The sequence below is a fragment of the Streptococcus sp. HMSC068F04 genome, assembly GCF_001837455.1.
GTDB lineage: Bacteria > Bacillota > Bacilli > Lactobacillales > Streptococcaceae > Streptococcus > Streptococcus salivarius_D.
Map to the genome: position 1 here is coordinate 35,011 of NZ_KV832533.1, position 47,245 is coordinate 82,255.

Below are 47,245 nucleotides of genomic sequence, written 5' to 3' on the forward strand. Positions count from 1 at the left end.
TCCAACCAGAGAAATACGTTGTTTCTAAAGAGAAATTCGATATCACTGGTATGAAACTTGTTGACGATGATGCTGAGTTGAAAGATAAAGTAGGCGATACTAACAAGGATCCTTACGCTGACAGCACAGCTAACAACGAAGCTGAAAATATCAATACTAAGACACTCAAGAAAGGTGATAAGTTTGTCTACCAAGTATGGCTTGACACAAACAACTTCACTGACGCTCACAATATCCAATCTGTTGGTGTTACAGATAAATATGACAGCGAAAACTTGAACATCAATGTTGCAGATATTAAAGCATACGACTCTGTAACAGGGGAAGATGTGACAGCTAAGTTTGATATCAAGGTTGAAAACGGTGTAATCACTGCAACGTCTAAGTCTGACCTTACTAAGTCACTTGGTGATGCAGAAAATACACAAGTGATTGATACTGCCAAATTGGCATTCGGACGCTACTACAAGTTCGATATTCCTGCAACTATCAAAGGCACTGCCAAAGATGGTGTAGATATCGAAAATACTGCGTCACAAATCGTTCACCAATACGACCCAACTAAGAAATCTGTTGAAAAACCAGAAAAACCAACAGAAAAACGTGTAGTCAATATCCCAACTAAGGTTGAGTTTGAATTCACTAAGAAACTTGAAGGTCGTCAACTTAAAGCTGGTGAGTTTAGCTTTGTACTTAAGGATAGCAAGGGTAATGTTATCGAAACTGTAAGCAACGATGCTAACGGTAAGATCAAGTTCTCTGCCCTTGAGTACAAACGTGGTGAAGAAGGTAATCACGTCTATACAGTAGAAGAAGTAAAAGGTAACGATGCAACTGTTACTTATGATAAGATGGTAGCCACAGTTGTTGTTTCTGTAACTAAAGATGGTAAAGTCTTGACAGCGATTTCTCAATTGCCAGAAGATACTGAGTTCAACAACACTGTTATCCCACCATATACACCACCAACAACTCCACCAAACACACCTCCTACTACACCACCAACTACGCCTCCAACACCACCGACTCCTCCAACTCCAGTGGTTCCACCAGTGACACCACCAACTACACCAGAAGCTCCTAAAGGACCAGCACTTCCTGAAACAGGTGATGATGCGTCTATGGCAGCTATGGCTCTTGGAGGAATCCTTGCGGCAGCTGGACTAGGTTTGGCAGGAAAACGCAAAAAAGAAGACTAAGATAGTTCATAGGTTAAATCCCTCAATATAGTTAGTTAGACTATTTCAGTTTTCGAAAAAGAGACTCATCCCGATAGGGGTGGGTCTCTTTTGTATCTATCTTAAAGATGATTTGGTGTTTTATTAAAATATTAGATATAAGGTTAAGTAATAGAGATTTTAGGATTTATTTTATGCAAAACAGATCAGTGGTTTAAATTTCAGGAAAAGATTATTATAAATATTGATATGTACTAAAATACTTATGTGAAAAGGTTTATTGGTTGTCATGAAGTCCTAGCTGCAAATCACAACTCGTTTTTTATATTGATTAAAAATTAGAGAAAATACTTGCTTAATGATTAAAAAAAAGATACGATAGACTTTGGAAGAAGGTTAATAAATGTATAGAGTGCGTATTTTTTCAATAATGTCTTTGTTTTTGACGCCCATTTGGGGTACAAGGATTAACTTATAGGAAGATTTTGAATGAAACAAGCAAATCATGTTTTTGAAAAAGTGACAAAATACGGCATTCGTAAGTTGTCGGTAGGTGTAGGATCAGTTGCTATCGGGACATTCTTGTTAGCAGGTGGTTTTTTCGTGTCTAAACCAGTCTCTGCAGATCAGGTTACTAAGGATGCAACGGTACACATGGCCTATGTCGCTGAAAATGAATTAACAGCTGAAGAGCAACAGCAAGTGGTCCATGCTATTCCTGAGGACTACCAGAATGAAGATACTTTTTATTTGGTCTACAAACGTAAGGGTGCTACGCAAACTAGTCTTCCTCAGACAGGAAGTTCTGACTGGGTAGCGTCAGGTTTAGGACTAGCAACGGCGACTATGGCTGTGTTGCTGTTTTCAAAAAAACATCGTAAAAAAATTATTGGTTTGGTCTTGATTGGGGCCGCTGGGCAAAGTCTCCTTGTGCCAATAGAGGTTCTTGCCTTGCAAAACAAGGAGTTGCAGGCCTATAATCAGACCCTTGCTGTTGCAGACGAGGCGGACCTAGCTAAAGGTGTTATTGCAATTGATGGTTATGAGTATGTCGGTTATCTGCGTTACTCAGCTAAGCCAGAGCTTGAACAACCTTTGGAGAATACTTTGCAGGAGCTTGAGTCTTCAATAAAAGAAGAGACTACAGTAAATCAGGGTACAGCTGATAAGGATAGTGAGGGAATCAGTTGGAAAAAGGGAACTCAGGAGTCAGGTCACGAAGGCGAAGCTGTGGTTCAACCTGCTAATCCAGAGTATACCGGACCAATTAGTGCCAATGGTACGCAAGAATCAGGTCACGAAGGTGAAGCTCTAGTTCAACCCGTAGCCCCAGAGTATACAGGACCAATCAGTGCCAATGGCACCCAGGAAGTTGGTCACGAGGGTGAAGCTGTAGTTCAGCCTGTCAATCCAGCGTACACCGGTTCAATCAATAGCGACACTACCAGTGCCAAAGGAACACAAGAATCAGGTCACGAAGGCGAAGCTCTTGTTCAACCTGTCGCCCCAGAATATACCGGCCCAATCAGTGCCAATGGAACGCAAGAGGTTGGTCACGAAGGCGAGGCTCTAGTTCAACCCGCCACTCCAGAGTACACCGGTTCAATCAGTAGCGATACTACAAGTACCAATGGTACGCAAGAAGTTGGTCACGAAGGTGAAGCTGTGGTTCAGCCTGTCAATCCAGCGTACACCGGTTCAATCAATAGCGACACTACCAGTGCCAAAGGAACACAAGAATCAGGCCACGAAGGTGAGGCCCTTGTTCAACCTGAGAATCCTGTTCATACCCCAGTTGTCGGCAGTATCACAGAGACTGAAACGCAAGCCATCGATTATCCTATCGAAGTGATTACGGATGATAACAAGTATGTGGATGAAGAAGTGGTCGAGCAAGAGGGTAAAAAAGGTAGCCAAGAAATCCAGAAAATTTACCAAACCATTGATGGTGTCAAGGTTGGTGAGCCGACTATTGTGTCAGGTAAGGTTATTGAGGTGCCACAACCTAGAAAAATCCGTCGTGGAAGCAAGCCTCTAGATGGCACAACGACCGAAGAATCTATTGTAGAGCTTCCATTTAAAGAAATTGTCCAAGAAGATGACACACTTGAGAAAGGCACTTTACAGGTTGTCCAAGAAGGTCAAAAAGGCCAAAATAAAATCACCAAGGTTTATAAGACCTATAAGGGAAACAAGACTGCTGAAGAACCAACTGTTACTGAAACAGTGCTAGTGCCTGTCCAAGATCGTATCGTTCGCAAAGGAACTAAGGTATCTGAAAAACCAGTGCTTACGCTGACACAGATTGACAAGGATGACTTGGGTCGAAGTGCCAAACTTAGCTACAACTTGACTAATCCAGGTTCAGCAACTATCACGACTATTAAAGCGGTCCTTAAGCAAGATGGACAGGTTGTTCAAACGCTTGATATTCCTAGCACGACCTTGACTGCTGACCTAACCAACTTAGACTATTACAAGCCTTATACTCTTACAACAACCATGACCTTTGATCGTGGCAATGGTGAGGAGAGTCAGGTTTTGGCAGACCAAACTCTCCAACTGGATCTCAAGAAGGTTGAGCTTAAAGATTTTGCACGTACAGATTTGATCAAGTATGACAATCAAACAGAAGTGGATGAGACTCGTCTGACAGCTGTGCCTCAAGATCTCACGAATTACTACTTGAAACTGACTTCTGCGGATCAAAAGACGACTTACTTGGCAGTGAAAGCCATCGAAGAAACAACAGTTGATGGCAAGGCGGTTTATAAGGTAACTGCAGAAGCGGACAATTTGGTACAACGTGATGCCCAAAACCATTTTGCACAAACCTATAGCTATTACATTGAGAAACCTAAGGCTAGCCAAGCCAATGTCTACTATGATTTTGCTGAGTTGGTCAATGCCATTCAAGCAAATCCATCAGGTGAATTTAGACTTGGTCAAAGCATGAGTGCTCGTCACGTCGTTCCAAACGGCAAATCATACATCACGACAGAATTTACTGGTAAGTTGCTCAGTGATGGTGACAAACGCTTTGCCATCTATGATTTAGAGCATCCATTGTTTAATGTTATCAATGGCGGAACTATCAAGAACATCAACTTTGAAAATGTAGACATCAATCGCCCTGATCAAAATCAAATCGCGACACTTGGATTTAACCTTAAAAACAAAGGTCTGATTGAAGATGTTAAGGTGACTGGTTCGGTTACTGGTAACAATGACGTGGCAGGTATTGTCAATAAGATTGATGAAGATGGCAAAATTGAGAATGTCGCCTTTGTCGGTAAGATTAACTCTGTCGGTAATAACTCGACAGTTGGTGGGATTGCTGGTTCAAACTACATGGGATTCGTCAACAGAGCCTATGTCGATGCGACTATTACAGCTCAAAATGCCAATGCAAGTATGCTGGTGCCATTTGTTACCTACATGCTCAACAGCTGGAAGTCAGGAACTAAGGCCAAGGTGACCAATTCAGTAGCCAAGGGTGTGCTTGATGTCAAAAACACACGAAATGTCGGTGGTATTGTCGCTAAGACTTGGCCATACGGTGCTGTTCAAGACAACGTGACCTACGCCAAGGTTATCAAGGGCCAAGAAATCTTTGCTTCGAATGATGTCAATGACGAAGATGGTGGACCACATATCAAAGACCTCTTTGGTGTAGTTGGTTACAGCTCCGCCGAAGATGGCACTGGTAAAGATACTAAGAGTCCTAAAAAACTCAAACATTTGACCAAGGAAGAAGCTGACAAGCGTGTTGAAGGTTACAAGATTACAGCTGATACATTTGTCAGCGAGCCATACGCGTTGAACACCCTTAACAACGTTTCTAGTCAAGCAGATTTTGCCAATATTCAAGACTATAATCCAGCATACAAACAGGCTTACAAGAATATTGAGAAATTCCAGCCATTCTATAATAAGGATTATATTGTCTACCAAGCCAACAAACTGGCTAAAGACCACAACTTGAATACCAAAGAGGTGCTCTCAGTAACTCCAATGAATGACAGTAATTTTGTTACAGACTTAAGCGATGCTAATAAGATTATTGTTCATTATGCTGATGGAAGCAAAGACTACTTCAAGCTTTCAGAGAGTTCAGAAGGGTTGAGCAATGTTAAGGAGTACACTGTCACTGATTTGGGTATCAAGTACACTCCAAATATCGTTCAGAAAGACCACTCAAGCCTTATCAATGGCATCGTTGATATCCTAAAACCGATTGAGTTGCAGTCTGATCCAATTTACCAAAAACTTGGTCGTACAGGTCCAAATAAGGTCAATGCTATCAAGAACCTCTTCTTGGAAGAAAGCTTTGAGGCTGTTAAGGCTAATTTGACGAACCTTGTGACTAAGCTGGTTCAAAATGAAGATCACCAGCTTAACCAATCACCAGCTGCTCAACAAATGATTCTTGACAAGGTTGAGAAGAATAAAGCAGCCCTCTTGCTAGGCTTGACCTACTTGAATCGTTATTACGGTGTGAAGTTTGATGATCTTAACATCAAAGAAATCATGCTCTTCAAACCAGATTTCTATGGTAAAAATGTGGATGTCCTTGACCGTTTGATTGAGATTGGCTCTAAGGAAAATAATATCAGTGGTTCAAGAACCTACGATGCTTTCGGTGAAGTTCTCGCTAAGAGTACCCTTTCTAGTGATCTTACCGACTTCCTCAACTACAACCGAAAACTCTTTACCACTATCGACAATATGAATGATTGGTTCATTGATGCCGCTAAGGATAAGGTCTACGTTGTAGAGAAAGCGTCTCAAAATGAAGGTGTTGGTGAGCACAAGTATCGTGTTTATGACAACCTCAGTCGTGGTCTCCACCGCAAGATGATTTTGCCATTGTTGAACCTTGATAAGACAGAAATGTTCCTGATTTCTACCTATGACACCATGTCTTATGGTACAGCTAACAAGTACAACACAACCCTAGAAAAGTTGAAACCTGAGATTGATCTAGCGGCTCAACGTCAAATCAACTACCTTGATTTCTGGCAAAGATTGGCCGCAGATAATGTCAAAAACAAATTGTTCAAAGACATTGTCAATCCAATCTGGGAAGGTTTCTATGTCTGGGGTCATGGTTGGCCAGGTTGGCCAGAGCGCTACGGCCAATTTAAGAACAGTACGGAAGTCTATGCGCCAATCCGTGAAATCTATGGACCAGTCGGTGAGTACTACGGTGATAACGGAGCTATGGCTGGTGCCTATGCTGCCATCTACGACAATCCATATGATAATCGTGCCAAGGTTACCTTCGTCATGTCTAACATGATTAGTGAGTACGGTGCATCAGCCTTCACTCATGAAACAACCCATATCAATGACCGTATTGCCTACTTTGGAGGTTTTGGTCGTCGTGAAGGAACAAATGTCGAAGCCTATGCACAAGGTATGCTACAGTCACCAGCTACTCAAGGTCACCAAGGTGAATACGGTGCCCTAGGCCTTAACATGACCTTTGAAAGAGCCAACGATGGTAACCAGTGGTACAACACCAATCCAAACAAGTTGAACTCTCGTGAGGCCATCGACCGTTACATGAAGGGCTACAACGATACCCTTATGCTTCTAGATTCACTTGAAGGAGAAGCAGTCCTTGGTCAAGGCAAGCAAGAGCTCAATAACGCATGGTTCAAGAAGGTAGATAAACAGCTACGAGGCAATAGTAAAAACCAATACGACAAGGTGCGTGCTCTAAGTGATAGCGAAAAGGCTATTAGTTTGACCACTATTGATGACCTTGTGGATAATAACCTCATGACCAATCGTGGACCTGGAAATGGTGTTTATAAACCGGAGGACTTTTCTTCTGCCTATGTCAATGTGCCTATGATGTCTGCTATTTATGGTGGTAATACCAGTGAGGGCTCTCCAGGTGCTATGTCCTTCAAGCACAATACCTTCAGACTCTGGGGATACTACGGCTATGAAAAAGGTTTCCTAGGTTATGCGACCAACAAGTATAAACAAGAAGCAAAAGCGGCTGGTAAGGATACCCTTGGAGACGACTTTATCATTAGCAAGATTTCTGATGGTCAGTTCAACTCCCTAGAAGACTTCAAGAAAGCTTACTTCAAAGAAGTCAAAGAAAAAGCGTCACATGGTTTGACGACAGTTACGATTGATGGCGCATCAGTAAGCTCTTACGATGATTTGTTAGCCTTGTTTAAAGCGGCAGTCGCCAAAGACGCTGCAAGTCTTAAAACAGATAATAATGGCAATAAATCTGTGTCAACAAGCCATACGACAAAACTCAAAGAAGCTGTCTATAAGAAACTCCTACAAGAGACAGATAGTTTCACAAGTTCTATTTTCAAGTAATAGATGAAAGAAACCCTTTTGGTAAATGCCAAAGGGGTTTTTGATACTGTCGGGAATGCGGGTGGTAGGAGCCTTTAGGTCAGTGTTGGCAAGGGATTGAGAAAGATGTGAGTTAAGCCATTAAAAAAATTCCTTTTGAAGGGAGAGAATTTTGAATTTTAATAAATATCACTATAACTAAAAAATAAGGTTAGAGTGACGAACGTTTTTAATAAAAGATGGTTTGATATAAAAGTATTTTGAAAATTATAGAACTGACAAAATAGGGGATTGTGCTAAACAAAAGTACGAACAATTTGATGTTTCAAAGGACTTAGATAAAAGTTTTAAATTAATGTTTTTTAATAAAAGTTAAACTTTTACACGATTATTAGTATATATTTGACAATTTAATAATTATAGTATAAAATGGAAATCGTATATAAAGTAATTTGGATATTGAGGAAATTTATTATTATGAGAGATATGTTTAATAAACGCCAACGTTTTTCATTAAGAAAATATAGCTTTGGTGTGGCCTCTGTCCTTTTGGGAGTTTCAATCTTCTCAAATGCACAGGGTGCCCAAGCTGACGAAACGGTAGCACCAACTACCGCAGGTATGGAAACAACTGCTGAGCCAGATGTCGTCGTGGAGCAATCAACACCAACAACAGCATCAGTAGCTCCAGCAACAACAGAAAATACACCAAGTTCAATCTCTACTGTGGCCTTGGCTAGTGAACAACCCCAATCAGTAGCTCAAAACAGCCAAGCAACTTCAACAACTAGTCAAACAGCAGCTAGTTCAGAAGTAGCTTCTCAGGCTGCATCGCAAGCGAGCTCTGAATCTGCAGCAGCGGCTGCTTCATCTGTAGTTACTAGTGCACAAGCTCTTAGCTCAGCAGCTGTAGCAGAAACTCCAGCTGCTGGTCAAGTATCAGCACAAACAAGTGTGGCTGCTTCAGTTGCGACTGTAGCAGAAACTGCCAGTGCAGAGTCTACGACTAACGCTGTAAATAGCGTCCTTAAAGTAGCGACTAGCGAGTTGGCTGTGACAAGCAGTGAATTGAATGCTGCTGAAGCAAGCCTTAACTCTGAAAATCTCATCAACGCTATGGGTCTTGCAGTATCAAACCGTAGCCTTCGTACAGCTGATGCGGTTGCTGTTTTGACAAATGCTGGAGCAGGCTCAACAAACCCTGACTTGACAAACCTCGGCTACAAACTTGACTATTTACCAGGGCGTCAACAATACTTTGTTAACATTGACTACATCAACCACCTCAAAGTCGGTCGTGATAACCGTGGAGTAATGAGACCTTATGACTACGTTACAAACGGTAATTACATGGTTGTCGTTAACTATGCCAACCTTGGTATTATTGACTATGTTGATGAAGCAGGAAACAAGATTCCTGGATCTTCAACCTACCGTATCAATAACTCAACTGAAACAATCACAGCAAACGGTAAGACTTACAATAAAATCTACGATGCTGGTGTAACAGAACTTCCACCAGTACCAGCAGGATACCGCATCAAGTATGCAACTGCTGACAAATCAAAAGCTAATGCTTACGTAGATGTCTTGAAGTCAGAACGTCAATACGACTATAACAACGGTGTTGCAACTATCCGTTCTGAACGTGCTTGGGACCGTAACCAAAGTCGTGTGGTTGACCTTGTTCAATTTGCTAACGGTTCACAAGGTTTGGATGCTTCAATTGATGCCAATGGTGGTGGTCAATACCTAGCTCCAGGTTACCATTACCACATTATCGTTGAAAAAGACACTAGAGATGTCACTAAAGCAACAAGTCAAACAGTGACTTACACTGGTGCTGATACGAAGACACCAGCTGCCAACACTCAAAATGACTTTAGCTTCAACGGTAAAGAAGATCCTACAACTAATACAACAACTTGGACTGAAACGACTCACACTTATGGAACAGTTAAGACTCCAGTTGTTACTGGTTACTATGCCGATAAAGCTGTAGCAGGTGGTAAGACAGTTACTCCAGATGCACCAAATGCAACAGACACAGTGACATACAAAGCCTTTGGTAAATTTATCGCTGTGGATGAAAATGGAAATCCAATTCCAGGTGTATCAACAACTGCCTACACAAACGATCCTAATGATGCGACTAAGATGATTGCTATCGACAAGACGCTTCCAAGCATTCCTGGCTACACTGTTAAGGTTGTACCTGCCACACCAGGTGACTTGTCTAGCGATACTAAGGTTGTTTACGTTAAGAACGATCAAAAAGCAAGTGTTACTTACCGTGATGAAACAAGTGGTTCAATCCTTGAAACGGTTGCTTTGGCTGGTAAGTCTGGCGAAGCGATTAACTACTCAACAGCTGAACGTATCAAACACTATCAAGACCTTGGCTATGCCCTTGTGACAGATGGTTACCCAGCTGGTGCAAGCTTTGACTTGGATAGCACAGTTGACCAAGCTTGGACAGTAAGCTTCAAACGTGTAGCACTTGACTTTAATCCAGACAATGCACACGAACCAGGAACTCCAATCTACCCTAACCAACCAAACGGTCCAAAATGGCCAGCTAAGGATGCTTACCTTAAAGATGTTACTTACACTGTTCACTATACAAGCAAGAACAGAAATGCTAAATTGCCAGCTGACAGTGTTCAAAAGGCACAATGGAAACGTTCATTGACCCTTGATTCTGTAACAGGTGACATTCTTGCTGCAGGTGAATGGAAGGCTGATAAGACTAAGTTCGACCTCGTAATCACACCATTGGTTAACGGTTATTTCGCCGATAAAGGCCGTGTGGCTTCTCAAGATGTCACTATGGACAACAAGGTTGAAACTGTTACTTACACTAAATTTGGTAAGATTATTGCCGTTGACGAAAAAGGTAATCCAATCCCAGGTGTTGAAGCAGTTACTTACACAAATGATCCTAACGATCCAACTAAGGCTGCCATGACACTTGTTCCTGAAGTGAAGGGTTACAAGGCCGAGAAGACTGCTGTGACACCAAGCAACCCTGGTGCTGATACAAAGGTTATTTATAAGTTAACTAACGCAGAACCCGCTAAACCGACAACTAACAAAGACCTTGGTACTATCGTTGTCATCTACCGTGATGAATATGGCAACCAAATCAAGATGCCACTCGTTATCACTAACTCTGTTGGTTCTGAAGTTAACGTTCACGGTGACCGTTATATCTACCGGAATGGTGTGAAATACGAATTGATTCGTCAAGAAGGTAAATCTACAGACAAGATGACAAAAGGTCAAACAGTCGTGACCTATATTTATCGTAAGGTCGAAGATGGCTCAACACCTTCAAATGGTAATAATGGTCAATCTGGAAATGGTGGAAATTCAACTTCTAAAGCTGTAAAAGCGGCCTCAAACGGATCTAAAGGATCTAAAGGATCTAAAGGATCTAAAGGTTCTGGATCAGCAGCCGATGGCGCTTCAGATGGTAAAGGTTCAGATAAGAAGAAATCTGGAAACAAAGATGGTAAGAAGGCAGATGGTTCTGATAAAGCTAAAGAAGGCGACGAACAATTGCCAGTAACAGGTGAGTCAGATAACAACCTCGCAGCAATGGGTGTTGTTGTTATGGGACTTATGTCAGGACTTGCGGCTATGAATCGTCGTAAAAACCAAGACTAAGATTTCCACACCTTATCTCTCATAAATTCCAAAAATAAAATCTCTCTCGAGTGAATTGCTCGGGAGAGATTTTTTGGGTCTTTGTAGATAAAACTCAAGAAAGCTCCGAATGTTTGTGAATCTTTTAAGCAGTATTTAGCTTGATAAGGTACAATAGAGTAAGACAAAACGAATGAGGAGACTGTCATGAAGTTTTTACATACGTCAGATTGGCATGTGGGGCGAACCCTCAATGGCTGGTCTTTGCTGGAGGAGCAGGAGTGGGCCTTTCAACAAATAGTGGATTTGGCAATTCGTGAACAGGTGGATGGGGTCATCATTGCTGGGGATCTCTATGACCGTGCGGTGCCGCCTGTGGATGCGATTAAACTTTTTAATAAGACCTTGGCACGTTTGGTCTTGGAGGAGCAGATTCCCGTCTATGCCATTAGTGGTAATCACGATGGGGCTGAACGCTTGCATTTTGGGAGAGACTTTTTTCAACCTCAGGGTCTTCATTTAAGCACACGTTTGGAGGAGGCCTTTGAGCCGATTGAGTTGGAGGATTGCCAGATTTTCCTACTTCCCTTTATAGATCCTATTGATGCTCGGATTTATTATAAGGACGATGAGGATAAGGAGATTCAGGGGATTGGTGATGCTTTAGCCTACATTCTTGAGGATATGGAGAAAGCTTTTGATCCCGACAAATCACATATTTTGGTGACGCATTTTGCGGTTTCTAAGAAGGATGATAGCGATGGTCAAAGTCTTCGAGAACTGATGTTGTCTGAAACTAGCAATACAGTAGGTGGGCTTACCAATGTGACCAGTGACCTTTTCAGGGCCTTCGATTATGTGGCCTTGGGGCATATCCATACCCGCTTTGCCAGTCCGACCCAGCGCGTGCAATATTCAGGCAGTCCGGTCGCCTTTAATGTCAAAGAAGCCAAGCGCAAGGAAGAAAAGGGTGTTTATATTGTTGAATTGGATGCGACTGGTAACTTGTCTCAGACCTTCCATTCTCTAGAGGTTAGACGGCCGATTTTGACCTTGCAGGCGCCTTTTGAAACCTTGATGTCATCTGAATTTTATAAGGAAAATCCTTGTCAAAAGGCTTGGTTTGCTTTTGATATTCAACTGTCCAGTCGTAAGGAATTAGAAGGTATCAATGTGCGTGCCCGTCTGGAAGAAATTTATGGGGCAGACATTGTGGAAATCACCTTCAGTCGTTTGGGTGATGTCAAGGAAGAAAACGTGACTGTTGATCAGCACTTAAAAGATTTGGAAATGCAATCGCCGCAGGAAATTGTTTCTGATTTTTACCAGACAGTGACTGGGGGCGATGTCTTGTCTGAGAGACAAACAGCCCTTGTGGAAAGTATTTTTGAGGAGATTGGAAGGAGCCGACAATGAGACCAGTCCAGTTAGAATTGACCAATTTTGGACCTTATCGTAAGGAAGTCATCAATTTCACCCAGTTTGACCATGCTCCTCTCTTTTTGATTGGTGGGGACACGGGGGCTGGTAAGAGTACTCTCTTTGATGCCATGACAGTGTCCTTGTTTGCGACAACCAGTGGTGATCGTAATGTCGAGGAGATGCGGTCGACCTTCGCTAGTCCAGAGGATGATTTGACCAAGGTGACTTTTTACTTCCAACAAGGTAACCATCTTTACCGCATTGAGCGAATTCTCCAGCAGGAGAGGGCCAAGAGGGGTGGTGGTACGACCATGCAAAAAGCAACGGCTTCTCTAGTCATTGTAGATAAGATTGGTGGTCAAGAAATTGAAAAGCTTGGGGATAAAATCAAGGAAGTGAGTGACCAGATTGAGCAGATTTTGGGTCTCGATGCTGAGCAGTTCAAACAGATTATCCTTCTTCCGCAAAATGATTTCAGTCGTTTCTTGAAAGAAGATTCCAAGACCAAGACTCAAATTTTGAAGAAAATCTTTGGAACGGGTATTTTTGACCGTTTTCAAAAGAGTTTGGAAGAGCGTCTTCGTCAGAGTAATAAGGATATGGATAAGCGCCAGGCTCAGCTAGATGGCCATTTTGCCAGTCAGGTTTGGTCTGAGGAGGAATTAGCTGTTCTGGCCCAAACGCCAGCCTCTGAAAAATTGTTACGTCTTGAAGACCTTTTGGCACAACGTCAAGAAAATCTTGAAGAGCAGAAAAGCATTTTGAAGGATGCCCATGAGGATTTGGCTAAGCTGCAAAAGAGCTTACAAACTGCACAAGATGTAGCAAAGATTTTCCAAGAATTGGAGCAAGCCAAGGAGCGTTACCGTCTGGAAATTGAGGAAGGTGCTCAGGAACAGGCAGAGGCTAAAGTGCATCTGGAGGAATTGCAGTTTGCCCAAGGGTTGCAGGAAACCATTAGTAGCTTGAAGCAGTATCAGAAGCAGTTGTTGCAAGTAGAACATGACCTTGAAATTGCTCAGGAGGAATTAAAGGCTAAGGAGCAGGCTTTTGAGGAAGTCAAGGCTCAAAAAGTGGCACTTGCAGCTCAGACTGAGGATTTTCTTCAAAAAGAAGAGAAACTGGAAGCGTGGAAAGAGGCTATTATCTATGCCCAGAGTCTTGCCCAAGAGCAGGAGAAAATCAAACGGTCGAGTGCTAACTACAAGCAGTTGGAAGAAACTTATCAGCAGGCTTCGAAAGAGATTGAGTCTCTAAACAAGTCTTTGACAGATTTGGAGGCCAATCGTCTTAGTTTAGAGAGTTTACATGAGGCTGAAAAACTCCTCCAGTCTGTGGGCTACAGTGTGGATAAGCAACTGGATCAGGATTTAAAAGAATTAGAGGGCTTGAATCAGGAGTTGGCAAAGACGGAAAAACGTCATCAAACCTTATCTTTGGATAGTGACCAAGCTCAAGAAATCTTAAATGAATTGGAAGAGAAGTTAAGAACGACTTTGGCTTTACGTCGTCAGCTCATGATTGCCCAGTTGCAGGCAGAGTTAGAAGATGGACAGCCCTGTATGGTCTGTGGTTCCTTGGATCATCCTAAGGTCGATGGGACACAGGCTGATGAAGCGGCCTTGAAGGATCTCATGGATCAGGTGGAGGAACTTCAAGCTCAAAAAGAAAAGCAAGTTGCTGCCTTGTCAAATTATCAGGCTAGATTGAGTGAAGTTGAGTCTAAACGTCAGGATTTGCTTGACCAAGTGGCTAAAGTTAAGTTATCTCTTCAAAAACACTATCAAGAACTCGAAGAGCAAGTTAAGGGACAGTTTGATTTTGATTTTTCAGAAGACTATGAAGCTGTCCGTGGGCAAGCCTTGTTGAGTGCTGTTGAGAAGCATTATCAAGAACTCCAAAAACGCTATGATAAGGAAGAGGCAGACCGTGTCCATTATCAAGAGGAGTTAGCTAAGGCTCGAGAAAAAACGATAGATTTGGCTAAGGACTATCAAGAGGCCAAGGCAACTCTCTATCAAGCTAAGGAGCGCCTAAAAGACTTGAAGGAAGCTCATCCAGAACTGGAGTCTGTAGAGGTCTATCAAGAACGAATTTCCCTTGCGAAGCAGGAGTTGGACCTCTACAATAAGCAGGTTAAGGAAAATAGTGAATCCTACAACCAACTTCATGCCGACATTCAAGGCATCAAGGGGCAGCTTGAGAGCTTGACCAAGTCTAAAGAAAAGACCAGCCAAGAAATGAAACGTTTATCAGCTGAGTTGGACCAAAGTCTTAAGGTCGAAGGTGCCCTCACCAATGACCTAGAGCAAATCCAGCTTTGGCTGCTTGAGGTGAACAAGCAGGCTATTCCTAAGCTTCAGGCTCAATTGACAAGTTACCAAACCCTTAAACAAGAATTGCAGACCCAGATTAGTAAGGGCCAAGCGCTTCTTCAAAATCAAGAAAAACCAGATTTGGCCGCTTTAACCCAAGAGGTCCAAACCAGTCAGAAAAGTTACGATACGCAATCAGCTCAGGTCTCTGTCATGGAGAAGGGACTTAAGGATGCGACGGCTACTTATCAAGCAGCAAAAAACCTTCAAGACAGCAATCAAGAGGCCTTTAAGGCCCACCAAGAACTCAGTGATTTGGTTAAGGTGGTTAAGGGAGAAAATACTGCTCTAACTGGTCGTCTCAATCTTGAGGTCTATGTTATCCGTCAGTATTTCCAACAAATCTTGGACTATGCCAATGCCAACTACATCGGTCTTTTAACAGATAACCGTTATTCCTTTGTCTTGAGCGAGGAAGGTCGCAGGGCGCGTGATCACTTCGGTTTGGATATTAACGTCTATGACCAGCTGACAGGTAGTGAACGCTCCGTTAAATCCTTGTCTGGTGGTGAAACCTTTATCGCCGCACTGGCCATTGCCCTATCCCTCTCGGAAGTTGTGCAAAATACCAGCAAGGGTGCCGTTGTTGAAGCCCTCTTCATCGACGAAGGTTTCGGTTCACTAGATAAAGAGGCCCTCACCAAGGCTATCACGGTCCTAGAACAAATCGGTGAAAACCGAATGGTCGGAGTCATCAGCCATGTGGACGACATGAAAGAAGGCATTGCTCAGCAACTAGCCATCATCAAGTCGCACGATGGTAGCAGTCGCATTAAAATTGTAGATAAGGGGTAAAATATAAAAACTATATTGCTGTCAATTAACGAGAACCAAAAGATATATCCTATAACAGGAGTCCATTTGAATTACTAACTTTTATCCAATTTTACTATTTACGAGAAACCATTTGAAATGAAAAAGAATGCTGATAAATCAACATTCTTTTTGTAATATATTTTATGAAATTCCAATCCTTTGACTGTTTGGCTACCAAAAAGCTACCAATGTAATATCTACTCGGTTGAATAAAATAGAGAAATTCATATCGGTTTAGCATCCCAAATAGATATAACAAAAGCCTAATCTTTCAATAACTATTTCCTCGATTTATCTAAGAGAATTTTTGCCTTCGCAAGCCTTTCTTCTAGTTTTAATACGTTATTTTGAGATTGTTTCATAGCATTTTCATTTTTCAAGTTTGAAATAGAATTTTCCAGAATTTTAATTTCTGATAAGTAATCTTTCTCTTTGCGATATATTTTAGCAAGGTATTCCGTACCTCCAGGAGAATAAAAACCTAACTCCATTGCTTTAAGTAATTTTTCCTTTGCGCTATCAAAATTCTTATTTTGATAATCAGAGATTCCATTCATCTGATAAACAAAACCTTTTCTTTGTTCTATACTCTCATGCATTTCTATTCCATATTCTCTAGCTTCTTTCGCCTCTTTTCGATATCTAGAAAGTTCTGTTTTCATATCTAAAGGTTTTATTTTATTTTGATTTTCTTTTTCATCAATTATCTCTTTATTTTCTTCAATTTTTGATAAACCTAATTTAGTAGGCTTGTCTTTAAAGATAAGACCTTTTAACTGAAGATATTGTTTTTCTTTAAAAAAATCTATGCCATATTCATATTCAAAATACACTGGTACTCGTCTATTACTATCAAATTTATTAAGCCAATGAAGCATATAAATATGACCAGGTAATAAACCATCTTTATCCCTTACCATTTTATCTTTCTGGACAAGCATATTTGGAAACATAGAAATCATACTCTCCCATTGTTTTAAATCTCTTTCTTCCGAAACATACACTTTTTCAGCATAATTTTTATAATATTTACGGTTGACATACTGTTCTTTATTTTTTTCTTTGAAAAATTTATTTAAAAGTCCCATTTATACATTATCCCTATTGAATTGTAACTAGAAATATCAACTAAATAATTCTTTTATCCATTTTTCAAGTTCATATTTCTGTTTATCTAAAAGCTTATATTGCCTCAATAAATCAACGATTTCCTCCAAGCCACCATCTATACCCTTTAAACTATCAAAACTAACATCAAAAATCTCAGCTAATTTCTTTACAGTTTCGTCCTTTGGGTTTCTTCCTCCACTCTCCCATCTAGCATACTGGGCTTTAGCCACACCTAACTTTTCAGCAACTTCTATTTGAGTAAGTCCTGTATCTAGACGGGCTTTTTTATATTGTCCTTTAACATTTTAAGATTTCTCTCGCTTTTCTATTGACTTATAAACAAAGCATACAAAATAGGCAATACTAGTTAGCTTATGAATATGCAAAAACACCCCAGAAAGCTCTGCGAAGCGTTCTGAGGCTTTCGTTTAAAACCAACACGATTATACCAAAATGGCAATACAAAGTCCATAAGAAGCAAAATATGGCTAGATTGAGGATACTATGACAACTACACATTACACAATAAAAGATAATAATATTAGCAATACTCATTCATTCTATTCACCTAGTTTAGGAACATCTATTCTAGTAAATGATGATGTATTTAATGACATTCGAAACGAAGAGATTGAGCCCGAGCTCTCGAGCTGCTATCGAGTTTTCTAGACAAGTATTTTAGTTAGTGATAAATTGCAAGAATAAGTGCAACATTTACTCAAACTCATCCTCTAGAGCTTCACAAGCAGTTCTGTAAGCTAAACATTTTCGCGGTCTGTGATTGATATCATAATTCTAAGTAAGTTTCTATCTTTATTCGGTCGGTTATGGTAAGATGGGAGTAGCTCATAGTTTTTCCTCGGGTTCTGTTTGTGTGGTTACTTACAGTTTACACCAATGAAAGGCTATGAGTTTTTTTGTTGCACTATATTTTACAATTTATCTCTCAAAAAGATGAAATAAAAGGTTTTAAAAATTAAAATGAGATAATGGCTCTTTGACTAAAAATAAGTTATAATTAGAATAAGTGTAATATGTAATTTTTATGGTATTTTTTCTAAAAAGAGATAGTGTCTTTACAAGGTTTTTTTAATAAAGAAAGTAAGACTAAGGATAATTTTTGGAAAAAGACAAAAATATCATAATAATATCCGATAATGAATAGTGTTGACTAGTGAATGGTTGGGTGTACTTAGGTTATCATCACCTAGGTCATGGAGGAGAAGATAGAAGTGATGAATGTTTCAGGCCGATTTTGTGTTTTTTCGCATAAGGATAGACAGCATCAACGTTTTTTTCAATTATTACCTGATGGTAGCATTAGAGATATTGACAGTCCTGGTCATGATAATGAACGCTTTTGGGATTTTCAAAATAATCAGATCTGCTTATATTCTAATCAAAGGCAGTTAACTGCTACTTTTGATTGTTGCTATGAGGAAGAGGGACATTCATACTGGGAAGGTTGGCATCAACACTCTATTCCTTTGGAACTTCGTCTCTATGATATGAAATCTGATCTTTTTGATTTTAAGACGAAGTTTACCAGTAGGTTTTTGATTGATTATGGAGCATTGTCAGTTGGTCCACATACCTATGGTATCCCCTTTTTAGTTGACTATGATCATGGTGGAAAGGTAATTATAGGGGATTACTGTTCTATTGGTCAGAATGTTTATTTTGTGACGGCAAATCACAATTTGGAATTGGTGACTACCTATCCATTTAAAAGTTTAGAGCGATTTTATTCAGATAAGACCTTAGATATAGAAGATGATCACACCCTTCAATCTCCTACTAGGGTTGGTAATGATGTCTGGATTGGGAATAATGTCCAGATTATGGCTGGTGTAACTATAGGTGACGGTGCGGTTATAGCTGCAGGATCTGTGGTTACTAAGGATGTATCCCCCTATGCTATTGTTGGAGGGAACCCAGCCAAGTTGATTCGCTATCGTATTGCAGATGCTAATGACCGATTCAACATGCAAAAGATTTCTTGGTGGGATTGGCCAGAGCATGTAATTTCAGAACGACTTGATAAAATTATGAGTAAGGATATTTCTGCCTTTATTGCAGAATATTTACCCGAAGATGACTAGGCTCAATATTGTATCCATTTATTTGGTTGATGATTCACTCACAGAAGTTCTTGTTAGAGTTCTTCGTATGTGTAAAAGCTTGGACAACTATAATGTGCTATAAATAATAAAAGAAGAAATAAATATGACAGAAAAAGTTAGTGTAATTGTACCCGTATTTAATGTTGAAAAATACCTTAGACAGTGTCTAGATAGTATCCTTCAACAAACCTATCAGAATCTCGAAATTATTATTATAAATGATGGCTCAACAGATGGAAGTGACGCCATATGCCGTGAGTATGCTGGTAAGGATTCACGAATATCTTACTTTGCAAAAGAAAATACTGGGATTTCTGATACAAGAAATGTCGGTATTCGTCAAGCAACGGGTGAGTATGTGACCTTTGTAGATTCGGATGATTGGGTAGAACATACTTATGTTGAAGAGCTTCATGATAAACTTAAGGCTTATGATGCTGACATTGCTATTACCAATTATTATCTCTTTAATGAGGCCGATAGTCTTTTTTATTTTTATATTACTGATGAAGATTATTATGAACAAGTGTATTCTCCTGCTCAGTTGATTGAGGGTCTATATGAAACCAAGTTCAATAAAAGTTTTGCTCTGATTTCAGCTTGGGGGAAACTTTATAAACGCACTCTTTTTGAAGATCTACTTTTTCCAAAAGGACAGATTGGAGAGGATGGCTTTTTTAATCTTAAGGCCTATTTAATGAGTGAGCGCGTAATCTACCTCAACAAGGGGTTGTATGCTTACCGAGAAAGACCAGGAAGTTTATCTAGAACTTGGACTGAAGATTGGATGTCGGCATTGGTATATGCTATGGAAGAGCGTCTTGCCTTGTTAGCTAGCAGGGGTTATCCACTCGAGAAGCATATGACTGTTTATCGTATGATGTTAGAGTCTTGCTTGACAAATGGAGCATCTCAGGGCTTAGAAGGAACAGAAGCTTATCGTCGAATCAAGGAAAAATATCAGGTATTAAGTTTAGCACCACAGCACTATAATGAGAAAAAACGATCAATTGTACTTGCTGCAAACTATCCTTATGTTGAGCAGGTGGTAACTACAATCAAATCTATTCTCTATCACCATCGTAATATTCGTTTTTATATAATTAACAGTGATTTTCCACAAGAATGGTTTAAGGGGCTAAACCGTCACCTTGCACGATTTGGTAGTGAGATTGTTAATTGTCGAGTAAGTAGTGCACAGATTTCCCAATATCGCACGGATATTTCCTACACTGTTTTTTTACGCTATTTTATTTCTGATTTTGTCAAAGAGGACCGTGTAATTTATATGGATTGTGATATGGTAGTGACGGGGTCACTTGATGATCTATTTACAATGGATCTAAAGGGATATCCTGTTGCAGCAGTCCGAGATTATGGGGGACGTGTCTTTTACCACCGAGAAATCTTCAATGCAGGCTTTTTAGTTATTGATAATGCATACTGGAGACAGGAACAGATGAGTAGGCACCTTATCGAAATGACTAATGAGTGGCATGATAAGGTTGATCAAGCCGATCAGTCTATCTTGAATATGGTCTTTGAAAATAATTGGTATGAACTTCCATTTGACTTTAACCATGTTGTTTTGCATAGTCATTTTACAGATTATCAATTACCAGAAGGACAAGGATATCCAAAAGTTATTCATTATCTGTCTCATAGAAAACCATGGTTTCCTTTGGCAGCGCAAACTTATCGCGATGTGTGGTGGTTCTATGCACAGTTGGATTGGTCTAATGTAGCTGAGAATGTTAGCTTGGCTCCATTGCAAAGTAGGGCGCTTTATCCTAAAGGCAGACCATTTACCTGTCTAGTTTATACTAGCATTGCTGAAATTCCTCACTTGGAGGATTTGATTCAAGCTCTTCCTCAAGTTCACTTTAATATTGCTGCCCGTGTCATTGTATCAGATAGCTTAGCGAGATTGATTACATATCCTAATGTAACAGTCTATTCTGGTATTAATAATATGCGTAGCCTAGATTTGGAATTGGTATCAACAAGTGATTTGTTACTTGATATCAATCCAGGAGAGAAGACTTTAGAAATACTTGATGGTTTCAGATTTGAGGATAAACCTATTTTTGCTTTTGATGATTTAAAATCTCGGAAACACCACCAACGTACATTTCCAAGAGAGCATTGGCAAGAAATGGCGGAAGCAATCAGGAAAATGAGAAAGGCGCAAGATTAAGATGGCAGACTTTCATTTGAACGGTAATTTTCAACAGATTACCATTGACCCTACGGCTCACGTTGAATTGGGGCAGGATATCACCTTGCGTTCCTTTGTTTGTCTAGAGGTGGGAAATGGTGCAACCCTAAAGCTCGGGAATCGTGTTTTCTTCAATAATCACTGTTCTATTCGTTGTGAACATCATATTGAAATTGGTAAGGATACCATGTTCGGAGATGGGGTTCGTATTTTTGATCATAATCATCAATATTCTAACTATCACGTAGAAAAAATCGCCTTTAATTATGGAAAGATATCGATCGGAAAAAATTGTTGGATTGGTGCCAATGTTGTGATTCTTAAGGGAGTCACGATCGGTGACAACGTCATTATTGGTGCAGGAGCAGTCATTCATAAGGATATTCCAAGTAACTCCATTGTTGTAAGTAAAGAGGAACTCATCATAAAAGAGCGGCCACAATTACAGCACCATGTGTTTACACTGACAGCCTCGGACACTCTGGAAAACCTCACTTATTTGGTAGAAAATCTTCCAGAAGTTTCGTTTCATATTGCAGCCAAGACCAATGTTTCAGATCGCTTAGAAGCCTTTAAAAAGTATGACAATGTAACGTTATACACAAACGTCCATCATGACGATATTATAGAGGATTTATTGGATCAATCAGAAATCTATCTGGATATTAATCATTGGGATCAGGTGGATTCTATTGTCGACCGGGCAGTTGAAAAGGGAAAACCGGTCTTCGCTTTTGATAATGTCGTTCACAGAGCAGAGTTGGGTGCTAGTGTATTTTCTCATCAGGACCCTGAAATGATGGTGAAAGAAATTCAGAGACAATTATTTGGAATTGCTGTGGATACAGTAAACTGAAAAAGAAAATCTGGTTTATGTTTTTGATATTACAAATCATGATAATTGTGGACGAAGTAGGGGGGGGTCCACGTTTGAGGCAGATTTGAAGATAAATGAGATTAAGTTGGAGTTAGATTGAAAAAGAAAGGTAAGCTAGATGAATAAAGTTATAGCGTTAGGTGCCGACAATGGCTACATGGACAAGGTAGAAACAACGATTAAGTCAGTTTGTGTGCATAATGATAACATTAAATTTTACGTTTTTAATGATGACCTTCCTTCGGAATGGTTTCGTGTGATGAACAAACGTTTGGAGAAAATCAACTCACAAATTGTCAATGCGAAGATTTCAGATAACCACTTACGAAAGTATCATCTTCCAAGGCCTCATTTATCTTATGCAGCTTATTTCCGTTTTTTTATTCCTGAGGTAGTAGAGGAGGAAAGGGTTTTATACCTTGATTCAGATATTGTTGTAGATGGAAACTTGACGGATTTGTTTGAGACGGACCTTGGAGATTGTCCTTTAGCTGCTGTTCGAGACGATTTACAACAGACAAATTTTAATTCAGGAGTCATGTTGATTAATAATAAGTATTGGAGAGAACATGACATTTCCACTCAACTGTTTGAAGTAGCAGATCAATACCATGAATATGAATATGGTGATCAAGGTCTTTTAAACCGTTATTTTATTGGCCAGTGGAAAGAATTAGATATGAACTATAATTTCATGGTTGGTATGGATAGTGTGGCTACTTCTTCTCCTCAAAGTGATGAATGGTATATCAAAGCAAAACAGCATAAAAAGGTTTCTATTATCCATTATACGGCTGGTAAGCCCTGGCAGGCGGTGTTTAATAACCGTTTAGGTGATCGTTGGTGGTTCTATTATGCTCTGGATTGGTCAGATGTATTATTGCGTACAGAAATCATAAATCGTGATTTAGGAGCTTTAACCGTACAGGAACCCTACCATACAGCTATTTTCACAAATGCGTGTGAAATGGAACATTTGGAATACCTGATTCAAGCCCTGCCCAATGTGCATTTCCATATTCTAGCTCATACGGTCTTTGCGTCACAGGTGGTTGATTTGCAACGTTATCTAAATGTGACAATCTATCCTTGTTTTAATCAGTATAATTTTGAAACCGTTTTGGAGAAAATAGATTTTTATCTTGATATCAATCATTTTAATGAAATTATGTCGATTACACAGGAAGTTCATAAACTTGGAAAACCAATCTACGCCTTTGACAATACCAGCAAGCACCAGTCTGGAGAAAGTCATGTTTATCCGGTTCAGAACCCTGAAATGATGGTGGAAGAAATTAAATCTTATCTGGCCACATTGGCTGATTAGACTTGTGGAGAGAGACAAAAATCGTTATCAGAGTACAACTGGAACTTGCTTGGAGGAGAGATGATTTACACTTTTAATCTGATGGTGGAATTAGAGCCTAACGGTGTCGATGTTGCCCAGGCTTACCGGGGACAAATCTTTAGGAAACTGGGGTGCCCAGCACGCTTTGTCTTTACGCAAGTTCCTCCTAGATATAAATGGGATTACTATTTGTCTTTGGGATATGCTGAAGATGAAATCATTTTAGCACATATGATACTAACAGATCAGCGTGATATGACCTTGACAATGAGTGTGGAGAAAATGAAGCAATGTTTGAATCTCCATTCCACTCCAATTGAACGAGATCAAGAGTTAATATTTCCGGAAGAGAATGGGATTTCTCTTGTCTTTCATCGAAATACTCTTAAGTTAAATTATGTTGATTATGTCGATTATTATGTAGCTGGTCATCTTCTTCGTAGGGAACATTACGGGAGTGTAAAGCTTTATACAGAATATTTTACAGCTGTTCCCACTGATGCGGGCTTAGAAGCAAGAGTCTTTCAGCGTCTTTTTTATAATTTGGATGGTTCCGTAGCTTTGGAGGAAATCAAAAAGACACCAGGTGATTTGACGAAATCGGTCTATCGGCAGGGGACTCATTGGTTTTACAGTGAGTCGGAGCTTTTGAGCCAAGCAATCGGCACCTTACAGTTTTCTGCAAAAGACCATATCATTGTTGATCGTTTAGAGCGTCTTCCCTTTACGCAGACTCTTTTAAAAATGAAGGGTGAAGCAACCTTATCGTGTGTCCTTCATTCGATACACCATTGGGGCGACTGTATCAATTCAGAATATTTCCTTCTTTTTCAGTATGCTAACTATTTTGACCATATCATTGTATCTACGGAAGCTCAAAAGGAAGAATTAGAACGGGATCTGTCGTCGGATAAGCCTGTATCGGTCTTGCCAGTCGGAGGGCTTGAAAGGTTGCAATATTCTGATAATCGCAAGCCTTATAGCCTGATGATTGCAGCACGGTTTGAACGGAGAAAGAGATTGGACCTAGCGATTGATGCTGTAGTGGCCTTGCATGAAAAAATCCCAGAGGTTACATTGGACATTTATGGTCAAGGTATGCTTTGGCAAGAAATAGAAGAAAAAATTAAGCAGTTAAATGCTCAAAGTTATATTCATCTCAAGGGGCACCAAGACCTTCAAACTCGTTTTAAGGCATATGAACTTTATTTGGCCACTTCCGAGTGGGAAACGTTTGGGTTAACTTTACTAGAGGCGATAGGGTCTGGCCTTGTTATGGTGGGAACAGACGTTCCCTATGGGAATCCCACTTTTATTAAAAATGATCGAAATGGTTTTCTCGTTCCCTTTGTAAATCAATCACATGAAGAAGTGGTTGCTGACTTGAAGAGAAGTATGCAGAAGGCTTTTGGAAACTTAAATTTTCTACGAGAAGGTTCTTATAAATTGGCTGAACGATATATGACAGATCAAATTATTGGACAATGGAGAGAGTTTTTGACGAATAGGGGAAAAAATAACGATGTATTATCTGGTAAATGAATGGACTTCAGATGATGAGAGGTTGAGAGATGACCTAGAACAAATTGGAATACCCATCCAGCCTCTACAGATAGAAAATATTCTGGATTTTATTTTTTCTAATCAAAAAGTAAATTCACCTCTGCATATGACTGGTCTTTCGTTACCCCCGTTTTGGGAAGTGTATGCGAATGGGGATATTGTTTCTGATGGAGTGAGGAGGGGGAGAATAGACTGTTATCAGGATTACCCTCAAAGGGTCAAAAAAGTAGAGTGGTATAATCCAGATGACAATTGTTCTACTTGTGATTACTATGATCTTTCTGGAAGACTTTTTCTGGAAGAAGTTTGGAGTGCAAATGAATGTCATCTATCTGTTTATATGAATGATAAAATGGGAAAACTACATTTATTCCATCAGCATGATCGTGCGCTCTATCAAACGACCGATGGTTTAGAACAGGGATTTTCCTCGATAGAAGAAGCGAAAAAAGCCCTTCTTCAAGAAGTTCTTTTGCAGGTTGAAACAGTATTTTTGTCTGATCCAGAATTGTTGAAGGCTTTACCCAAACTTGCGAAGGAGCAGATTATCTTCTATGATCGGTCAACTCTTCCTGAAGCAGAACTTGCTCCTCTATTGGACGAGGGTGTAAAAGTGTTAGTTCGTGATGCTAACGACAGAGCATCGCATGATCGTCTATTATTTTTCCCTACCTATTTGGGAGATTTGAGGGAATTTCAGCCACAGGTTCTCATTTTGACAAACACTCAAGAAATCGAACAGATTGAAGTTCTTGTGACTGCTCTTCCTCATTTTCAGTTTCATATTGCAGCCTTGACAGAGATGGGGGAACGATTAGTACGTCTCAATGATTATCCGAATGTTCACCTTTATCCAGGAATTTCAGGTGAGAATTATGAGCGGTTATTAAATAAATGCCGTATTTACCTAGATATCGCATATGCGGATGAAATTTTAGACGGAAATCGAATGGCTCTTGAAAGAGGAATGATTTTATATGCTTTTGAGGAAACCTGTCACCGACCAGACCTCTATATAAAAGATCACCTGTTTCAAAAAGATGCAATTACAGACTTGCTCGATGAACTATCTCAGCTGGAAGATCCTAAAAGATATCAATCAGTCTATGATAAGCAAAAGATGCATCCAATGCTAGCAACAAAAGAAGAGTTGAAGATGATTTTTCGAATGTCAGAAAAATAAAGAAGGGAAACCATGACTAAAGTACATATTACAAATCTATATGGTATGGCAGGGGATAGCACTGTCATCTTAGCTCAGAATGCTGTGACGGATATTGCGCGTGCTTTGGGGTATCGAGAGATTGGAATCTATTTTTATAATATCTCTACAGATAGTCCGAGTGAGAGAAGCAAGCGTCTAGATGGGATCATGGCAAGTATCTCATTTGGTGATATTGTGATTTTTCAATCGCCAACTTGGAATGGTTGGGAGTTTGACGCGGAATTTGTAGCGAAGCTGAAGGATTTAAGAGTTAAACTAGTGATTTTTATCCATGACGTTATTCCACTAATGTTCCGTGATAATGCCTACCTAATGCCGACTTATATGGAGATGTTCAATCAAGCAGATGTCATTATTGCGCCTTCACAACAAATGGTTAACCGTCTGTGTGAAGCAGGTCTGACTGTGGAAAAAATCTTGATTCAAGAATTTTGGGATCATCCTCATAACCTCAGTTTGAACCAACCAGTATTTAAAAAAGAGATTTTCTTTGCAGGATCTTTGACACGTTTTCCAGAGTTGCAAAATTGGGTTTATGAAACCCCTTTGCGAGTTTTTGCGAATGAGCCAAAGAGCAATCCAGAAGCCAATTTGGTGATTGAAGGATGGAAGCGCAATGAAGAACTCCTGATGGAACTCTCAAAGGGAGGCTTTGGTCTTGTCTGGAATACCCAGTATAACGATGGGGAGAATGTTGACTACTACGAAATGAATATTTCACATAAGCTCAGCACCTATCTTGCAGCAGGAATTCCTGTGATTGTGCCCAACACCTTATCAAATAGTCATCTGATAGAAGAGCGTGGTTTAGGATTTGCTGTGAACAGTTTGGAAGAAGCCAATCAATTGGTTCAAAATATGGCTCCAGAATCCTATCAAGAAATTAGTAGTAGGGCTCAAGGGTTTGCTTTCCTCCTAAAAGAGGGGTATATCACTAAGAAGCTTTTAATAGATGCTATTAATTTCTTATTTACTTTATAAAAGGATAATTGAGAAAAAAGAGGGGGAAAATTTCAGTGAAAAGGGCAATCGTTCTTGCTGGTGATAATGGTTACATGGAAAAGCTAGAGGTAACTATAAAATCTATTGTTGCGACAAACAGTCAAATTATTTTTTATGTGATCAATGACAATCTCCCTCAGGAGTGGTTCTGGTTGATGGGGAGAAGATTAGAGTCTGTTCAATCACAAATTCGGAATATTAAGATTTCTTCTGATCAGATAAAAGGGTATTCGCTACCCATGGATCATTTAAGTTATGCTACCTTTTATCGTTATTTTATTGCAGATGTTGTTACAGAAGACCGAGCACTTTATCTAGATTCTGATATTGTTGTCACTGGAGATTTGACACCTCTCTTCGAAGAAGATATAGAAAATCATGCTTTGGCCGCAGTTACGGATGGCATAGATGCTTCTAAGTTTAATGCAGGTGTGCTCCTTGTGAACACTGTGCTTTGGAGAGAAGAAAAAGCTAGCCACCAGTTGCTGGAATTGACGAATCGCTATCATCAAGAGGAGTTTGGAGATCAAGGAATCCTTAATCGTCATTTTAAAGGACGTTGGAAAAAACTACCAGAAGTCTACAATGTGATGGTTGGTATGGATACGTTTGCTCACACCTTTAACGTCCCTGAATGGTATGATAAGGCAGACCAGCTGGAGAAGGACGCAGTAATCATTCACTATGCGGGAGAGAAGCCTTGGTATCAGTGGAATTTGAATCGTTGTCGGGATATCTGGTGGTTTTATTATGGTCTGGAATGGTCTGAAATCTTGTTACGAAAGGATATTACCAAACGTCATTTCAAGGATTTGGTAGGAAGGCCCAAATTCCAAACAGCAGTATTTACGAATTCGGCAGCTATGGAACATATTGAAACATTGGTGGAAGCATTTCCAAATGTTCAATTTAATATCCTTGCACACACAAATTTTGCTCCTAGTGTAATTGCTTTAGAAGCCTACTCCAATGTTTCGCTTTATCCTCGTTTTACACGGTACAATGCTCAAGCTGTGTTGGATAAATTGGATTTTTATTTGGATATCAATTATCATGAAGAGATTTATGATATTATTCAAAAGGTTACTGTGTTGAAAAAACCTATCTTTTCTTTTGATGTTACCAATCATTGTGAGATTGAAGGGGATAGTTACTGTTTTCATGTAGAGGATATTGATGATATGATTGCTGTTATTCAAGAATATTTAGCTCAATTGAGTTAAATCAGGTATGAATTAGGTTGAAATAGGTGAAGGAAAAAATGGAAAAAATTAGTGTCATCGTCCCTGTATATAATTCAGAGGCCTATCTTGAAAATTGCTTAAATAGTATCATCCAACAGACCTATCAAAATTTAGAAATTATCTTAGTCAACGATGGTTCAACGGATGGTTCTGCCGCTATTTGCCAACGCTACAAGATTCAGGACCCTCGAGTGAAGGTTTATCATAAGCCTAATGGGGGAGTTGGATCTAGTCGGAATCGTGCTTTAGAAGCGGTGACGGGAGACTACATTCTCTTTGTGGATAATGATGATTGGTTGGAACTGGATCATATCGAGAGTTTATATCATTTGCTGAAAAAAGCAGATGCAGATATTGCAATTGGAAATTTCACTCAATTTATGGAAGAAGAGGGGAACTTTTTAATCCATGTTGGGGGAAATGATTATTTCGAGCGTGTCTATTCTCCTTTTGAGTGGTTCCAACATCAATATGATGGGCAATATAATCTGAGCCAATGTTTCACGGTCCCTTGGGCAAAGCTTTATAAGGCGGAATTGTTTAAAGAGATTGTTTATCCAACAGATAAAACGGTAGAGGATGATTATACGACCTATAAGGTCTATCTACAAGCTGATAAAATTGTTTATATGAACCGGGCTATCTATCTGCATCGTAAACGTGAGACAAGTGTGACTAAAACGGTCAATCTTGCAGATGTTTATCCGTTACAAAGTATCGAAGAACGAATGATGATTCTTCAATTGATTGGAGCTCCAAAGGGCTTAATAGATGCAGAAATTGCTGCTTACAAGTGGCGATTGGCCATTCATGAAGAAGAGACCTTAAAACATGGAGACATGGAAGCATATCAGCAAGTGCTGGTAAAAAAACGAATCAAGGAGAAGAGTGTTCATGCATGATACAAAAAGTCGAGCGATTGTTCTGGCAGGAAATCAGAACTATACCGCTCAGTTATCGACGACTATAAAATCCATCTTTTATCACAATAAAGATGTGAAAATTTATGTTTTGAATCGAGATATCCTTCCAGACTGGTTTCGAAAACCACGGAGGATGGCTCAGCTCTTAGGGGGCGACCTCATTGATGTCAAATTGAATCCAGACGATGTGAAGGATACCTGGTGGACAAGGGAACATATTAGTCTGGATGCTTATTCTCGCTACTTTATTCCTAAGTATATCTCAGAGGAAAAGGTGCTGTATCTCGATGCGGATTTGCTGGTTCTAAAGGATTTAGAGGATGTCTTTGAAATAGATATGAAAGGCTATCCGATCGCAGCCGTAGTGGATACAGATAACCAAAGTTTTAATTCCGGTGTCTTATTAATTGATAATGGTTTGTGGAAACGAGAAAATATGACAGAGCAGTTGGTGAAGGAGACGAATGGCTCACTCCAGCAAGCTTTAGAAGGAAATATTCCTAAATTTAATGGGGATCAGACAATCTTTAATAAGGTCTTTCGTGATAGATGGTTGGCCTTGGATAAAAGGATGAACCTCCAAGTTGGTCATGACGTGACTGCTTTTATGAGTCATTGGCCAAATCACTTTATAGATAGTGAAGATCCCTATGTTGTACATTTTGTCTCTCACCGAAAACCATGGATGACGCTAAGTGCCAATCGTTTCCGCCAATTATGGTGGGCCTTTCATGACATGGATTACAGTCAAGTCTTGTCTCACCATATGGGGGACTTCCAGATAGAGATGGATCCAGATTATGAGCTTCATCTGTTCAATTTGACCAATTCTCAATCCTTCAAAAACCTTGAGGAACTGATTCAGGGACATCCGAAGGCCTTGTTCCATATTGCTGCCTATACGGAAATGGGAGAGGAATTGGTGCGTCTTGCAAAATATGAAAATGTGAGATTGTATCCAGAAGTCGTCCCTCCAGTATTGGAGGAACTAATCCATCGTTCTGCTGCCTATTTAGATATTAACTATGGTACTGCTGATCAAGCAACCTTGGCGGCTTATGCGAAAACAGGAAAACCGATCTTCTCCTTCCCAGAAACCAGACATAGTGATCAAGCGCAGTTAGAGGTCAACACGATTGAACAAATGCATTCACTCATTAAAGAGCGTATAAAGACAGGTAAATGGGGAAACGTTCAAGAGATTCCACGATTGCACTCCTTTACCATGACCCAAACGCAAGATCTCGAGTCAATCGAAGAACTGGTTTGTGCTCTTCCATTTGTACAGTTTCATATCGGTGCTTGGACAGCTATGGGGCCTAAGTTAGTCGAATTACAGCAACATCCCAATGTTAGTTTGTATCCTGCGATCAATCAGGAGCAGTTGACCCAGTTGATTCATAGTGCGGATCTTTATTTGGATATTAATCATGGCGATGAAGCTGGTGAGATTCTATCACAGGTAGAATTGGCGGGGATTCCTAGTTTTGGTTTTTATAAAACCCAACACGGGAACCATGGGCAGTTTCTTTTTTCAAGTGAGCGACCACAGGAACTGATCACGGCGCTTGAACAGTTGGATAGGGAAGGAAGCTTGCCTCAAATTCTCCCTCTACCAACGGTTAAGTCCATTGATGAGAGTCTGGACTTCATTAGGGAAAATCATTCATCTGTCATTCGTTTTGGAGATGGTGAAATCAATCTAATAGCTGGTCATTCTATCGCCTACCAAGATTATCATCCTGAACTGGCACGATCTCTACGTGAGTTGGTTGGAATGAACAGTACAGAAAAACTCTTAGTCTGTTTGCCAGATGCTTTCGAAGATCGCTTCCAATTTACATGGTGGGCAGAAGATTTTTGGAAAAAGCATTTGGATCATTATGATGATTTTTATCGTCAAATTGCACCGGCACCATGGTATGGTTCAACCTTTATCTCACGTCCTTATATTGATTTTTTAGATAAAACAAAAGCTGAGTCGCAGTTTGAAAAGCTAAAAAGGTTATGGGAAAACAAAAATCTCTTAATAGTAGAAGGAGCAACATCTCGTTCCGGGGTTGGTAATGATTTATTCGATCAGGCCTTATCTATCAAACGTATTGTTTGCTCTTCTCATTGTGCTTATAAGGATGTGGATGCTATTGAGTCAACAATTCGTCAGTATGCGGATAATCATCTTATACTCATCATGTTGGGCCCAACGGCCAAAGTATTAGTTGCAAATCTAGCTAAAGATGGCTATCAAGCCTTGGATATTGGACATATTGACTCTGAATATGAATGGCTAAAAATGGGTGCGACAACAAAAGTTAAACTCAAACACAAACACACGGCGGAGTATAACTTTGACCAAGATATTGAATTCATCGAAGATGAAACCTACACCAAACAAATCGTGGCAGACTTATCTCGTTTGCCAATAGAATAAGAAAGATATATGAATAATAAAAATGCAGTAGTATTGGCAGGAGATTATGCTTATATTCGTCAGATAGAGACCGCTTTAAAATCTCTTTGTTATCACAATCGTCAGCTTAAAATATACCTTTTTAATCAAGATATCCCAGTCGAGTGGTTCCGTGCCACGAGAGAGCATGTGGCGAGACTCGGAGGAGAGCTTCTTGATATTAAGTTAATTGGTCCTCAATTTCAGATGAATTGGACTAATAAGTTGGGACATATCAATCATATGACCTTTGCGCGTTATTTTATACCTGATTTCGTACATGAAGATAAGGTGCTTTATCTTGATAGTGATTTGATAGTCACAGGTAATCTAGATAGTCTTTTTGAACAGGAATTGGGAGACAATTATGTCGGAGCTGTTCGTTCTTGTTTTGGTGCCGGTGTTGGTTTTAATGCAGGTGTATTGCTGATTAACAATCGTTTATGGAAAGAGGAACATATCCGTCAAAAACTAGTGGATACAACTGAACGGGAGCACGCAAATGTAGGAGAGGGTGATCAATCAATACTCAATATGGTATTTGAAGACCGCTACCTGAATTTACCTGATACTTATAATTTTCAAATTGGTTTTGATGCTGGTGCAGCCGAGGGAGGTCATCGTTTTGTTTTTGAAATTCCTCTTGAACCACTACCTTTGATTTTACATTATATTTCTCCGGATAAACCGTGGAATCAGTTTTCAGTAGTACGACTGCGTGAGGTTTGGTGGCGGTACTATCTCATGGAATGGTCTCAAATTTTGAAAACATGGACAAATCGGGGCTTTGAGTTAGAATCTAACCGTGAATCTACCGTGTTGACGTGTTATACTTTGACGAACTCCTACTTATTGGAACAGATTGAATACTTAGTTCAGCATCTGCCTCAAGTTCATTTTATCATCGCTGCCTATACCTATATGGCTACAGAACTTTTAGTGTTATCTCGCCATCCAAATGTAACCCTTTATCAAAATACCTATCCTTTGCTTGTTGAATATGAGCTATCTAAAGTTGATTTCTATCTGGATATTAATCATTATGATAAATTACCAGAAATCTATGGGTACGTAACTCAAAATCAGCTTCCTTTACTAACTTTTGAGAATACACAAGCTCCAAATCAATCTTATCAAGCTATTTTTTCACATGAAAATCCTGAATTGATGGTGAATGCTATTAATCAATTGGTTGCTAAGCGTATTAGTGAGAAGGAGGAGAGTGGCTGCTAATGAAAAAAATATTACAATCTATTGTTTTTAAACGTTTATCTTGGACAGTTCTTTTCCTCTTTATTTATGTTTTGGGAAGCCATTTAGTCTTACCATTTATAGATTTGAAGCACCCAAAACTCTTAGGAGGGTTATCCAATTCGATAGCCTTCACAAGTGCTATGATGGGTGGTAATTTAAGTTCATTTTCACTTTTTTCTGTGGGCTTGTCCCCTTGGATGTCAGCCATGATTCTTTGGCAGATGTTTTCGTTTTCAAAAAAGTCTGGTTTAAGTAAGCTACCAATAGAAATACAGGATCGACGCAAAATGTATTTGACCTTTGCCATCGCTCTCATCCAGTCTTTAGCGGTGTCTCTAAGCCTTCCGATTGAAGTAGGAATTCCTAAAGGATTGGCTATCCTAACGAACACTATCCTTCTAATTGCGGGAACCTTCTTTTTAGTCTGGCTATCGGATTTGAATTCTTTCTTTGGTATAGGAGGTTCTATTGTCATTTTGATGGCCAGTATGGTTGCTAATCTACCTAGGCAAATTGGAGAGAGTATTACACGACTACATATAGGATTACCGATTATTCTCTCTCTGATTATCATGGGTTTGCTCTTCTTATATATTGCAGTTATTGTCCAAAGAGCACGGTATCGCATTCCCATCAATAAGGTTAATATTCATAATCGTTTTAGCCAGTATTCCTATCTTGATGTTATGCTTACCCCAGCAGGTGGGATGCCCTTCATGTACGCAATTTCTCTAGTCTCTATTCCTCAATATCTTCTTATCTTGATTCAGATTTTATTTCCTAAAAACAGTTGGACAAATACTTGGATTGAAGCTCTGACAGTGGGACATCCGATTTGGCTTGTTCTCTATCAAGTGGTCTTATTTGTTTTGGGGATTGCTTTTGCTTTCGTAAACGTTAGTGGTGAACAAATTGCAGAACGCATGCGAAAATCAGGAGAGTACATTTACAATGTTTATCCTGGCCCTGATACAAGCCGTTATATCAATAAAGTTGTCATGAAATTTGCTGTTATTGGGGCAATTTATACAGTTATCATGGCAGGTGGCCCTATGATGATTGTGCTTATTAATCCGCAGTACTTACAACTCAGTATGATTCCTGGAATGTTTTTGATTTACAGTGGAATGGTATACAATGTACGCGAAGAAATTGCAGCTATGACCCTAAATGAATCCTATAAAGGTTTGTTTGACTAGATTAAAAATTAAAATTATTTATATCACCTCAATTATTCATTTGAGAGTGATAGGTAGTCTGGTGATCTTTTTGACCTGCCTACCTATCATCCTTAATATATCGTTAATTATTTTGAATTCATAAAAAATGGGAGAACATATGTATTATTTAATTCCGGCTTGGTACGGTCAAGGGGCAGAGTTTTGGCAACCTGACTTAACACCGTGGTATTTTAGAACCTCGAAAATAGAATTTGATGATACTTTACACCAAGCACGTATTTTTCAAGGCCAAGCTATGTCGCCTAGATTATTACTTTTAGCTTATCAACCACATCTACGTTATTTTCTGCACCGCTTTGATCTCTTAGAAGTGTCGCATTTTTCAGTGTTTGATGCTATTCAAGGAATCAAAGATCAGCCCATGCGTTGTCTACAAGTATCTGACTTGGATTGGGATGATGATTGTGACTTTATTTTTACCCCCTTCATTATTGTTGTTGAGAAACATCATCAGCGTTTTGCCGAAATAGAGTTGGGACCAGAAGGATATTTGAGTCTTATTCGATATTATCAGGATGGTCTGATTTTAAGAGAAGAAATTTATGATGACAGAGGATTTGTTTCTAGTATCCTTCATTTTGAAAATGGTCAGGCGACACACCGAGATTATTTGAATGAAGATGGCATTTGGCAACTTTGTCATTTCTTTGATGGACGAGGGATCGTAAGTAATCCAAGAACAGATCATCGTTTTAAGAAAAATTACTATATCAGTATGGAAGAAGTCATTTGGGAGTTTTTTGATGCTTATATTGCTCAAGAATTGACGCCTTCGGATTGCTTTGTCGTTGCGTCGAAAAGTAATCTGAATCAAACTCTTTATAGTCATCTACCAGAGGCTAATCAGAAAATCTTGACCTACTTCAAAGAACGCAATCAAAATGACGCCTTAGAGGATTATGCTTCTTATTTGCAACTTGTTGATCTGATTATTAGTGATTCTCAGGACTTTTCTACAGAATTAAGAAAACTATTTCCAGAGCAAGCTGAGAAGATTCAGCATATGGCATCTTATGATACCCGTCTAGCACTTGGAAAGAGCCAACGTCTTAAGTCATCTAAACTCTATTACCAGGTGAATTTAGATGATATCAGTTGGGAAGCTATCTATCAGGTTTTAGATTTTGTAGCAAATCACCAGAATACTTATATTGTATTTGGAACTTTCAATGCGAATCCGCATGATTTTGATACATTTAAAGAAGACGTAGAGCACCTTATCTCTGAAAAACTGAATAAGAAAAAATTCAAACACATAAAAGATAATCAAAGTGCAGAAAACTACCTCGCTGAAAATGAGGAAGTTGAGTATCGTTATGATTTTGTTAATTTGATTGATGAGACAGCCTTGATTAAAGAATTTGAGTATACCCGTCTTATTGTTGATCTCAGCTTGGAACCACATCGTTATACTCAAATTGCAGGCATTAGTGCTGGGATTCCACAGATAAATAGGGTCACTTCGGACTATGTAACACATTTGAAAAATGGTTATATTCTAGAAGAAGTAACACAATTTGAGGAGGCGGCATCTTATTATCTTGATCAGTTAAAGTACTGGAATCAAGCTTTAATTGAAGCAATTGAGAAAATCAGAGAAAATACAGGAGAGCGTTTTGTTGAAAAATGGGAGCACTATTTGAAGGAGGATAAGTATGTCTAAAATTAGCATTTTGCAGGTTGGACGAGATAATTGGTCAAATACTTATGAGCTCCCCGATAATGTTCGTTTTTTCTACCTTCGTGCTGGGCTTTCTAGTGATATTCTCCAATGTTTGAAACAAGCTAAACTAAGAAATTTTAATGCGGTCCTTGTTGATAGTCAGGAATCCTTACTCATGCTGATGGACTTGCGTAAGAGCTTAGTTCCTTATACCATCTTCTATGATGCTGACCTTTTGATAGAGGACCATCGAGTAGGCCGCTTTCTGAAAGAGATTTGTGCTATACCAGCAGATTTTTCAGATAAGCAAGATCTGCTAGATACCCTGTCTAAGGCACTTTTCGCTGGACAATATGGTGATAAATTGTTCCCTTATCAGATCCAGGTTCATCCTCGATTCAAAGGGAAAGTTATTTATAATGGTTTTGAAAGTATCTCTTTAGATGGGAATTACGGCGATTCCTTTAAGCCTATTCTTAACTGGAGTTTTAATATTCGAGTAGCTGAGGATTTCCCTGTTGAACTTTGGTTAGAATTTGAGAAGGCTCAGACCTGTCAATGCCAATTAGTGCTGCGCATTATTCCTGAAGGTTCAGTTTCAGAAATCGTGAGAACAATTGTAGTTAGCGAGGAAGAAATGCGTAAAGGTGCCATTGTTTTAGATCAGGGGAGAACTTATATTTTATCAGCAACTTTAGAAGCTAAAGGAAATGGTGCTCTAAGAGTTGGGAATTTCCATCAACGATGGACACGTTTTCAATTTGGAAAGTTTGTATTGGGTGGGGGGATTCTCCATGATAGTAAACGTCAGGAAATCAATTATTTCTTTTATCCTGGGGATTTCAAGCCACCGCTGTCCGTCTACTTTTCAGGTTTTCGTCCTGCCGAAGGTTTTGAAGGATTTGGTATGATGAGGGCTATGGAGACACCTTTCCTGCTATTTTCTGATCCTCGCCTAGAGGGGGGAGCTTTCTACATGGGAACTGAAGAGCTTGAAAATAGTATCAAGGATACTATCCAACATTATTTGGATTACCTAGGCTTTGACAGTGATCAACTTATTCTCTCTGGGATGTCCATGGGAACTTTCCCATCTATGTACTATGGCGCGGACTTTGAACCTCATGCCATTATCATGTCTAAACCTCTAGCCAATGTTGGTACCATCGGTAATCGTGCCAGACTTTTGGCACCAGAGGTTTTCCCGACAGGAATTGATGTCTTGCATTTGCAGACGGGACGTTTGGACAATGAAGGCGTCGAGGCCCTTAATCAGAAGTTCTGGGATAAGTTTGAAAAAGCAGACTTCTCAAACACGACCTTTGGGGTTTCTTACATGAAAGATGAGGATATGGACCCAACAGCCTTCGAGGATATTACTAAAGTCCTATATTCTTCGGGAGCACGAATTCTTAGCAAGGGAACTTCTGGACGACATAATGATGACCATTCAACTGCGACTGCTTGGTTTCTCAATTTTTATCGTATGATTTTAGAAAATGATTTTGGAAGAAAGGGATGAACATGATTCATAAGAATAACTCTCAGATTCAATGGGGAACGAATGTGAGATCCTATATGTTTGGTTCCCAAATTGAACATCATCCAGATGGCTCAGTCAATTTCAGTAACCCCTTGATAGCATCAGGAACTGAGATTCATTCCTGGCTAGCTATTCAAAATTATCAGGCGAGTCGAAAGCAACCTAGCTTACCTTTGTTAAAAAAGGGATATATTTATCGTCTCGAATCACAATTTACAACAGTTCCTGAAGGTACGGTTTATCTTAAATTAAGCTTCTTAAATCGTTATGGTGAGGAAGTTAAGCAGATGATTGAAAAAAAACAATCTTTCACTTTCGTCTATCCTCATGAAGCCTACAATTATTCCATCTCCCTCTTGAGTGCTGGAATGGTAGAATTGGATTTTAAGGGAATGACAATCACTGAAGTAGGAGAAGAAAATGTTTAATTCTTTAAATCCTTTAAAACCAGTAAAAAGTGTACTCAAGCAAGTTAATGGTTGGGCTGAGCAGATGGCACAACTGGATGACCAGTCATTAAAAGATAAAACTACTGAATTTAGAGAACGGCTAGACAAAGGCGAAAGTTTAGATGATTTATTACCAGAGGCTTACGCAGTAGTACGTGAAGCAGCTAAGCGTGTATTAGGTATGTTTCCCTATGATGTTCAGGTTATGGGAGCAATCGTTATGCATCAGGGAAATATTGCTGAGATGAGTACAGGAGAAGGTAAGACCTTAACAGCAACCATGCCAGTTTACTTAAATGCACTGACAGGACAAGGAGCAATACTTGTAACGACAAACGAATACTTAGCAAAACGTGATGCTGAAGAAATGGGACAGGTTTACGAGTTTCTAGGTCTAACCATTGGCGTTCCTTTTGCAGAGGATGGTGAAGAACTTGATACCTTTGAAAAAAGGGAGATTTACGCTTCTGATATTATCTATACGACAAATAGTGGTTTGGGCTTTGACTATCTTATTGACAATCTAGCTTCGAATAAAGACGGTAAATACATGCGTCCTTTTAACTTTGCTATTATTGATGAGGTTGATTCCGTCTTACTGGATAGTGCGCAAACTCCCTTGGTTATTTCAGGTTCTCCTCGTGTTCAATCCAACTATTATGCTATGATTAATACACTCATGACGACATTGGTTGAGGATCAGGACTATATTTTCAAGGAAGAAAAGGGTGAAGTTTGGCTGACAACTAAAGGTGCAAAGTTAGCTGAAAATTATCTAGGAATTAGTAATCTCTATGCCAAAGAGAATGCTACGTTTGCGCGTCACCTTATTTATGCTCTCCGAGCTCATACCCTATTCAAAAAGGATAAAGATTATATTGTTCGTCAAGGAAAAGATGGACCAGAAGTTGTTCTTTTAGATAAAGCGACTGGACGCTTGATGGAATTGACCAAACTCCAAGGAGGCATGCATCAGGCAATTGAAGCCAAGGAGCTTGTAAAGTTATCTCCCGAAACACGTGCCATGGCTTCTGTCACCTATCAAAGCCTTTTTCGTAAGTTCAAAAAGATTTCAGGTATGACTGGGACTGGTAAGACGGCAGAAAAAGAATTTTTGGATACTTACGGAATGCAAGTTGTTCAAATTCCGACCAATCGTCCGAAACAAAGGATAGATTATCCAGACAATCTTTATGTAACTTTACCAGAAAAGATCTATGCTTCCCTAGAGTATGTAAAGCATTATCATCGAAAAGGGAATCCTCTCCTAATATTCGTTGGTTCGGTTGAAATGTCTGAATTATATTCTAACCTTCTCCTAAGGGAAGGAATTGCCCACAATCTTTTAAATGCTAATAATGCTCCGAGAGAAGCTGAGATGATAGCTGAATCAGGTCAGATGGGTGCTGTCACGGTAGCTACTTCTATGGCGGGACGAGGGACCGATATTAAGTTGGGACCTGGAGTCGCCGAATTAGGTGGTCTTGTTGTCATTGGGACTGAACGTATGGAAAGTCAGCGTATTGATTTACAAATCAGAGGACGTTCAGGACGTCAGGGAGATCCTGGAATGTCTAAATTTTTTGTTTCACTTGAAGATGATGTTATCAAAAAGTATGGCCCTAACTGGGTACATAAATATTATAAAGACTACACTATTGATGAGAAAACTGAGAGTATAGAATTAGTAGGGCGACGCTACAGACGTTTGGTCGAGAAGGCGCAAAGAGCTAGTGACAGTGCGGCACGTTTTTCACGTAAGCAAACACTAGAATATGCTGAGAGTATGAACATTCAACGGGAACTCATTTATGCCCAACGAAATCACCTTATTAATCAAGATCAGGATTTAACAGATACCATTGAGCAGGTTCTTGATGACTATATTGATATTGCTCTGGTTGAAGAAGATCTTAGCGAGAAGGAGAAGTTGTATCACTTTATTCTCAAAAACATTAGTTTTCATATTGAGAAAATTCCAGATAATCTGGATATTGATGATGTCGAAGCTGTGGCTGAACTTATCTATCAGTTTGCTTATAGGGAAATAGATGATAAAAAGAAACAATTAGACACCATTGATCTTTTTGGATATTTCCAATGTCTATCACTTCTTAAGGCTATTGATGATAATTGGATTGAACAGGTTGACTATTTACAACAACTCCAACAAGCTATTGGGAGTCAAACGGCTAGTCAGAAGAATCCAATTGTTGAATATTATCAGGAAGCATTTGCAGGTTTTGAAACCATGAAGAAGCAGATCAAAAAAGACATGGTTCGCAATCTTTTACTCAGTCAAGTGCTTGTTAGTGAGGATGGTAATATCGTGACCTACTTCCCATAGGAAAGAGAGAAATATGACAAATAAAGACTTATTTCATAATGCGGTTGAAGGCCGTATGGAGGAGCTAAAACAAAAGCCCATAGTGAAGGAAAAAGAAACTAGGGGCGAGAAAATAAATAAGATTTTCTTTTTTATGTTAGGCTTTGTTATTATAATTAGTTTAATTTTTACTTTAATAGGTATGTTGAGGTAGTCTATGCAAATATTCTTTATGATTTTACTCATCATTTTAAGTGTGTCACTTATTATTACTGTAACACTGCAGCCTAGGCAAATTCAGATTTTTTCGAGTGATGCCACGAGTAATATTGGTAGGACCAGTTACTGGGCGAGCCAAACTCTTCTAAAGGGCCTAACTCTGGGGCTTAGTTCTGCATTATTTGTTGTTCTATTGGTCATGATGGTTATCTCTTATCATTAGTTATAGTTGATTATCATAGATTAATGGGATTAAACTGACTATTTTTATAAAGTAATTTTCCCTCAAACATTAAGTTTCTGAGGGATTTTTTATGTTTCTTTGATTTACAAAAAAGTTGAGAATAATAAAGTTTGAAAAATAAGTTATAGTACTAATTTTTTGACTATTTTTATGATAAAATAGGATAATATGCTTATGAAAAAGATATAGAAATAAAAAATAAATGAAAAGGTTTATATATGTTTTTTAGAAGAAATGAGGGTCAGTACCGAGAAACTGATCGTGTGACACGTTTTAAATTGGTAAAGTCAGGGAAACATTGGTTACGTGCCGCAACCTCTCACTTTGGGCTTTTTAAGATAATAAGTGGTCGTGTGGATGCGTCATCTGTATCAGTTCATCAAGTTGAGGAAGAAGTACCTTTAATCACAAGTGACAGACTTTTAAAGGGAGTAGCCGCGACTGGAGCTCTACTAGGTGGAGGAGTAGCGACTTATGTGGTTCAAGCTGATGAAGTAACAAGTCCATCAGCGGTAGAGCATACGGTTAGTCCGACGACAGATGTTTTGGCAGCTTCTGATTCAGCGGTTTTGGGTCATTCGGGAGCTATTACAGAATCTGCAGTCAGAGGGGATGTTGTTAGCCAGTCAGCCTCAGCCACAGATTCAGTATCAAACTCAGTAGACTCAGTCTCACTATCAGCCAGTCAGCAGGCTTCTGCGTCAGTATCAACAAGCCTTTCGACCTCAGTCTCAACCTCTGCTAGTACGTCAGCTTCGACAAGTGCGAGTGAGTCAGCCAGCACCAGTGCTTCGGCTTCACAGAAAGCTTCGGAGTCTACTTCAGTTTCAATGAGTGGTTCAAAGGCGACAGGGCATGCCAGTGAGACATCAAGTAGTCAAGTTACTGCTACGAGCCAGACGGGGTCTGAGAGTGGTGCAGACTCAATGCGTTCAGAAGACTTAGATACCAATGAGACATCACGTTCATCAGATTTAACAACAAGAGCGTCAGTACCGACAGTCTCAGTACAAGCAGCAGAGGTTACCTCAGAAGCTACAGCAGTAGCTAATACTGCTCTGGCGGTGAGTATTGAGGCGGATAAGAAGCGTCAAGAGCAAGAGGCAAAGCTTACCTCACTGTCTACTGAAATTGGAACCTATCTAGGGAAACTAGGCAATCGTGAAGGAGCGGAAAGTGCCCTTCTAAAAGGAAATGCTACGATTGAAGCGATTCAAAATGCTTTGACAGATCCAAATGCTGACCTCAACGCACTTATCTCTGAAGCTACTAGAACCCGTAATACTGTGGTCAATACGGTGTTGCGTGCAAATTCTGGACTTCGAGACAGCCGTAATGGGAGAGCACTTCCGACAGGAACAGGTTTCAGAGCAGCAACAAATATTGGAAATGCTACTTACACGCCAAAAGCAGCACTTCATGTTACGCCGGAAGATCAAATGGATTACTTCCAGACTAACGGTTCGGCAACCTTTAATAATGGTACTGTGACCCTAACCACTGCGAGTGGTGGTCAAGCAGGTTCCTATACGCTTAAGAATAAGATTGATATGACCGAGAGTTTTGTGCTCAAAGGAAAAATCAATCTAGGTGATGCTTATGAAAGGTTTAGAAATAATGGTCATGACGGTGGTGACGGTGTTGCAGCTATTTTCTCTACGGGTAACGTTGGTGAAATAGGGAATGCCAACAGCAATGGATCAGGTGCGAGTCTTGGGATGGGGGGAACCAACCTTAAAGGATCCTTTGGTTTTAAACTTGATACATGGCATAATACGAGTGCTCCACTTCCCCAAAATATGGCTTCAGCAGATCCCTCACGTGTTGGTGGTGGCGGAGCATTCGGAGGATTTATTTATAGTTATAATGGGACGAAATATATTAATGCACAAGGACGAGTGTATCCTGTTATCTCGACTTTTTCTAAACTTCAAACGAATCCAACAAATAATTCTTTCCAAAATTACACTGTAAATTATGATGGTAAGACTAAAGTTATGACCGTAAATTATGCTGGACAGACTTGGTCTTATAATTTAGCAAATCAGAAAATTGGTCAACAAAGTGATTATCTGGTTGATGATAAAGTTAGAAATACAAATGTTCTTTGGAACGATACAAAGAATATGACACTGTTGTCAAATGCAGGAAATCCTAGTGAATTAGCTTTTGCATTATTTGCTTCAACTGGTTCAGGTGTTAACTTACAACAATTTCGACTTGAATCCTTCGATTACACCACAGGTGGATCTTACATTACGATCAAGTATGTAGATGATATTACAGGAGTGGAGCTCAAACCATCTAAAACCATTTCTGGTCTAGGAGGAAATATCCAAGATTTAACAAGTTACCTGGATATTCCTGGTTACAAAGTTCAACGAAATAATGCCAACACATATAATCTCTATAGAGGCGGAAACAAGATTGAATTTAAGAAAGGAAAGGTAACAGTTACCTATACCTACTCTCCTACAGTAGAGAAAAAGGTGGATCGTATCTATACCTATGTTGGTGAAAATGCTTCTGATTTAACTGTCGCTCAAAATTTTGTAAAGACTCAAACAGGTGTGACCCTACCAAGTGATACCAAGTACGAATTTGCAACACCTTTTGATACGTCTGATCAAGGTGATAAACAGGCTACTGTAAAAGTCACCATGCCGAATGGCTATGTTCAAACAGTTGATATCCCCTACACTGTTTATCCATCTCTTAGCGCCAAAAGTCCAATCTACGACTTTAAAGGACAATCACTGACAAATGGTTCAGCTTCAGGTGGTGGTTATTACAGTTACCTTACGAAATTAGGTACGGGTGCTTGGTATCCTTCAGGAATGTCTTGGGGACTTTATGATGGAACCACGAAGATTGATGATATCAATACCGATACGGTAGGTTATAAAGACTATACGTTAAAAGCAGTTTTTCCAAAGGGTCGGTATGGTGAAACGGAATCTAGCAAGTTACTGACGGTTTCATCTACTTTCCGACACATTGTTTATGATCTTGTTGCCAACCCGACACCAAACCCTACGAGATCTTGGGTCTTTACTCAAGGTGACAATGTTACAATTAATGCAATCAGCGCAGTGCAGTATGCATCTGGTTCGAATGCAATCACTCCTGTGGCCAATGATACCTTCACCTGGAAAAACAATGATGCTCCGAGCATGGATCAAATCGGAAAATTCACGAAAACAGTTATTGTAAAAACTGGTGAGGATGGAGCAGGACATAGAGCCACTAAAGAGATTGATGTTGTCGTAACGGTCAATCCAAAAGTAGCAACGATTACGACTGATTTGACCGGTAAAGCTGGTATGAAGAATCAGCAGATTGCAGTAACAGCTTCACCAGGTGCAACCGTTACGTTGAGCAATTCAGCAGGGAGGGCTATTGGAACTGCAGTAGCTGATGCATCTGGGAATGCAACTGTCACAGTCACAACAGCTTTGCCATATGGAAATATCCAAGCAAGTACATCTAAGACAGGGCCGACAGAAACAGGTGGCACAGCGACTTACACAGCTTCTGGAAATTCAAAATTAGCGACTTATGCTGCACCTAAAGCGAAGGCGGATAGGCTCTATGCCCTTCATCATGAAGGTTCTCCAGAATTAAGTATTCCAAGTAATTTTGTAAAATTAGCCAATGATTTAGCTTTGCCTTCAGGAAGTTCAGTACGTTGGAAGACATCAAAAGATCTAATCAATACCAATACGGTAGGGGATCGAGTTGCGGAGGTTACTGTTCAACTTCCAGGGGATTCTCAAACTTACACGGTTTCAGTTCCTTACACCATTTTACCGACGATTGAAGCTAAGAGTCCTATTTATGATCTTAAAGGCCAAGGTCTTCATAATGGAAAAGATGAGAGTAATTATATTAAATCAGACACTACAGATGTTTCTTATACAACACAATGGACAGATGCGTCTGGAGTCAGCTTTACCACTATCCCATTAACAGTTGATAACACAGGAACATTTACCTATGCCATTAAGCGGATTTATGATGTGGGGCGTTATGGAGCAACGACAGATACTTCTAAATTGCTTACGACTTCAACGACACTCGAACACCGTGTTATTGAACTCACAACCAAACACAAAGTTTTCCATCAAAATGTAGAAGATGAAAATTATAGAACTAGTAAAGATCCGGCTAGTTGGGTGACTATTACGGGAAATCCTAATTTTATAGGGGAATTCAGAGATGGCTTAGGACCAGACATTACAACTGCTGGGAAAGCTACATTAGACATTGCTTATACGATCACAGATGATAAGTCAGATATCCCTCTGACGATTCCAATAACTGCCGAATATACGGTTATCCCTACTCCAGTGATCTCTGAGGACTCAGTGACAGAGACAGGTGGCTTACCAGGTAAATCTATTCAAGTCACGAACGTTCTACCTAGTTCCACGGTCACTTTGACCTTGAATGGGCATCAGTTTACCAAGGAGGCAGGAGCTAGTGATGAAAGTGTTACTTTTACGGCACAGGATCTGAAGCAAGCCTATGATGATAACAATGGCTTGTTGCCTGTAGGTACTGTTACAGCTACAAGCACATTTGAAGGGGAAACTTCAGAAAAGGCTACAGCGACGATTACGGCAGAAACAGTGAAACCAACTGTTGAGTATAAGGTTAAGGTAAACGGCAAAGATCCTCAGATAGGAATAAATGGTGACTATGTTTTCTATGCTGGAGATGTCATCCAAGTGACCGTTACTGGTAAAGACAATAGCGGTAAGCTTGCTACCTTACGAGTAACTGGGAATGCGACTGTCCTTTCAGATTTCTTCCAGGGAAATACAAACTGGGGAACGGGTGCTATTCCAAATATTATCAATACCGTTATGAGCGATGACCAGACAACCTTTACCTTTACCGTTGTTCCAAAGAGTGACTTGATTTGGGGAGCAGGTAATCGTTGGGGACGTCGTGTAGAAGCAGTCGACCTAAGTGGAAATAGGACTTTATCTGATGAATTTGGTGTTAGACAAGGTCAATTAAAAGATCTATTTAACAAGCCTTCGATAACTGTTACACAAGTAAAGGATATCGGTCACTTAACAGAGATAGATAAAGCTAAAGTTCGTGAAGAAATCATGAAGGCACATGATAGGGTGATTGCAAATGGCCGAGATCGTATTGCAAGTATTGAAATCAGTAACGATGGTGTTGCAACAGTCTATTACAAAGATTTCGATAAGAATCAAACAAATCAATCTCAATACCCACTAACAACATATACACAAAGTGAAACGGTATCAGATACTGTGTACAAGTCAGAATCAACAAGTACAAGTACATCTGCCAGTGAATCAGCAAGTACGTCCGCAAGAGAAAGCGAATCTGTAAGTACAAGCGCCAGTGAATCAGCAAGTACGTCCGCATCGCAAAGTGCTTTTACGAGTGCGAGTGAGTCGGCAAGTACGTCGGCATCAATGAGTGCCTTAACTAGTGCATCAGAATCCGCAAGTACATCCGCGTCACAGAGTGCATCGACAAGTGCATCAGAGTCAGCAAGTACCTCAGCTTCAATGAGCGCTTCAACGAGTGCGAGTGAATCGGCAAGTACTAGCGCATCGCAAAGTGCTTCAACCAGCGCCAGTGAGTCAGCAAGTACGTCTGCTTCCATGAGCGCTTCAACAAGTGCGAGCGAGTCAGCAAGTACCAGTGCCTCCATGAGCGCCTCAACAAGTGCGAGTGAGTCAGCAAGTACGTCCGCGTCAATGAGCGCTTCAACAAGTGCGAGTGAGTCAGCAAGTACATCTGCATCCATGAGCGCCTCAACGAGTGCTTCAGAATCTGCAAGTACAAGTGCATCGATGAGCGCTTCAACCAGCGCCAGTGAGTCAGCAAGTACAAGCGCCTCACAAAGTGCATCGACAAGTGCATCAGAGTCAGCAAGTACCTCAGCTTCAATGAGCGCTTCAACGAGTGCGAGTGAATCGGCAAGTACTAGCGCATCGCAAAGTGCTTCAACCAGCGCCAGTGAGTCAGCAAGTACAAGCGCCTCACAAAGTGCATCGACAAGTGCATCAGAGTCAGCAAGTACCAGTGCATCCATGAGTGCCTCAACGAGTGCTAGCGAATCCGCAAGTACCTCAGCGTCACAGAGTGCGTCAACTAGCGCATCAGAATCCGCAAGTACGTCAGCTTCAATGAGCGCTTCAACGAGTGCGAGTGAATCGGCAAGTACTAGCGCATCGCAAAGTGCTTCAACCAGCGCCAGTGAGTCAGCAAGTACATCTGCGTCACAGAGTGCTTCAACAAGTGCTAGCGAGTCAGCAAGTACGTCAGCATCGATGAGTGCATCGACAAGTGCGAGCGAATCAGCAAGTACGTCAGCATCGATGAGTGCATCAACAAGTGCCAGCGAGTCCGCAAGTACGTCAGCCTCAATGAGTGCTTCAACAAGTGCTTCAGAATCTGCAAGT

26 protein-coding genes are annotated in these 47,245 nt (G+C 39.9%); 24 read left to right on the forward strand and 2 right to left on the reverse strand.

All coding sequences use genetic code 11. The annotated features are described in order from the left end of the window. The 5 genes from HMPREF2571_RS10930 to HMPREF2571_RS09570 form a co-directional block, all read left to right on the forward strand. Window positions 1–1,199, forward strand: a 1,199-nt coding sequence (locus HMPREF2571_RS10930; RefSeq protein ID WP_256315273.1) for an SspB-related isopeptide-forming adhesin, incomplete at its 5' end; no start/stop codon positions are given. A gap of 468 nt (window positions 1,200–1,667) precedes the next feature. Continuing rightward, window positions 1,668–7,529, forward strand: a complete 5,862-nt coding sequence (locus HMPREF2571_RS09555; RefSeq protein WP_070848014.1) for a ZmpA/ZmpB/ZmpC family metallo-endopeptidase — start codon at window positions 1,668–1,670, stop codon at window positions 7,527–7,529. 456 nt (window positions 7,530–7,985) lie between these two features. Beyond that, a complete protein-coding gene (locus HMPREF2571_RS09560) occupies window positions 7,986–11,177 on the forward strand; it encodes a mucin-binding protein (protein ID WP_013990258.1) in 3,192 nt (1,063 codons plus the stop codon). A gap of 186 nt (window positions 11,178–11,363) precedes the next feature. Then, window positions 11,364–12,572 (forward strand): exonuclease SbcCD subunit D, encoded by a 1,209-nt coding sequence (locus HMPREF2571_RS09565; RefSeq protein WP_070848017.1) that lies wholly within the window; start codon window positions 11,364–11,366, stop codon window positions 12,570–12,572. Continuing rightward, the gene (locus tag HMPREF2571_RS09570; RefSeq protein WP_013990260.1) at window positions 12,569–15,748 is read left to right on the forward strand and encodes an AAA family ATPase; all 3,180 of its coding nucleotides are present in this window, start codon (window positions 12,569–12,571) and stop codon (window positions 15,746–15,748) included. The genes HMPREF2571_RS09565 and HMPREF2571_RS09570 overlap by 4 nt, the downstream gene beginning before the upstream one ends. Before the next feature lie 299 nt (window positions 15,749–16,047). Here HMPREF2571_RS09570 and HMPREF2571_RS09575 read toward each other — a convergent pair whose 3' ends face one another. Further along, window positions 16,048–16,857: a hypothetical protein gene (locus HMPREF2571_RS09575; RefSeq protein ID WP_013990261.1), complete on the reverse strand. Its 810-nt coding sequence runs from the start codon at window positions 16,855–16,857 to the stop codon at window positions 16,048–16,050. 36 nt (window positions 16,858–16,893) lie between these two features. Beyond that, window positions 16,894–17,109, reverse strand: coding sequence for a helix-turn-helix domain-containing protein (locus HMPREF2571_RS09580; RefSeq protein ID WP_256315274.1), 216 nt, complete (start codon window positions 17,107–17,109; stop codon window positions 16,894–16,896). A 1,005-nt stretch (window positions 17,110–18,114) separates the two neighbouring features. Between HMPREF2571_RS09580 and HMPREF2571_RS09585 the strand changes: the two genes are divergently transcribed. The 19 genes from HMPREF2571_RS09585 to HMPREF2571_RS10740 all read left to right on the forward strand — a co-directional run. Beyond that, entirely contained in the window at window positions 18,115–18,981 is an 867-nt protein-coding gene (locus HMPREF2571_RS09585) for a CatB-related O-acetyltransferase (protein WP_004182191.1), read from the forward strand. A 124-nt stretch (window positions 18,982–19,105) separates the two neighbouring features. Next, window positions 19,106–21,199 (forward strand): glycosyltransferase, encoded by a 2,094-nt coding sequence (locus tag HMPREF2571_RS09590; RefSeq protein ID WP_013990265.1) that lies wholly within the window; start codon window positions 19,106–19,108, stop codon window positions 21,197–21,199. A 1-nt stretch (window position 21,200) separates the two neighbouring features. Further along, window positions 21,201–22,076 carry an acyltransferase gene (locus tag HMPREF2571_RS09595; RefSeq protein ID WP_013990266.1) on the forward strand — a complete coding sequence of 292 codons (876 nt, stop codon included), beginning with the start codon at window positions 21,201–21,203 and terminating at the stop codon, window positions 22,074–22,076. A 139-nt stretch (window positions 22,077–22,215) separates the two neighbouring features. After that, complete coding sequence (locus HMPREF2571_RS09600; RefSeq protein ID WP_013990267.1) at window positions 22,216–23,424, forward strand: glycosyltransferase family 8 protein; 1,209 nt, start codon at window positions 22,216–22,218, stop codon at window positions 23,422–23,424. 60 nt (window positions 23,425–23,484) lie between these two features. Beyond that, window positions 23,485–24,987 carry a glycosyltransferase gene (locus tag HMPREF2571_RS09605; protein ID WP_013990268.1) on the forward strand — a complete coding sequence of 501 codons (1,503 nt, stop codon included), beginning with the start codon at window positions 23,485–23,487 and terminating at the stop codon, window positions 24,985–24,987. Continuing rightward, window positions 24,968–26,191 (forward strand): glycosyltransferase family protein, encoded by a 1,224-nt coding sequence (locus HMPREF2571_RS09610; RefSeq protein WP_013990269.1) that lies wholly within the window; start codon window positions 24,968–24,970, stop codon window positions 26,189–26,191. The genes HMPREF2571_RS09605 and HMPREF2571_RS09610 overlap by 20 nt, the downstream gene beginning before the upstream one ends. Before the next feature lie 12 nt (window positions 26,192–26,203). Then, window positions 26,204–27,214, forward strand: a complete 1,011-nt coding sequence (locus HMPREF2571_RS09615) for a sugar transferase (RefSeq protein ID WP_013990270.1) — start codon at window positions 26,204–26,206, stop codon at window positions 27,212–27,214. A gap of 35 nt (window positions 27,215–27,249) precedes the next feature. After that, a complete protein-coding gene (locus tag HMPREF2571_RS09620; RefSeq protein WP_013990271.1) occupies window positions 27,250–28,458 on the forward strand; it encodes a glycosyltransferase in 1,209 nt (402 codons plus the stop codon). 38 nt (window positions 28,459–28,496) lie between these two features. Further along, window positions 28,497–29,381 (forward strand): glycosyltransferase family 2 protein, encoded by an 885-nt coding sequence (locus HMPREF2571_RS09625; protein ID WP_013990272.1) that lies wholly within the window; start codon window positions 28,497–28,499, stop codon window positions 29,379–29,381. Continuing rightward, a complete protein-coding gene (locus HMPREF2571_RS09630; protein WP_013990273.1) occupies window positions 29,374–31,833 on the forward strand; it encodes an SP_1767 family glycosyltransferase in 2,460 nt (819 codons plus the stop codon). The genes HMPREF2571_RS09625 and HMPREF2571_RS09630 overlap by 8 nt, the downstream gene beginning before the upstream one ends. Before the next feature lie 9 nt (window positions 31,834–31,842). Continuing rightward, a complete protein-coding gene (locus HMPREF2571_RS09635) occupies window positions 31,843–33,084 on the forward strand; it encodes a glycosyltransferase family 8 protein (RefSeq protein WP_013990274.1) in 1,242 nt (413 codons plus the stop codon). Next, complete coding sequence (gene secY2 / locus HMPREF2571_RS09640) at window positions 33,084–34,304, forward strand: accessory Sec system protein translocase subunit SecY2 (RefSeq protein ID WP_013990275.1); 1,221 nt, start codon at window positions 33,084–33,086, stop codon at window positions 34,302–34,304. The genes HMPREF2571_RS09635 and secY2 overlap by 1 nt, the downstream gene beginning before the upstream one ends. Before the next feature lie 139 nt (window positions 34,305–34,443). Next, window positions 34,444–36,009 (forward strand): accessory Sec system protein Asp1, encoded by a 1,566-nt coding sequence (gene asp1 / locus HMPREF2571_RS09645; RefSeq protein WP_013990276.1) that lies wholly within the window; start codon window positions 34,444–34,446, stop codon window positions 36,007–36,009. Next, a complete protein-coding gene (asp2, locus tag HMPREF2571_RS09650) occupies window positions 36,002–37,531 on the forward strand; it encodes an accessory Sec system protein Asp2 (RefSeq protein ID WP_004182206.1) in 1,530 nt (509 codons plus the stop codon). Before asp1 ends, asp2 begins: the two co-directional genes overlap by 8 nt. Before the next feature lie 2 nt (window positions 37,532–37,533). Beyond that, on the forward strand, window positions 37,534–37,980 hold the full coding sequence (gene asp3 / locus HMPREF2571_RS09655) for an accessory Sec system protein Asp3 (protein WP_013990277.1): 447 nt from the start codon (window positions 37,534–37,536) through the stop codon (window positions 37,978–37,980). Next, window positions 37,973–40,348, forward strand: coding sequence for an accessory Sec system translocase SecA2 (gene secA2 / locus HMPREF2571_RS09660; protein ID WP_004182208.1), 2,376 nt, complete (start codon window positions 37,973–37,975; stop codon window positions 40,346–40,348). Before asp3 ends, secA2 begins: the two co-directional genes overlap by 8 nt. Before the next feature lie 13 nt (window positions 40,349–40,361). Further along, window positions 40,362–40,541, forward strand: coding sequence for an accessory Sec system protein Asp4 (asp4, locus tag HMPREF2571_RS09665; protein ID WP_045772255.1), 180 nt, complete (start codon window positions 40,362–40,364; stop codon window positions 40,539–40,541). A gap of 18 nt (window positions 40,542–40,559) precedes the next feature. Further along, the gene (locus HMPREF2571_RS09670) at window positions 40,560–40,769 is read left to right on the forward strand and encodes an accessory Sec system protein Asp5 (protein WP_013990279.1); all 210 of its coding nucleotides are present in this window, start codon (window positions 40,560–40,562) and stop codon (window positions 40,767–40,769) included. Window positions 40,770–41,008: 239 nt separating this feature from the next. Next, a partial coding sequence (locus HMPREF2571_RS10740) for an accessory Sec-dependent serine-rich glycoprotein adhesin (protein ID WP_176745598.1) occupies window positions 41,009–47,245 on the forward strand: 6,237 nt, incomplete at its 3' end.

Bases quoted from the DNA above. Each gene is read 5' to 3' on its own strand.
- HMPREF2571_RS09555 (WP_070848014.1), top strand. From the start codon at position 1,668: ATGAAACAAGCAAATCATGTTTTTGAAAAAGTGACAAAATACGGCATT.
- HMPREF2571_RS09560 (WP_013990258.1), top strand. From the start codon at position 7,986: ATGAGAGATATGTTTAATAAACGCCAACGTTTTTCATTAAGAAAATAT.
- HMPREF2571_RS09565 (WP_070848017.1), top strand. From the start codon at position 11,364: ATGAAGTTTTTACATACGTCAGATTGGCATGTGGGGCGAACCCTCAAT.
- HMPREF2571_RS09570 (WP_013990260.1), top strand. From the start codon at position 12,569: ATGAGACCAGTCCAGTTAGAATTGACCAATTTTGGACCTTATCGTAAG.
- HMPREF2571_RS09575 (WP_013990261.1), bottom strand. From the start codon at position 16,857: ATGGGACTTTTAAATAAATTTTTCAAAGAAAAAAATAAAGAACAGTAT.
- HMPREF2571_RS09585 (WP_004182191.1), top strand. From the start codon at position 18,115: ATGAATGTTTCAGGCCGATTTTGTGTTTTTTCGCATAAGGATAGACAG.
- HMPREF2571_RS09590 (WP_013990265.1), top strand. From the start codon at position 19,106: ATGACAGAAAAAGTTAGTGTAATTGTACCCGTATTTAATGTTGAAAAA.
- HMPREF2571_RS09595 (WP_013990266.1), top strand. From the start codon at position 21,201: ATGGCAGACTTTCATTTGAACGGTAATTTTCAACAGATTACCATTGAC.
- HMPREF2571_RS09600 (WP_013990267.1), top strand. From the start codon at position 22,216: ATGAATAAAGTTATAGCGTTAGGTGCCGACAATGGCTACATGGACAAG.
- HMPREF2571_RS09605 (WP_013990268.1), top strand. From the start codon at position 23,485: ATGATTTACACTTTTAATCTGATGGTGGAATTAGAGCCTAACGGTGTC.
- HMPREF2571_RS09610 (WP_013990269.1), top strand. From the start codon at position 24,968: ATGTATTATCTGGTAAATGAATGGACTTCAGATGATGAGAGGTTGAGA.
- HMPREF2571_RS09615 (WP_013990270.1), top strand. From the start codon at position 26,204: ATGACTAAAGTACATATTACAAATCTATATGGTATGGCAGGGGATAGC.
- HMPREF2571_RS09625 (WP_013990272.1), top strand. From the start codon at position 28,497: ATGGAAAAAATTAGTGTCATCGTCCCTGTATATAATTCAGAGGCCTAT.
- HMPREF2571_RS09630 (WP_013990273.1), top strand. From the start codon at position 29,374: ATGCATGATACAAAAAGTCGAGCGATTGTTCTGGCAGGAAATCAGAAC.
- HMPREF2571_RS09635 (WP_013990274.1), top strand. From the start codon at position 31,843: ATGAATAATAAAAATGCAGTAGTATTGGCAGGAGATTATGCTTATATT.
- secY2 (WP_013990275.1), top strand. From the start codon at position 33,084: ATGAAAAAAATATTACAATCTATTGTTTTTAAACGTTTATCTTGGACA.
- asp1 (WP_013990276.1), top strand. From the start codon at position 34,444: ATGTATTATTTAATTCCGGCTTGGTACGGTCAAGGGGCAGAGTTTTGG.
- asp2 (WP_004182206.1), top strand. From the start codon at position 36,002: ATGTCTAAAATTAGCATTTTGCAGGTTGGACGAGATAATTGGTCAAAT.
- asp3 (WP_013990277.1), top strand. From the start codon at position 37,534: ATGATTCATAAGAATAACTCTCAGATTCAATGGGGAACGAATGTGAGA.
- secA2 (WP_004182208.1), top strand. From the start codon at position 37,973: ATGTTTAATTCTTTAAATCCTTTAAAACCAGTAAAAAGTGTACTCAAG.
- asp4 (WP_045772255.1), top strand. From the start codon at position 40,362: ATGACAAATAAAGACTTATTTCATAATGCGGTTGAAGGCCGTATGGAG.
- HMPREF2571_RS09670 (WP_013990279.1), top strand. From the start codon at position 40,560: ATGATTTTACTCATCATTTTAAGTGTGTCACTTATTATTACTGTAACA.